The organism is Acutalibacter caecimuris, assembly GCF_034335085.1.
Lineage (GTDB): Bacteria > Bacillota > Clostridia > Oscillospirales > Acutalibacteraceae > Acutalibacter > Acutalibacter caecimuris.
The window spans coordinates 1-50,410 of the sequence record NZ_JAWXXJ010000023.1; the positions used below are offsets into that span (position 1 = coordinate 1).

Consider the following 50,410-nt stretch of genomic DNA (forward strand, 5'->3'; position numbering starts at 1 on the left):
GGCCCAGGGCCGAGAGGCGGCTGGGTCGGATCCGGGATGTCCACGCCGGGGTCATCCGTGGGCTCGGCAGTAGGCTCCGCGCTGGGCGTGGGGGTCGCTACCGGCTCCGGGGTGACGATTACCACCGGGGGCTTAATGGGCGTGGTGGGTTCCTCCGGGCTAGGTTCAGGCTCGGTGCTCTCCCACTGGGCCGTAATGGTGATGACAGTGTTTTCACTGCCCTCTTCCCACATAGGCGCGCCCCAGCCGGTGAAACGATAACCGTCGCGGGTGGGATCGGCAGGGTACTCGATTGCCACGTCGTCCATATCCATGCCGGTCAGGTAGCCGGTTTCCTCGTCAATATTGAATTCCCCGTCGGTCAGTACGCTGTCGGGGTCAACCGTTGCCGTGTGCACGGGCGTATCGTTATAGCCGTTCAGCCACTTGACGGTAATTGTGGCGGGGTCGGGGTCGACCGGAGGCGGCGTATCGCGGTCATAGCGCAGGGTTATGGTGTCGTCCGTACCAAGTGTGATTTCCTTAGGGGTGGCAGAGGTGTAGGTGTAGGTTTTATCTTGATAATCGGTAACCTTCGTAATCCCATCAGCCGTGACTGTGTCACCCACTGTGCCGTTGAATGACTCTGTAAAGGAACCATCCCTTGTATCATTGGTATAGTACTCGTGCACTACGGTGTAGGTGGTGGGGATGGGGTCCGGCTTGCAGGTTACACAGATGGTGGCAAGTATCGTGTTTTTGCTCTCAGCGCCCTTCCATTTACTTGCTTCCGAATCCCACGTCAGGGTGATGGTTTCGGTTTCGGCCTGGCCTTGCGCAAGTTCATGTGTTTCGCCAACGCCGAAAGCGGGCGCCAGGGCGTACATTTTTGCATATACCTTGCTGTTCAGCGTGACGGGGCACTCCCACTTACCGGTTGTCTCGTTCTTAGTGACCGTTCCAACCTCGGCCTCGGCCTCGGTAGAATTAGACCATGTGCTGTAGGTCTTTTCGTCATGGGGCAGGCCATCCCCCGTGCTTACGCACTTAACCTTGACAAAGTTGTGTAAAATGCCGAACAAATCCTCGCGGGTGGGGGCATCAGGTTTAGTGGGCCCATCGTCCTCCCAAATGGCGTAAAGGGTTTTGGTTACGGGGTTGGCGGTGCTGCCTTTGCCTTCTTCCCAGTCAAGGGTGACAGGGGCGCCGGGCGCATAGCTGGTGCCCGTACCGTCGGCTTCCGTATTCCACTCCTTAAACTTCATGCCAGCGGGGGCAGTAAAGGCGTTTTGGGCAGCTTTAAGGCTTGCAGTGGTGTTCGCTACGGTAGTCGTGGTGGGGTTCATGCTACCACTGCCGCCCTTGGCATCGTATACCAGCTTATAGTCGGCGTTGACTGTTACGTTGATCGTTTCAGTATCTTCAATCCACTTACCCTTAAAACTAATTTCACTGTAACCCTGGTTGCAGCGGTTGCACCGTTGCCAGGTGTAATAGTAGTAGTAATTCTGGTAAGTCTGGAATTTAAGCGTAGAATAACCGGGCGTTTGGCCGGTTACGCCAATTTCCAAAGCAGGGTAGCCAAGATAGTCTGCATCTTGCCAGTCATTGGAAGAATAACCTTCCAACTTCCAATCGATATTTTGGGGATTAGCAATCGAAGTATCGGAACTTGTCAGTTTCTGGTTCTCGTCAACCGCAATCCAGTCCGGCGTTACTTCAACAAGCACATTGCCGCAATAGCAGGTGGCAGATTTCGTATATAGCCGCTGGTCTGCGCCACGCTCGCCGACCTTTGTTACAATGGTTGTAGGAGGGTTTGTGTACGCATACACAGGGTTATTCGGATATGTGCCTTCATAAAGCTGGGCGACTTCCTTCCCGTTGGCGTAAAACCTATCAGTAGGAGTAAACCCAGGAATTGCAGCGAGCGCGCTGGCGCTAAAAGGCACCATGCCCACCAGCAGCACGAGGGCGACGAACAGAGCAAGTCCGCGCTTGCCTAGTTTTCTAAATTTTGTCATGCAATAATCTTCCTTTCTTTGCAAAGTTTTTTCGGATGCAAAGGATCCGGCGGCCGGGCTGGCATAGATCCGGTGTCAATCCTTAGCCCCCATAGCTTTGCGTCCCGTCATTTCTGGCGGTTTGCTAATTATAACCAGTAGCCGGGCCGGCGTGTGGCAAGCCGTCTGCTTTACGGCTGGCAGGTAGCCCCCTTGCTTTGCGTCCCGCCCTTTCGGGCGGTTTGCCTTTTATAATTAGCGGCTAGGCTGACATAGTTCAGCTTTTCTCCATCGTAACGAAATAGAACCTTAGTCCCTCAGCTTTGCGTCCCGTAGTTTCCCGCGGTTTGCCAAATTTTCTCCTCGCGGACGCACTGTCCGTGGCCGTAACCTGTGCGACCACCCCCTTTATTAGCCCCAAGGCTGGCAAAAAAGCCCCTTAAAACCTCCTCTTTGCCGCTGCAAAACCGCCAAAAAAGCCCCGAACCCCTTGCAAGAAAGTGTACTTTCTTGCAAACTTTTTTGCGGCCTTTGTTAATTAACATTTTACCACATCATTTCCAAATTGGCAATATCCTCTAAGGAAAAAACAGCCATTATTACCATACTTTTTTTGTGTAGGACAACTTACAAGAAAGTACACTTTCCTGCAACCCCGTGGCCGCCATAGCCGCGCCCGCCCCGGTGTGCCGCCTTGTGACGCGCCCCGGCCGCCGGCATACCATAAGAAAGGGGGCTTGCCAATGGCATTTGTGGCGGAACCGGGCCCGCCCAGCCGGGTTTTCCGCGGGCTATAAGCGTGGCGGTTGGGCGCACAGAGCAAGCCGCGACCGGAACACACATTTGGCAAACCGCGGGAAACTGCGCGACGCAAAGCTATGGGAACTAAGGTATCGGCAGGTGCAAGATGTGTACAATGCACAAAAAGCGATGCTATGTTAGCCCGGCTGCTGGTAAACATGGCAACCCGCCGGAAACGGTGGTCACGCAAAGCCACGGGGCCTACGGCGCAGGTGTGCGCTAAGGCAGCCCAGCCGCCGGATCCTTTGCATCCGAAAAACCTTTGCAAAGAAAGGAAGATTATTGCATGACAAAATTTAGAAAACTAGGCAAGCGCGGACTTGCTCTGTTCGTCGCCCTCGTGCTGCTGGTGGGCATGGTGCCGCTGGGGGCTAGTGCGGCTGACACACCCGTAAAAACGGATAATGTCACCAAAACTGCATACAGTCAGTATAACCCGAATACCCAATACTCCAACACTGTAAGTGGGTGGAACGCAGCAAATGGATATGGCACGGTTATGTTAGACGATGAAAACCCCACTGCAACGGATGTTGCTTTCTGTCATTACTGGGGGGCTCACTTTGCTGGTTGGGCTAACGGATATTATAATGTAACCGCAATAAGTTCAAACAGTAAAGTCGCAACAGCAACGACTGTTTCGACTAAAAATGGTCTGGTAGTCAATTTTGAGAAAGGCACTGAAAAGGGCAAGACAACAATCGAGGTAGCTTATACCATCGACTCGCTGCGTACTACTGCAAATATTGCCTCCGATAGTCAGACCGTATCAGGTTTTAACGGGTATATCTACTACACCGTTACCAATGATGGTACAGGCGGCAGCAACCCTGAGCCGACCAAACCTAATAAACCTACCGTAGACGATGTACCCGGCAAAAGCCAAAATGGCTATGTTTATGTTAAATGCGAATCCTATCCGAACGCAAATCCCCTCTACAACTCAACGAGGACACACGCTGGCTATATGAATCTTAGTAATTCAACAAACGGCTGGTCATTCGGCGAGGTTTATGAGAATGACGGGCGTTTTGGAGCGGATGCCCCTGCGAAGGATTATCCTTGGCTTTGCGATTTGACCATTAATCAGGATTGGTATCTGACACAATGGAATAAGAACTACGCGGGTAACGAAGGCCTCCATTACCTTGCCAAGCCCGACGAGGTTGTAAAGATGACCTTTGTGTTTGATGGGCGTAGTTGGCTTTACTTTACAAACGAGGTTCCCATAACCGTTTGGACAACGCATGAAACGCCCGTTGCCCCCGCTACCACCACCTACAAGGTTGTGCGCGAGTACTTCTATAATGGTGAGAAGGCAGCTACGGTAACCGGTAAGGAGCAAACTGCCAACGTAGGCGACAAAATCACCGGCGCTAAACTGGCCAAGGAGAACCCTGCGTGGAACACCCACACCATAGATGGAGAAAAAGTGGAGTTCACCTATGCTGGCAGTGAGCCTGATACACTGACACTTAGTGCTGCAGCCGCGCTTAATGTGATTACCCTGCGGTATGAGAAGAACGAGGAAACACCCAAGAAAATCACCCAGTTCACAAAGAAACTGGTAGAGAGCGAAACGGACGCCCCTGAAGGTGTGTCTGGTATCACCTACCCCGACCAGCCCGGCCCCGATGGCAAGGTTATCATGCCTGCGGGCGGTTCCGTAACCCTGCTGTACAAACTCACCGTTACCGGCGATGCCGGCGCGGCGTACAAGGTTACTGACGATGGCGCAAAGTGGGTGGGCGGCGACCCGATGGAGGGTACCATCCCCGAAAGCGGCGAGGCTGTTATCTACGTGACCAAGACCTACAACGAGGGTGATATCGAGGATGGTCATCTCACAAACATTGCCAAGGTTACCCCTGGTATAGGTGACAATAGCAACACAACCTCCTCTGAAAGAACCCCCGTGGAAGTAGAGGAAGAGCAGCCCAAAACCGTTGAGGTTCCTGTAACCGTCAAAGTCCGCTTTGAGGGGCTTGAAGGTGTGTTCGGTGTGTGCACGCATCCGGAAGACTTCTCCCTGATAGGTACAAAAAATAACCCTACAGGGGCAACCTTCTCTTATTATGCGATAGAGGGTAACGACCACGGCGATGACAAAGAGGACGATGGTACGCCCTTTGTAACATTTGCTGAAGCGCATGGTTTCGAACCTTGGACGGTAGAGCTGGGCAAAGAGTACACTGTCCAGTTTACGGAGGACTACTACACCGTTGACGGCTACACCTGCGTGTCTATTGATGAGAAGAAGGACGATAAAAAGCACATCGTTACCAGAACCGTAACCTTCACCGAGAATGATGTAACGAACGGCTACGAGTTTGTTATTACCAATGTGTACGAAAAGACCGCAGACCCCGACCCCGAAACCGCCATCATTACCCTGAACTATGAGGCGAATGGCGGCACAGGCAGCATGGATGCGGACAGCCAGGAGGTGGCAGTGGGCGCAAGCGCGTCCTTCACTGTGAAGGAAAACGCCTTTACGCACCAGGGCTACACCTTTACCGGTTGGAACACAGCGGCTGACGGGAGCGGCGAAACGGTTGCTGCTGACAGCATCTTCACAACTGCTGTCAATGCGACCCTCTACGCCCAGTGGGAGAACAACGACCCCGACCCCACCGACCCCGGCCCCGGCCCGGTAGATCCTGATCCCGACCCGGTCGACCCCGACCCGGTCGACCCGCCCAAGCCCCCGGTGGTAATCGTCACCCCGGAGCCGGTAGCGACGCCCACGCCCAGCGCGGAGCCTACTGCCGAGCCCACGGATGACCCCGGCGTGGACATCCCGGATCCGACCCAGCCGCCTCTCGGCCCTGGGCCCTCTGATGACCCCGGCACGGACATCCCGGACGAGGATCCCCCCATGGGCGACAACCCCATCCTGAACCTGGTAGACCACTACCACTACCTGGTGGGCTATCCCGACGGCTCCATCCGCCCCGGCGCCAACATTACCCGCGCCGAGGTGGCCGAGGTGTTCTACCGCCTGATGACTGCCGACGCCCGCGTAGCCAACTGGGCAACCGGCAATAGCTACAGCGATGTAATCGACACAGCCTGGTACACCGACGCCATCAACGTGATGAGCAAGGCCGGCATCGTGAACGGCTACGAGGACGGCACCGCCCGTCCCAACCGTGCCATCACCCGCGCCGAGTTCGCCATGATCGCGTCCCAGTTCCTGGCCGACTACGTGGAAGATCCGGGCACCACCACCTTTACCGACATCCAGGGCCATTGGGCCGAGAGCGCCATCCGGAAGGTCCAGTCCATCGGCTGGGTCAACGGCGACGCCGGCACCACCAACTTCCGCCCCAACGACAAGATCACCCGCGCGGAGGCGGCGGTCATCTTCAACAATATGTTGGAGCGCACCCCCGACGCGGAGCATCTGGACGGGGCGATGAAGGTATGGCCGGACAACGACCCCGGCGCCTGGTACTACGCAGCCATGCAGGAGGCCACCAACTCCCACTACTACACCGGCAACGAAGAAACCGAGAGTGAAGAGTGGGCCGAGGTGTTCGAGCACGACTGGGTAACCCTGAAGGCCTACTGGAAGGCCAACGCCGGCCAGTCCCCGGAGGAATAAGCAAATAGCACAATAAGCCCAACAGACCAACAGCACGACAAAGCCCGAAAAGCTAGATAAGTGACCAAAAACTCCCCCGGCGGCTACGGCCTCCGGGGGAGTTTTCTAAAGCGCTGCCCTCTTGCTTTTTTAGCAGGAATATGCTAACATGGTAGTTAATTGACACCAGGAAGGAAGTTATACATGGTCAGGGATATGACAAGAGGCAACCCGGTACGCTTATTGCTCGCCTTTGCCGCGCCTATGCTGCTGGGCAATGTTTTCCAGCAGCTCTATTCTACGGTAGATGCCATGGTTCTGGGCCGGGGCGTGGGGGTAGAGGCCCTGGCCGCTGCGGGGGCCACCGGCTCTATCCATTTTTTCGTGTTCGGTTTTGTCACCGGGCTTACCCACGGCTACTCGGTACTGGTCGCCCAGCGTTTCGGCGCCGGCGACCCCCAACGGGTGCGCCAGGCCGTGGCCAACGCGGTCTATCTGGCCGCGCTTTCCTCCCTGGTAATCACCGCTTGCAGCCTGCTCTTCTCCCGCCCCCTTTTGCAGTTGATGGGCACCCCGGCAGATATCTTCGAAGGCGCGCTGCTGTACATACGCATCACCTTTATAGGCATCCTTGCCACGGTTTTTTACAATGTGCTGGCCAGCGTCCTGCGGGCTTTGGGGGATAGTATCTCCCCGCTGGTGGTGGTCATTATCAGTTCCCTCATCAACGTGGGGCTGGACTGCCTCTTCGTGCTGGGGCTGGGCCTGGGCATTGCCGGGGCGGCCTGGGCCACGGTGCTGGCCCAACTGCTTTCGGGGCTGATGTGCCTATACCTGCTGGGGCGTATGGAGTTGATGCACTTTACCAAAGACGACCTTCGCCCCCACCCCCACACCCTGTGGGAGCTGCTGCGGCTGGGCGTGCCCGTGGGGCTGATGAACTCCGTCACCGCCATTGGGGGCATGATCCTGCAAGGCATTGTCAACGGGTTCGGTTCCGCCACCGTGGCTGCCTACACCGCCTCCTCCCGGCTGATCGGCCTGGCAGAACAGCCCGGCAGCATCATCGGCCTGTCCCTGGGCACCTACGTGGGCCAAAATCTGGGCGCCGGCCGGCTGGACCGGGTGCGGCTGGGGGTACGCAGGGCCATTGCCATGTCCTTGGGTATCAACTTGCTTATCACCCTGCTGCTGATCTTCCTGGGCAAACCCCTTACCGCCCTGTTCGTCAGCGGCACAGAGCAGGCCATTATCGACATGGCCTACCCCTACCTGGTCATAGCCGGGCTGATGGAATGGTCCTTGGGCCTGCTGTTCGTATACCGTTTCTCCCTGCAAAGTCTGGGCGATACCTTTGTCCCCCTGCTCTCCGGCGCCCTGGAGCTGGGCCTGCGCATTGGTGTGGTGCTGTTTTTGTCCCAGGTGCTGCACATGGGTTTCCTGGCCATCTGCATTGCCGATGTTTCCGCCTGGTTCGGCGCGGCGGCCCTGCTGTGCGCGGCCTATTATATCCGTATGGGGCGCCTGCATCCCACCACGCAAAAGCGCCAAAGCTGAGCGGCCCTGTCCCGCCCAGCTTTGGCGTACGCACCCTTGCCTTTGTGCAGGCTTATGCCGCGCCGTTTGCCTCTTCGTCCCCCAACTGTTCACACTGCTCTACCATGGTTTGGGCAAAAATCCCATACCCCATAGCCGGGTCATCCATAAACACATGGGTCACCGCCCCGGCCAGTTTGCCGTCCTGCAAAATGGGCGCACCACTCATCCCCTGCACAATACCCCCTGTTGCTTCCAACAGCCGGGGGTCTGTCACTTTTACCACCAGGTTGCGGGTAGGCTTGCCAGTATTCTGCACTTCCTCTATCCGTGCGTCATACTGTTTAGGCCCCGTTTCGTCAATACTCACCAGCAGTTTCACCGGTCCGGGGCGCACCTCCTCCCGGCCGAGCACCTCCACAGGCGCACCGGCCGGGGGCTCGTCCAGGGTGCCGAATACCCCGGTTTCATTGTTGGCCAGCAGCCGCCCCATAGGCTGGTCAGAGGAAAAATATCCCCGCAACTGCCCCGGTTCCTGGGGCAGCCCCTTTACAATGCCGCATAGGGTGATCCCCGCCGGTTCCCCGCTTTTCAGGGCCATCACGCTGCCGGCGTCCGCATCACAGATGCCGTGCCCCAGCCCGGCAAAAGTCCCTGTAGCCGGATGGTAAAAGGTGAGGGTCCCCACCCCCGCTGCGCTGTCCCGCACCCACATACCGGTTTTAAACGAACCCTCGCCGAACACGGGCCTTACCACGGCCTCAAACTCCTCCTGGCCCCGGCGTACCAAAAAGGTGATACTCTCCCCTTGGCTGCGGCCGATATACTGGGCCAGCGCCGCATTGCTCTGTATCTCCAGCCCATCCGCCGCCAGCAGGTAGTCCCCGGCCCGCAGGCCCGCGTCCTCAGCCGGGCAGCAAGTCCCCTCCGCGGTATAAATATCCGATAGGGAGGCAACAATAACCCCGTCCGTAAACAGCTTGATGCCAAACGCCTTCCCCAGTGGCACCACGCTGTTTTCCGGGGCCTCTATAAGCGTTTGCTTTTCCTCCGCCTGGTTAAACACCGACGCCTCCGCTACCTGTGGCTCTCTGGGGTTTTCCAGGCCCAGCAGGCTTACCGTCACCAGCATACACAGGGCGGTCACGCCCACGCTCATGGCAAAAGTGCGCATGGCCTTGGCCATCGCGCCCCGGCTTATCCTGTTTTTTTTCAAATTTCCACCCCCTTCCGGGGCCGAAAGCCCGCCCTCCCGGCAAGCTTTTTACTAAAACCATCTCCGCGGCCCGCACCGGCAGCACAGCCGGCGTGAGGCCGCGGCGTTTTCCGGCCCGTTTTTAATTTGCCACGCAAGTGCAAAAATATGATGGAAATTAAAAACGCCCCTGCACATCTGGTGCAGGAGCGAGAATTTTTGGTCTGCCGCAACTACCGGGCAAAGCGGTTGGCATTTCCGCAAAGGCTGCGGGCCGCGGTCCGGCGGTTGCCGGTCTCGCCCGGTAGAAGGGACAGTGAAGGTCGAACCTTAAAAATGTAATAAGTAAAATGATATAGACAAAATTTTATCTGTTGCCTTTATTTGGTAATTTCCTGTGCCGTACCACCCCTTTCGCTTTCGATGGTCTAAGTATATTCCCCAATTATGTCATAGACTTCAAGACAATTTGAAGTTTCAGTTAGAATTTTGTGAACGATTTTTTAACATATTGTCGAACTTGACGGCCGCCCGCCTATCTTGGGCATCACCCCATAGCAGGCCACAATCCGCCGCCAAAAAGCCCCCGGCATCCGCAGCCCTTCCCCCGGCCCCCTTTATAAAAAAACGCATCCCCTGCCCGCCGGCCGCCTTCCATTATTTCCTGTTGAAACCGCTATGGTTTTGTGATAAAATAGAAAAGCATAAGTTACGTATACCCACTGCCATACCCCATATCCCACCGGTTTATAGAAGGGAGGCAGCCCATGCCCCACAGCATCACCGTCATCTGCGGCCATTACGGCTGCGGAAAGACCAACCTGGCCCTGAACCTGGCCCTGGAGGCCGCCAAAACCGGCGCCCCTGTCACACTGGCTGATCTGGACATTGTAAACCCCTACTTCCGCTCCAGCGACCACCGGGACCTGTTGGCCGCCCACGGCGTAAGGCTGATCGCCCCGGTTTTCGCCGGCACCACCCTGGACACCCCCACCCTGCCCCCGGCGCTTGCCTCTATCTTTGCGCCCTCGTCCGGCCAGGTGTTCATAGACGCCGGCGGCGGCGACGCGGGCGTTACCGCTTTGGGTGGCCTGGCCGGCCGCCTACTGGCAACCGGCTACCGGATGCTTTATGTTGTCAACCGCTACCGCGCCCTGTCCCAAACCCCGGCGGAAGCCGCGTCCCTGCTGGAAGAGATCGAAACCGCCAGCCGCCTAAAGGCCACCGGCCTTGTCAACAACTCCCATCTGGGCGTTGAAACTACTTTGCCCGGCCTGCTGGCCGCCGTGGGGTTTGCGAAAGAAACCGCCCGGCTCACCAGCCTCCCCCTCCTCTTCTCCACCGCCCCGGACTTCGCCCTAAACGGCCAGCCGCCACCCAAGGGTTTCCGCACCGTCCGGCGGCTGGTGCGTTTTGCATGGGAGTAGCGCTTACACAGCCCAACTTAAATATATGCAATAAATAGGCCACCGTTTTCATGATTTCACACCCAAAAGGAGGAACCACCATGCCGAAAATCATCATAGACGAAACCGTCTGCAAAGGCTGCGGCCTATGCGCCGGGGCCTGCCCCTTAAAGATCATCGCACTGGATCTGGGCAGCCTGAACCCCAAAGGCTACCATCCCGCCCGGGTCAGCCAGCCGGACAAATGCGTCGGCTGCGCGGCCTGCGCCACCATGTGCCCGGACACAGCCATCACGGTAGAAAAGTAAAGGCGAAAGGAGAAACATCCCCATGAAATTACTGATGAAAGGCAACGAGGCCCTGGCCGAGGCGGCCATCCGGGCTGGTTGCCGACACTTTTTCGGCTATCCCATCACCCCGCAAACCGAGCTGGCCGCCTATATGTCCAAGCGTATGCCCAAAATCGGCGGTACATATCTACAGGCCGAGTCCGAGGTGGCCGCCATCAATATGGTACTGGGGGCGGCCGCGGCCGGCGTGCGGGCCATGACCTCCTCCTCCTCCCCCGGCATCAGCCTCAAGTCTGAGGGCATTTCCTACATGGCCGGTTCCGACCTGCCCGCGCTGATCATCAACGTGCAGCGTGGCGGCCCCGGCCTGGGGGGCATCCAGCCCTCCCAGGCAGACTACTGGCAGGCCACCAAAGCCACCGGCCACGGGGATTTCCAAATCCTGGTATTCGCCCCCTCCACCGTGCAGGAGATGGTGGATCTGGTCAGCACCGCCTTTGACGCTGCCGGCCGCTGGCGGATGCCCGCCATGATCTTAGCCGACGGTATGCTGGGCCAGATGATGGAGCCGGTGTCACTGCCGGAAGAAACCGCGGACACGCAGCCGCCCGCAACCCCATCTTGGGCGGCGGACGGGCATCAGGGCCGGCGGCAGCACCATGTGATCAACTCCCTGTACCTTACCCCCGATAAGCTGGAGGATCTGGTCGTAGAGCGCTACCGGCGCTACGAGCAGGTGAAGGCCCAGGAGCAGCGGGCCGAGGAATACCTGTGCGAGGACGCCGACATCGTGGTGGTTGCCTACGGCGCCTCCGCCCGGGTGGCGAAAAGCGCCGTCAACAAGGCGCGGGAACAGGGCCTGAAGGCCGGCCTGCTGCGTCCCGTCACCCTGTGGCCTTTCCCGGAAACCGCCCTGCAAACAGCCGCCGCCCACGCCAAAGCCTTTTTGGTGGTAGAAATGAGCATGGGCCAGATGGTGGACGACGTAAAGCTTGCCATCAACTGCCGGGTGCCTGTCCGTTTCTTTGGCCGCACCGGCGGCATCATCCCTACCCCCGCAGAGGTGCTGGGGGAGATCCAAACGCTGCTGTAGACCCGGCCATCCGCCAAGGGAGGACATATATGAAACCATACGCTGACCTGCACATCCATACCAGCCTGTCCGACGGCAGCGCTTTGGCCGGCGAGGCCATAACCGCTGCCAGGGACCATGACGTTTCCTTTATATCCATCACAGACCACAACACCGTGGCCGCCTATTCCGAAACCACCTGGCAGCAAGCGGAAAGCGCCGGGGTCTGCCTGCTGCCAGGTGTGGAGCTGGATGTGATCCACCAGGGGAAACAATACCATCTGTTGGGTTTCGGGGTAGATTGCCAAAACAGCCTGCTGCTGGAAACCTGCGCCCACAATACCCAGGTCCAGGAGGCATACAACCTCTCCCTGCTCAGGCAAATGGAAAAAAACGGCCTGGGGGTTTCGGAAAAGGCATACCACGCATATGCCATCCCCCAGGGCCGGGGCGGCTGGAAACTGCTAAATTACCTTCTGGACGCGGGCATGACAAACACCCTGCTGGAAGGGACAAAATTTTACGGGCAATATGGGTTCAGCCCCCACACCATCAGGTTTGTTTCTTTAGAGGAAACCGTCCGCATCGTCCGGCAGGCCGGCGGCGTCCCTATCCTGGCCCACCCCGCCGAGCAGATCCCCTACAACCCCTACGCACCCTCCCAGGATGCCTTTTGGGCCGCTTTAGAAGAATTGCTGCAAACCGGGATCGAAGGGGTCGAATGCATCCATCCCCTCCACGGGTTCGGCCTGCAAGCCGCGCTGCTCTCCTTTTGCCATGACCGGGGCCTGTACATCTCCGGCGGGACGGATTATCACGGCGCATTCTTCCATAAACAAAAACAGGTCATCGGCGGCCAGCTCATCGCCGCGGATACGCTCCAAAAGCTGATCAGCCGCTGTCAGGGGTAAGCGGAAAAAGGGCCATGCCCTCCACCCTGCCAAGTTGAGAAAGGAAGTGCTCTTATATGCCAATCGTATTTCAAAAGCCCCATGCCCTAACGGACGCCCCCCTGCACTACTGCCCGGGCTGCACCCACGGCATTGTCCACCGGCTGGTGGCCCAGGCCATCGACGAGTTAGGGGTAGAGGGCCGCACCGTAGGCGTTGCCTCGGTGGGCTGCTCGGTAATGTGCTACGACTATTTTGCCTGCGATATGGTCCAGGCCCCCCATGGCCGGGCCCAGGCCGTGGCCACCGGCCTCAAGCGCGCCCGGCCCGGTAACGTGGTATTCACCTACCAGGGGGACGGCGACCTGGCCGCCATCGGTACGGCGGAAACCGTCCACGCCGCCACCCGTGGGGAGAACATTACCGTTATCTTCATCAATAACGCCATTTACGGCATGACCGGCGGCCAGATGGCCCCCACCTCCCTGCCGGGGCAAATCACCCAAACCACCCCCTACGGCCGGGACACGGACAGCGCCGGCTACCCGGTAAAGGTCTGCGAGCTGCTCTCCACCCTGGACGGCGTGGCCTTTGCCCAGCGGGTCACGGTAGACTGCGTAAAAAACGTGAACACCGCCCGCAAGGCCATTAAAAAAGCCTTCCAAAACCAGTTGGACGGCAAGGGCTACTCCATTGTGGAGGTGCTCTCCACCTGCCCCACCAACTGGGGCCTCTCCCCGGCGGAATCCCTCCAGTGGCTGCGGGAGAATATGATCCCCTACTATCCCCTGGGGGTTTACAAAGATGCCGATGCCGGCGTCAAGAAAGGGGGCCTGCCCTGTGCATGACTTACAGATCATCTTTGCCGGCTTTGGCGGGCAGGGCGTGCTGTTCGCCGGCAAGGTAACGGCCTATGCCGGGCTAATCGAAGGCCGGCATATCTCCTGGCTGCCCTCCTACGGCCCGGAGATGCGGGGCGGCACCGCCAACTGCGGCGTGTGCATCTCCGACCAGCCCATCGGCTCCCCGCTGGTGACAGAACCCAACGTGCTGGTAGCCATGAACCTCCCCTCCCTGGAAAAGTTCATCGGCTCGGTCCAGCCCGGTGGCCTGGTGATTTTGGACAGCTCCCTGATCGACGCCCCCATCAACCGGGACGGCCTGGAAGTGTTCCGGGTCCCCTCCTCCTCCCTGGCCGAGGAGCACGGCCTCCAGGGCCTGTCCAATATGATCCTGGTCGGCAAGCTTTTCAAAGAACTGCACTTCTGCCCCCCCAACACCCTGGACCAGGCCCTGGAGAAGTGCGTGCCTGCCCGTAAGGCCGCCATGCTGGCACTTAACCGCCAGGCCATTGCCCTCGGCGCAGAAACTTAAGCCGCCTCCGGCAGCCATCCCATCGATTCCCCAAAATAAAAAGCAGCCCCCCTCTCACCTGCAAGGGCTGCCTTTTATTTTTAAAGGGCCACAGGAACGCCTATCACAAAAAACAAAAAACAAGAAACAAAAAAGCAAGAAGGCAAAAGAAAAAAAGGAAAAGAAGAAAGAAAGAAGGATAAGCAAGGAGAAAGGCGAAAGGAGAAAAGGAGAAAAAAGAAAAGAAGAAAACAAAAAACCTCCCCCCCTCGCGGGCCAAAAAGCTACCGCCCCCGCCCACTCCCGTGCGCGCCGCAAAAGTTTCGTCCACCTTTTCAAAGGTGGCGGGAGTTTGAGGGCAGAGCCCTCAAGGTCTTCCCACCCATCAAGCGCTCCCATGCGCGCCCTCAAGGCCTTCCCCCCGTCAAGCCGCCTTAGCACTCCTCAATCCGCAAAAGCCGGTTATACTTGGCGACCCGTTCGGTACGGCAGGGCGCGCCGGTCTTAATCTGCCCGGCATTGACAGCCACGGCCAGGTCGGCAATAAAGGTATCCTCCGTTTCGCCGGAGCGGTGGGAAATAATGGTATGGTATCCGCTGCGCCGGGCCAGGTCAATGGCCTGCAACGTTTCCGTCAGGGTGCCAATCTGGTTGGGCTTAATCAAAATCGCATTGCCGGCCTTCTGGTCAATGCCCTGCTGCAACCGCTCCATATTGGTCACAAACAGGTCGTCCCCCACCAGTTGCACCTTGTCCCCTATCCGGGCGGTCAGTTCCGTCCATGCCGGAAAGTCCTCCTCCCCCAAGGGATCCTCAATAGAGATAATAGGATAGCGTTTCACCAGCCCCTCCCAATACGCAATCATATCCTCCGCGTCCAGGTTCTTCCCCCGCTTAGGCAGATGGTACCCCCCTTCCACGGCCCACTCGCTGCCGGCAGCGTCCAGTGCCAGGTGCACCCGGCCCTTGTAGCCTGCCTTTTCCACGGCCTGCAGCACTTCCTCCATGGCCTCCTCGTCGCTGCCCAGGTCCGGGGCAAAGCCCCCTTCATCCCCCACGCCGGTGGAAAGCCCCTTTGCCTTCAGTTGGCTGCCCAGGCTGTGGTAGATCTCACTGCACCAGCGCAGCCCCTCCCGGAAACTCTCCGCCCCTGTGGGCACAATCATAAACTCCTGTATGTCGATGTTATTGCTGGCATGGGCCCCGCCGTTCAGGATGTTCATCATCGGCACAGGCAGCTTGTAGGCCGCGGCCCCGCCCAAAAAGCGATACAGGGGCATCCGGTAATGGGCGGCAATGGCCCGGGCGCAGGCCAAGGACACCGCCAGGGTGGCGTTTGCCCCCAAGTGGGCCTTGTTGGGGGTGCCGTCCAGCTTTTTCAGCACCCCGTCCACTTCCCGCACGGTCAGGCAGTGCAGCTTTTCCAGGGCCGGGGAGATGATCTCGTTGACGTTGCGCACCGCCTTCAGTACCCCCTTGCCCCCATACCGCCGGTCGTCCCCGTCCCGAAGCTCCACAGCCTCAAACTTGCCCGTCGAGGCCCCGGAGGGCGCCGCCGCCGTGCCCATGGTCCCGTCGGAAAGCTGTACCGTAGCGCTCACCGTAGGGTTCCCCCGCGAGTCCAATATCTCACAGCCGTACACCTTTTGTATCTTTACCATAGCCATCCACCTCTCCAAGTATTTCGCATAATCACAGTATTGCACATTGCAAAAGGAAATAAACCATGATAAACTATATTTATATCCGATTTCAGGGAGGTCCCCCATGGATTTTGTAACCCCAGCCCTCCAAACGCCCCGCCTGCTGCTGCGGCGTTACCGCCAGGATGACCTGCAAGACCTTTCCGAGTACCTCTCCGACCCTGCCGTGGTGGCCTTTGAGCCCTACCGGCCCATGGCTTTGGCAGAGGTCCGGGAGAATCTGGCATGGCGCATCTCCACCGGCGAAATGGTAGCCGTCCAGCTACAGGCCTCCGGCAAAATGATTGGGAACGTCTACCTGGGCCGGCGGGAATTTGACTCGCTGGAACTGGGCTTTGTATTCAACCGGGCCTACTGGGGCCAGGGCCTGGCCGCGGAGGCCTGCCGGGCCCTGATCCGGCAGGCTTTCTCCCAGGGCGTCCACCGCATCTTTGCCGAATGCGACCCCCGCAACGAAAACTCCTGGCGGCTTTTAGAGGCCCTGGGTTTCCGCCGGGAGGGCCACCTGCGCCAAAACGTATACTTCCACACCGACGAAACAGGCCGCCCCCTCTGGAAGGACACCTACCTTTACGCCAAACTCCCTACCGAACCATAAACCCTACAGAAAAGAGGTCACTGCCATGCACTTCCCCCGCGTCACCCCCGAATCCGCCGGCATCCCCTCCGCCGCCGTCACCGCCATGCTGGACGAGCTGTACCGCCGGGGCATCGAGATGCACGCTTTCATGCTCCTGCGCCACGGCCAGGTCTGCGCCGAAGGCTGCTGGGCCCCCTACCGGGCCGATACCCCCCACATCATGTTCTCTTTCAGCAAAAGCCTCACCTCCACGGCCATCGGCTTTGCCGTGCAAGAGGGCATCCTCTCCCTGGACGACCGCCTGGTGGACATCTTCCCGGAGAAATGCCCCTCCAATCCCAGCGAAAACCTGCAAAAATGCCAGATCCGCCACCTGCTGATGATGGGCTGCGGCCATCAGGACGAGATCCAGTGGGCCGGCGGATCCCAGGCGGACTGGGTCACCACCTTCCTGCACCATCCCTTTGTGTACGAGCCGGGCACCCACTTCCTGTACAACACGGCGGGCACCAATATGCTCAGCGCCATCCTCACCCACAAAACCGGCCTCCCCCTTACCCAGTTCCTAAAGCCCCGGCTGTTCCAGCCCCTGGGTATGGGGGATATAACCTGCCAGCCCCTGCCCGGCGGGGTAGAGATGGGCGGCGCCGGTATGTCCCTGACCATTGAGGATATGGCCCGGTTCATGCAGTTCGTGGCCAATCAGGGCGCTTGGGAGGGCCGGCAGCTTCTGGATGCCAACTGGGTTGCCCAGGCCACAACCAAGCAGATCGACAACGCCGGGAACACCCCTGGCGGCGACCCGGACTGGCAGGCAGGCTACGGGTTCCAGTTCTGGCGCTGCACCCCGCCGGGCGTGTTCCGGGGGGACGGCGCCTACGGCCAGTACGGCATTGTCATGCCCCAGCAGGATGCCGTGCTGGTCATCCAGTCCGCCTCCATGACCCTGCAAGCCGTGCTCACCGCCGTATGGAACACCCTCCTCCCCGCCATGGGGGCAGCCCCCCTGCCGGAGGACCACCGGGCCCACCATATCCTGCAAAACCGGCTGCACCATCTGGAGCTGAACCCCATGCCCGGTATGCGCAACCCCGGCGCGGAAAACTCCCTGAACGGTGCCGTCTATGTGCCCGATGCCCCCCTGCCCGGCCTGTTTGACCTGGCCGGCGGCGCAGGCAGCTTTATCCCCCATGGGGGCAGCCTCCAATCCCTGGCCTTCCGTTTCGAGAAGGGTGCCGCCCAACTCCTCCTCACCCAGGACAGCGGGGAAATTGCCCTGAACCTGGGCCTGGAAGGCCACTTTGCCACCACGCTGGCAGAAGGCGCCCCCTTTGGGGCCAACGCCTGCTGGCGCCAGCGGGATGTGCTGGAACTCCAACTGCGGAACGTCCGCCACGCCACAGGGCGGCGGTTCCTGTTCCACTTTGCCGGGGATAAACTCACCCTGACTGCCTGCTCCACCCTGCCGGAGCCCTTCGGCCTGGGCGAGCAGCACGCGCCGGCCATGTCCTTCACCCTGCGGGAAGGGGACGTCAACACCCGCACCCGGATGTACTGGGAAGTAAACGGCTGACAGGGCTGTTGGCACAAAAAAGGCGGGCCGCCTTCACGCGCCCGCCTTTTCCTGTATCACCCTGCTTAATAGTTCTCCGGTTTCACCCTAAAGTACGCCTGGGGATGGGCGCACACCGGGCAGATCTCCGGCGCCTTCTTGCCAATCACAATATGCCCGCAGTTCATGCACTGCCAAATCGCGTCCCCGTCCTTAGAGAACACCAGGCCCTCTTCTATATTCTTCGCCAGCTTGCGGTAGCGCTCCTCGTGCTCCTTCTCAATCTTGGCAACGCCCTCAAACAGCGCGGCAATCTGGTCAAAGCCCTCTTCCTTGGCGGTCTTGGCAAAGCCCGCGTACATATCCGTCCACTCGTAGTTCTCGCCGGCGGCAGCCTCCTTCAGGTTGGCCAGGGTGTCGCCTACGCCGCCGTTCAGCAGCTTAAACCACATCTTGGCGTGTTCCTTCTCGTTGTTGGCCGTTTCCTCAAAAATCTCCGCAATCTGCTGGTAGCCGTCCTTGCGGGCCTTCGAGGCAAAATAGGTGTACTTGTTCCGGGCCTGGCTCTCCCCGGCAAAGGCGGTAAGCAGGTTGGCCTCGGTTTTCGAGCCTTTCAGTTCTGGCATGGTCGTAACCTCCTAAAAATAATTTTGATTCCTATTTTTATTATACCCTGTTTGGCAGATTCTGTCAATCCCCTTCCCGCATAAACGCGCCCACATACCGGCCCCCTCCCACCGGCAAATTGTTAAATTATCGTGAAAGCCCCGCGGCCTGTTGAAAAACCCCGCAAAATGGCTTATACTTAGTTCAAATACCGCAAAGAAAGGTCGTGCTTTCATGTACCAAAGGCTGCAACGGTTCCTCTATGGCCGCTATGGCACAGACAAGTTCAATTTCGCCCTGTTGATCCTGGGCCTAGTATGCTCCCTTTTGGGCCTGTTATTCCTCCGCCCCCTGGTCTTTTTGGCTGATCTTTTCTACATCTACGCCCTGTTCCGCAGCTTTTCCCGCAACATCCCCGCCCGCCAGCAGGAGTACCGCTGGTTCTTAAAGTGGTACGGCCCCCTTGCCAAATGGGCCGCCCTGCAAAGGCAAAAGTTCGCCCAGCGCAAGGCGTATAAGTACTTCCGGTGCCCGGCCTGCCGCCAGCAGCTCCGCGCCCCCCGCGGCCGGGGTAAAATCCAAGTCACCTGCCAAAAGTGCCGCCACGTATTCCAAACCAAAACCTGAGCCGCCCTGAGGAGGGTCTATCATGACGTTAAAAGACAGCAATCCACAACCGCCCAAAGGCTTTGCCCGGCTCTCTTCCCCCCGTCCCCTGCGGGACGGCTGCCTGCTCATTGCCTTTGGGGCCCTGGCCGTGCTGGCCGTCCTGCGGTTCGACCAGCTTTGGGCCGCCGCCACTACCCTGACCAATGCCATTGCCCCTGTGTTCGGGGGCCTGGTCATTGCCTACATCCTCAATGTGTTCGTCCATTTTTTTGAGGACATTGCCTTCAAGCCCTTTTCCAAGCTGCGCGCCCCCCTTTGGCGGCGTATCCAGCGCCCGCTGGCCATCACCCTGGCCTATCTGGTGGTGCTGCTGGTGGCTTTGTTCATCTGTTTCTTCATCATCCCCGGCCTGGCGGAATCCATGAGCGGCCTGGCCGTCACCGTCCAGCACAACCTGCCCCTGTACGCCAACCAGGCCATGCAGTGGGCCAACGACCTGGCCCGCGCCTACGACCTCAACTTTTTGCAGGATTTCCTCAGCGGTTTCAACTGGATGTCCCTGCTCACCGACGCCACCCGTTTCACCACCGATTTCCTCACCTCCCTGTTCAATGCCACGGTCAATCTGGCCTCCGGGGTGTTCTCGGCCATTATGGGCTTTATCTTCTCCGTCTATATGCTCTTTGGTAAAGAGCGGCTCATCCGCGGGGCAAAAGATTCCCTGCGGGCTTTCCTGCCCGCCGGCGCGGCCCGCACCGCCGCCCGCATCGGCAGGCTGAGCAACCGGGTGTTCTTCTCCTTCATCCGGGGGCAACTGGCCGAGTGCGTGATCCTGGGGGTGCTCTGCTATCTAGGCATGAGCATCCTGCAACTGGACTACGCCCTGCTGATCTCCTCCGTGGTAGCCATCGGCGCCCTCATCCCCATCCTGGGCGCCTACATCGGCGCGGGGGTCGGGGCGTTCATCCTCTTGCTGGTCCATCCCATTGACGCACTCATCTTCCTTATCTTCCTCATTGTCCTCCAGCAGGTAGAGGGTAACCTGATCTACCCACGGGTGGTGGGCTCCTCCATCGGCCTGCCTCCCCTGTGGACCCTGTTCGCCGTCATGTTCTGGGGCGGCGTGCTGGGCATTGTGGGCATCTGGATCGGCACCCCGGTCACCGCCGTGGCCTACCGCCTCTTTAAAACCGAGGTCTACGCCCGCCTGCGCAAGGGCGAGGACACGCCCTGACCCGCCCAACGCATCAAAAAGGAAGGAAGGCCACCGCCTCCCTTCCTTTTTTTGCACGGCGGGCCCCCTCACTGGAACTCCGTCATATTCTGCCAATACCGCATGGGCATATTGCCCCGGCGCAGCTTGGGGTTAATGCGCCCCTCCACCGCAATGGTCTTGTAAAAAAGTTTCCACAGCCGCTGGTATTTCTCCTCCTCCTCGTCCGGCTGGGGTAGTTCCAGGGCGTCCGCGTAAAAAAACTCCCCCTTCGCCCCCTGGCCCCCCCGGTACAGGAACCCCATCCCGTGGTTCTTGTCGTAAATCAACAGGTTCTCTCTGTTCATCCGCTGGGTAAAATGCCCCACAATCAGCGGCAGCACCACATTGTTGGGGGTGATCATGGAGGCCAAAAACTCGCCGCAATCCGCAAAGCGGATGAACTCCACATGGTAGTGGGCCTCGTTTTTCAGGTACAGCAGGGCCTTGTCCAGGGCGTGCACATCCTCGTCCAGGCTCATTTCCGTCACCCTCGCCCCATAGCGGTACCCCTGCAAAATAAACCGGATCAGCCGCAGCTCCTTTTCCTCCATGCAGGTCAAAAAGCCCTGGCGCACCCTGTCCAGCACCTGGGCCGATATCCCCCGGCCAATGGACTGCTCCACCTGCCTGGCCAGTTCCGGCCGGGTGTCAATGGCCCGTATGCTGAAAAGCGTCCCCTGGGGCTCGTCCAGCCGCTGGATGCCCTGGGGCAGGCGCTTTTCGTTGCAGCACTGGGCCACGCAGCACAAAAACCCCTGGTAGCTGCCGTCATACCGGTACACCACGTGGGCCGGGCCCCTCATATCTGTCCGCTCAGGCATTTCACACCGTCCTCCTTTGTGGGCCCGAACAGGGACAGTTGCTCAAACTGCGCTCCCGGCCACCCGCCTGCGTCCCGCCGCAGGGCCGCCCCCTCCCCAATGGCCCCGGCAATCACCGCCGGGTTGTCCATGGGCAGGGGCGAGATACTCTTCCCCCCGCACAGGATGAAGAACCGGGCCCGTTTCAGCACCACCCCCAGCTTTTTCAGCCCGTCAAAATCCAGCCGGCACTGCCGCCTGGCCGCCCGGATGCGCTTGGCGCTTTTCACCCCAATGCCCGGCACCCGCAGCAGCATTTCATAGGGCGCGGTGTTCACCTCCACCGGGAACTGCTCCAAATGGTTTACCGCCCAGTTGCATTTGGGGTCCAGCAAGGGGTTAAAGTCCGGGTTGCGGTCGTCCAGTATCTCCCCCGCCGCAAAGCCGTAAAACCGCAGCAGCCAATCCGCCTGGTAAAGCCGGTGCTCCCGCAGCAGGGGCGGGGGCGTGTTGATCGCCGGCAGCACGCTGTCCTCCACCACCGGCATATAGGCGGAAAAGAACACCCGTTTCAGGCTGAATTTCTTATACAGCCCCTCGGTCAGCAGCAAGATCTGCCGGTCGCTCTCCGGGCTGGCCCCAATAATCATCTGGGTAGACTGCCCCGCCGGCACAAAGCGGGGGGCGGCCCGGTACTTCACAATCTCCCTGGTGTTCTGGGCAATGCCGTCCCGTATCTGGGTCATGGGGGCCAATATCTTCTCCTTGCTTTTCTGGGGCGCCAGGCGTTTCAAACTCTGCTGGGAGGGCAGTTCGATGTTCACGCTCATCCGGTCGGCATAGCGGCCCAACTGTTCGGTCAGCCGGGGGTCGGCCCCTGGTATAGCCTTAATGTGCACATACCCCCAAAAGCCCCTGTCCTCCCGCAGCAGTTTGATCACCGCCAGCATCAGTTCGCAGGTGTAGTCCGGGTTTTTCACCACCGCCGAGGAGAGGAACAGCCCCTCAATATAGTTGCGCCGGTAAAACTGCATGGTCAGGTCGCACAGTTCCTCCGGGGTAAAGGTTGCCCGGCGCCCCTCGTTGCACCGGCGGTTCACACAGTACACGCAGTCATAGGCGCAGTCATTGCTCATCAGCACCTTCAGCAGCGAGATACACCGCCCGTCCGCCGCAAAGCTGTGGCAGATGCCCGCCTTCACCGCGCTGCCCAGCTTGCCCTGCACCCCCGGCCGGTCCACCCCGCTGGACGTGCACGCCACGTCATACTTGGCCGCGTCCGTCAGTATCTCCAGTTTCTCAAAAACATCCATCGCTCTGCGCTCCTTTTTCGGGTAGGCCCTTTTTCCTCCGCCGGCCGTGGCCGGGGCGGCCCCTATCCCGGCTTATCCCCCCGCCGGCCCTGCATCACAAAGGCCCGGTCTATACAGCCGCTGCCAAAGCGCTCCCGCACCCGGTCCACGGCGCTTTCCAGTTTCTCCAGCCGTTCCAGCCCGTCGGCTGCCTCAAACAGGCTGACCTGGCTCTCCCCGGCCGGGGTCAGCCGGCCGGCCCGCACGCCCAGCAGGCGCACTTCCCACTTTTTGTCCTCCCGATGGTACAGCTCCAGCGCCGCCCGGTAAAGCGACCGCGAGTCGCACACCGGGGCCGCCAGCCGCGTCTGCCGCTGAAACTCCTGGAAATCCTTGTTGCGCACGGTAATCTGCACCTCCCCTGCCTTCAGCCCCTGGCCGCGTAGCTGCCGGGCCACGGTTTCCGCCAGCCCAAACAGCGTCGCCCGAATATCCGCCTCCTGGGTAATGTCCCTGGGCAAAGTGGTGCTGCTGCCAATGCTTTTCGGCCCCTGCCCTTCCCCCAGCCGCTGCACGGGGGTGTCGTCCAGGCCGTTGGCATATACCCACAGGGTTTCGCCCATCCGGCCCAGCAGGCGGCGCATAACGGCCATGTCCATCCGGGCAATGTCCCCAATGGTGTGGATGCCGTGCCGGTGCAGGGCCTTGCTGGTGCTAGGCCCCACAAACAACAGTTCTTCGCAGGGCATCCCCCATATGATCCTTTCCATCTCCTCCGGGCCGAACTCCGTTACCGCGTCCGGCTTTTTGTAGTCGCTGCCCAGCTTGGCAAACACCTTGTTAAACGAAACCCCCACGGACACTGTCAGCCCCAGTTCCGCCTTCACCCGGCGGCGTATGTCCTCCGCAATCTCCCTGCCGCAGCCGAACAGCCGGGCGCTGCCGGTCACGTCCAGCCAGCACTCGTCCAGGCTAAAGGGCTCCACCTGGTCGGTGTACTGGGCGTACAGTTCCTTCGCCATTTTCGAGAACATGGCGTAGCGCTCGTGGTGGGGCGGCAAAATCCGCAGGTCCGGGCACTTGCGCATGGCCTGCCAAATCGGCTCGGCGGTTTTCACCCCCCTGGCCTTTGCCAGCATATTTTTCGCCAGAATAATCCCGTGGCGGCTCTCCTTGTCCCCGGCCACGGCCATGGGCACGTCCCTGTACGCCGGCGCATACAGGGTTTCCACCGAGGCATAGAAATTATTCATATCCACATGAAGGATCCCATTGGTACGGGGATACCCACCCATAAGCGTCACCTCACACAAAACCGGCTTACCAAACGGCCAAGCCTGCCTTTCCTAGGGCGTGTTCACATAAGCTTCTATGGGAACACGCCCTAGGCCCTACCCCTATTATAGAACAACCGTTCGCCTTTGTCAAGCCCTTTTTCTTCCCGTTCCCCCTCCTGCAACAGCGCTCTGGACAAATTGCATTTTATATGCTATACTATCACCGTCAAAGTAGTTTCCGCCGGCATATTGAAGACCCCGCGCCCCTGCCATTCATTTTTTAAGATTGGAAGTGTTCCCCATGACTGTGATCCCCACCGGCTACACCCCCGCCCTGGGCCTGTACGACACCCAGAAAGCCATCGGCCTGATTAAAAACATTTTCCAGGTCAAGCTTTGCGCGGCCCTGCATCTCAAGCGCGTCACCGCCCCCCTGTTCGTAGACCCCGCCACCGGCCTGAACGACGACCTCAACGGCGTAGAGCGCCCCGTAGGGTTCGATATCCCCGCCGTAGGGGGCCAGGGCCAGGTGGTGCACTCCCTGGCCAAGTGGAAACGCCTGGCCCTGCACAACTACGACTTCTTCGTGGGCAACGGCCTGGTGGCGGATATGAACGCCATCCGCCGGGACGAGGAGCTGGATAACCTCCACTCCATCTACGTAGACCAGTGGGACTGGGAGAAGGTCATTGATAAAGACACCCGCCATGCAGCCTATCTCATGGACACCGTAGAGAAGATCGTCAGCGCCATCTGCGGCACGCTGGACGAGTTGAAATGGCAGTTCTCCCACCTGAACACCCAGCTTTGCCGGGACGTAACCTTTGTCACCACCCAGGAGTTGGAGGACCGCTGGCCCGGCCTCACCCCCAAAGAGCGGGAGAACCGTTTCACCCAGGAGCATAAAACCGTGTTCATCCGGGAGATCGGCGGCAAGCTGAAAAGCGGCCGGCCCCATGACGGCCGCGCCCCGGACTACGACGACTGGCAGCTCAACGGCGACCTGCTCCTGTGGCACGAGCCGCTGGGCATGGCCATGGAGATCAGCAGTATGGGCATCCGGGTAGACCCCGCCTCCCTGGACCGCCAGCTACGCCTGTCCGGCTGCGAGAGCCGCCGGGCGCTGCCCTTCCACCAAATGCTGCTCTCCGGCCAACTGCCCCTCACCATCGGCGGGGGCATCGGCCAAAGCCGGCTGTGTATGCTTTTGCTGGGCAAGGCCCATATCGGGGAAGTCCAGGCCTCCCTCTGGGACCGGGAAACCAGGGAGAAGTGCAAAGCCGCCGGCATTGTCCTGCTGTAGCGGCCCCCCGTCCGCCCGCCGCGGGCGGGATTTTTCTGCCCGGCCGCCCCCGCCGGCCCATACCGCCATTTTAAAGGAGTTTACCCCATGAAACGTATCTTGCTCATCGCCACCGGCGGCACCATAGCCTGCGCCAAAACCCAGGACGGCCTTGCCCCCGCCCTGTCCCCCCGGCAACTGCTGGCCCGTGTGCCGGATGTCGGGGAGTTCTGCCAGGTAGAAGCCCTCCAGCCCCTGAACATCGACAGCACCAATATTGCCCCCGGCCACTGGCTCCTTCTGGCCAAGGCCATCGAGGAGCACTACACCGCCTTCGACGGTTTCGTGATCTGCCACGGCACCGACACCCTGGCCTATACCGCCGCAGCCCTGTCCTATCTGGTCCAAAACACCCGCAAGCCCATTGTGCTCACCGGCGCCCAAAAGCCCATCGACCAGGAGGACACCGACGCCCGCCAGAACCTCTCCGACAGCCTGCGCTATGCCTGCCACCAAGAGGGCGGGGTGTGCATTGTCTTTGGGGGCCATGTTATCGCCGGTACCCGGGCCCGCAAAACCCGCACCAAAAGCTACAACGCCTTTTCCAGCATCAATTTCCCGGATATCGCCGAGATCCGGGACCGGCGCATTGCCCGGTTCATCCCCTGGCACTGCGCCGGCGCGCCCCAGTTCACCCACAGCCTCAATACCCGCGTGGCCCTGCTCAAGCTTACCCCCGGCCTGGACCCCCAGGCTTTCGCCGCCACCGGCGCCCTCTGCGACGGCCTCATTATCGAAAGCTACGGCGTAGGCGGCATCCCGGACGTATACCTGGGCCAACTGGACGCCCTGGCCCAGGCCGGCAAAACCGTGGTCCTGGCCACCCAGGTGCCCCAAGAGGGCAGCGACCTCTCCGTGTACCAGGTAGGCCACCGGGTCAAAGAGCGCTACCGCCTGCTGGAGCCCTACGACATGACCCTGGAGGCCACCGTAACCAAGCTGATGTGGGTGCTGGGCCAAACCCATGCCCCCGATGCCGTGCGGGAGCTGTTCTACACCCCGGTCAACTACGACCTGGTGTTCTAGTCCCTGCTTAAAACGTGAAAGCCCCCCTTCTGTATGAACCCCCGCCGGCCGGAAGGTTGGTGGGGGTTCCCCGCACACCCGGCCGCTTTTCCCCTATGCGCAAACAGGCCCTCCCTAAAATCCCCCCTAAATTTCCCTGTACAGGCAAGTTCCCGCCCCGCCCCTTCATACACTTTACCAGCATAAACAACTCTGTGTGAAAGGGTGTTCCCTATGGGTTTCCTGTTTTTATCCAGCCTGCTGGACCTGTTCTCCCACCTTGTCTACCTGATGCTCCACGTCACTGGCGCAGGCAGTTTTCCACGGGCCCTCACCGCCGCGCAGGAGAAAAAAGCCCTGGCCGAAATGGCCGCCGGCAGCCCCGCCGCCCGCCGGCAGCTTATCGAGCACAACTTGCGCCTGGTGGCCCACATCGTCAAAAAATACTACGTCAGCACCAACGACCAGGAGGACCTGATCTCCATCGGCACCATCGGCCTCATCAAAGCCATCGATACCTTCGACCCCGCCAAAGGCATCCGCCTCTCCAGCTACGCCTCCAAGTGCATTGAAAATGAAATCCTCATGTTCTTCCGCACCGGCAAAAAATCCGCCCAAGACGTGTCCATCAACGAGCCCATTGATACCGACAAAGACGGCAACGCCCTCACCCTCATGGACACCATGGCCGTAGACGACACGGTCATCGACGACATCGACGTGCGCATCAAAAGCCAAAAGCTGTACAGTTTCCTCCCCGCCCTGGAGCCGCGAGAGCGCAGCGTCATCTGTATGCGCTACGGCCTGGGGGGCCGCAAGCCCCTGGCCCAGCGGGAGGTCGCCGCCCGCCTGGGCATTTCCCGCTCCTACATCTCCCGCATCGAAAAGCGCGCCTTAGAGAAACTCCGGGCCCAATTTGAGCAGAGCGGCTCTTGATTCCCGCCGGGGATTGTGCTATCATAGTGGTAAAATAGCAGAATGTGCGGAATGCCCCCGCATCCTGTCAAAAAACCACAAGGGACGTGATTACCCATGAAAAAATTCCTGGCAACCCTGCTTGCCCTTACGCTGTTTACCGCCGCCCCCCTCTGCGCCGCCCAGGCCGCCCTGCCCACCGCGGAGGCCCCGGCCACGCCCCCGCCCGCTACAGAGGCCCCTTCCGACCCTTCCGATCCCGCAGACCCCTCAGACCCCTCCGAGCCCTCAGAGCCCTCGGATCCCTCAGATCCCTCAGACCCCTCTGACCCCTCGGATCCCTCGGATCCTTCAGACCCTTCCGACCCCTCCCCGTCCCCAGATCCCGCCCCCTCTCCGGACCCCGCCCCCTCTCCGGACCCCAGCCCCTCCCCGGCGGCCACGCCCCGCCCTGGGCTGGACGCCACGGACCACCGGCCCTATATAGGGGGCGAGGATGACCTGGTGCGCCCCAACGGCAACCTGAAACGGGCCGAAACCGCCCAGATCATCTACAGCCTGCTGGACAGCACGCCCCAGCCCACCGGCGACAAAACCTTTACCGATGTATCCCCCTCTGCCTGGTACGCCCGTCAGGTGCTGTCCCTGGCCGAGATGGACGTGATCGCCGGCTATCAGGACGGCTCCTTCCGGCCCAACGCCTCCATCACCCGCCGGGAGTTCGTGCAGCTCCTCTCCCAGTTCTTCCTAACGGCCGGCGAGCCCCTCTCCCCCGCCCCCTTTGGCGATGTGGACCAGGCCGCCTGGGGCGCGGCCGCCATCAACTACGCCTACGCCCATAACTGGATCGCCGGCTATCAGGACGGCGCCTTCCGCCCCAACCTCCCCATCACCCGGGCCGAGGCCGTGGCCGTGGTCAACCGGGCCCTGGGCCGCAAGGCGGACAAAGCCCGCCTCCAGGCAGACGGCCATGTGCTGCTGTTCGTCGATCTCCCCTTCACCCACTGGGCCTATGCCGAGATCATGGAAGCCGCCCTGCCCCACACCCACACCCCGGACGGCCAGCGCCTGCTTACCTACACGGTCCCCCCGGTGTCCCACCAGCCCGGCAGCCATCTCATTGCCGGCCAGTTGTATCAGGTAGATAGCCAAGGCCGCTGGGTGCGCAACCAGGCCGTGGGGGTGCTGCAATTTGATGACAACGGCTGCTACACCACCGGCAACCCCCAACTGGACACCCTCCTCAACGCCTTTGTGCGCCGGCACATCCAGCCCGGCGATACCCCCTATAACAACTTCCGCCGCCTGCATCTGGCCATCACCCGCCAGTTCAGCTACCGGGCCGGCAGCTATGTGGCCGACGGCCAGCCCTCCGGCTGGGAACCGGCCCTGGCCCTGGAAATGCTCCAAAACAACAAGGGCAACTGCTACCGGTTCGCGGCCCTGGAAACCATGTGTGCCCGCAGGCTGGGCTACCAGGCCGTAGGCGTTTCCGGCCAAATCGACACCAACTACGGTTTCGTGCCCCATGGCTGGACAGAAGTCCCCCTGGACGGCGTCACCTATCTGTGCGACTCCGAGATCCAGCACGTCGCCCCCTCCTGGGACCTGTTCATGAAAAGGTACGCCCAGGTGCGCCCCCGCTACCGGGTGCTCCAAGTGCCTAAGCGCTAAGCGCCCCGCCCCTAAATGCCCCCCAAACCCGGAAACCCAAATGATTCCCCAGGAAAGGAAAACCCCATGAAAAAACCTGCCGCCCTCCTTCTCAGCCTCTTCGCCCTTCTGCTGATGCTCAGCCTCGCCGCCTGTGGCGGTAAAGAGGAAGAATCCGCCCCGGCCACCCCCTCCCCGTCCCCGTCCCCGTCGGCCGCCCCTACCGTTGCCCCCACCAAAGCCCCCAAAGCCTCCCCCACGCCCAAAAAGGTGTCCCCCAGCCCCAAAGCCACCGCCACGCCCCAGCCCACCGAAGAGCCCACCCCCGTCCCCACCGAGGAGCCCACCCCGGAGCCGGAGCCTGACCCGGAGCCCGACGGCGGCGATACCGGCGGCCAGGTGTGGATCGAGCCCTCCGGCAACGACCCGGATCCGGACGGCGGCCAGGAGCCCGAACCCCCCGCCGACCCCAGCAGCTTTATCGGCAGCGATGTCAACGCCCTCTATGCGGTCTACGGCTATCCCAGCGGCAGCGACTACGGCCCCAGTTGTTTCGGCCCCGGTGAGGACGGCGTCCTCTACTACGACGGTTTCACCGTCTACACCTACCGCCTAGACGGCGCCGAAACCATCAACGATATCTCCTAAGCGGCCATGGTATTCAGTTCCCCCGCCTTCCTCTTCGCCTTTTTACCCGGGGCCTTCCTCCTTTACCGGCTCATCCCCGGCCGGGGCGCCTGGTCCCATACCGCCAAAAACGCCCTGCTGGCCCTGCTCAGCCTGCTCTTCTATGCCTTCGGCGAGCCGGTCTATGTCCTCCTGCTGCTGGCCTCCGTTTTGGTCAACTACCTGGCCGGCCTGCTGCTGGCCCCTGGCCGCCGGGCCCGCCGGGGGGTGTTGGCCGGGGCGGTGGCCGTCAACTTGGGGCTGCTCTGCCTGTTCAAGTACGCCGGTTTCGCGGTTTCCACCCTCAACGGCCTGGGGCTCTCCCTGCCCCTGCCGGGCATTGCCCTGCCGGTGGGCATCTCCTTTTTCACCTTCCAGGGCCTGTCCTATGTGATCGATTGCTACCGCGACCCCCGCCTTACCAGCCGCAGCCTGCTCAAACTCACCCTCTACATCTCCTTTTTCCCCCAGTTGATCGCCGGCCCCATCGTCAAGTACCATGATGTAAGCCGCCAGGTCGACAGCCGCCAGACCACCCCGGCCCTTACCGCCCAGGGGGTGCGCCGGTTCATCCTGGGCCTGTCCAAAAAGCTGCTTTTGGCCAATACCGTAGGCTATATGGCAGACCTGGCCTTTGCCCCCGGCAGCGCCCTGAACGCCCCCGCAGCCTGGCTGGGCGCCCTGTGCTACAGCCTGCAAATTTATTTCGATTTCTCCGGCTACAGCGATATGGCCATTGGCCTTGGCCAGATGTTCGGGTTCCGCTTTCAAGAGAACTTCCTCTACCCCTTTGCCAGCCCCTCCATCCAGGCGTTCTGGCGGCGCTGGCACATCTCCCTGTCCTCCTGGTTCCGTGACTACCTCTACATCCCCCTGGGCGGCAACCGCAAGGGCCGCCTGCGCACCCAGTTAAACAAATGCCTGGTGTTCCTCTGCACCGGCCTCTGGCATGGCGCCTCCTGGAACTTCGTCCTCTGGGGCCTCTGGCACGGCCTGTTTATTATCGTCGAGGGCCTCCTGCCCCCGCCGGGCAAGTTGCGCCGGGCCCTGTGGCGGCCCCTTACGCTCCTGGTGGTGCTGTTGGGTTTCGTGCTCTTCCGGGCCGAAACCCTCCCCCAGGCGGGCCGTTTTTTTGCGGCGATGGCCGCCGCTTTCCCCTCCACCGCCCAAAGCGGCAGCCTGCTGCGGGCTATGCTGACCCCCCTTAACCTGTTCACCACCGCCGCGGCCTGCCTGTTCTCCCTGCCGGTGCTGCCCAAGGTCCAGGCCCTGGCCCAGCGCCCCGGCCGCCCCGCCGCCCTGCTCCGGGCCGGCTCCTACCTCTGCGCCGCCTGCCTGCTGGCCCTGTGCATCCTCAACCTCTCCGGCGCCCAGTTCAACCCCTTCATCTACTTCCGCTTTTAACCCACCCCTGTGCCTCCGGCGGCGGAGAGTTGGCTACGCCAACTCTTGGGTTTCACCCCTAAAAACCCCACCACTTTTGAAAAAGTGGACAAAACTTTTATGTATCCCCGCCGCAAAGCCTCCTCCCATTTCTTCCCCTTTTGATTCATACAGCCTCCCATTTCTCCCCTCTTTTTTTAATATGGATACCCCCGTCCGTTTTCACCCCGATCAATCCCCCCCTTCATCCCCTTCTTCTTTTTCAAAACTGGACAACCCTCCCCCTGTTTCCATTTAAAAAAACGCCCCATACACCTCCCTGCCACCCCACCGCTCCAAAAGATCAATAAGCAATTCGAAAAACGCAAAAGTTTCGTCGTCTCACCTGCCGGTTCGGTCGGCTCGTGACGGCCGCCACTGGCGGCCCTCGCCCTTTTCAAAGGTGGCGGGGTTCTTAGGGGGCGACAATCGCCGGTGGCGATTTCCCGTCGCCGACCGAGGCGGCAGCCGAGAATCAACGCCCAAGAGTTGGCGTAGCCAACTCTCCGCCGCCGGAGGCACCAAATCCCCCCTTCAAGAGGTTTCCCATGAAAAAAACCTTCTACCGGCTTTTCACTGCCCTGTTTCTGGCCATATGCCTACTGCCCACAGCGGGCCTGCTGATTACAGGCCCCAGCCCCACCGTAGGCAACGAGAGCCCTGCGCCGGCCCCCGCCCTCACCCGGCCGGACGGCTCCCTGAACCCCCAGTTTCTCTCCGATGCCGCCGGCTGGTTCTCCCAGCGCTTTGCCTTCCGCCCCGCCCTCATCACCGCCGATTCCACCCTAAAGGCCACGCTGTTCCACACCTCCGCCCAGCCCGCCGTGGCGCTGGGGCAAGAGGGCTGGCTCTACTACGCCGAAACCCTGGACGGCTTTACCGGCGCCGCCACCCTCAGTCCCCGCCAAAGCACCTGCATCGCCGCCTCCCTCTCGCAGGCCCAGGCTTATGCCGAAAGCCAGGGGGCCGCTTTCCTCTTCACCATTGCCCCCAATAAAGCCAGCCTGTACCCCCAGTTCCTGCCCCCGGCCCTGCAAGGCCAGGCCGCGCCCCAGGCCTATACCGCCCCTGTGGCCGAGGCCCTGGCCGGGCAGGGCGTAGCCTATGCCGATCTCTTCGTCCCCTTCCGCGCCCAGGAGGAGATCCTCTACTTTGCCACCGACTCCCACTGGACCAACCAAGGCGCGGCCCTGGCCCATGATGTGCTCCTACAGGCGCTGGGCCTGCCCGGCGCCGCCTTTGAAAAGGCCGGCGGCTACCAGCCCACCCACCGGGGGGACCTGCACGAAATGCTCTACCCTGCCTCCGGCCTGCTGGAGCAGGAATTCACCTTCACCCAGCCCCTGTCCTTCCGCTACGCCCGCCCCATCCGGGATGTGGACGACCTGCGCATCGAAACCACCGGCCCCGCCTCCACCGCCCCCCTGCTGATGTTCCGGGACTCCTTCGGCAACGCCCTGCACAGCCTTATGGCCGAGAGCTTTTCCGCCGCCCTCTTCTCGCGGGCCATGCCCTACAATATGCTGCTGATCTCCCAGTCAGATGCCCGCTATGTAGTGGTCGAGATCGTCGAGCGCAACCTCCCCCTGCTGGCCCAGGCCCCCTTCCTGCTCCCGGCGCCCACCGCCACGCTCCCCGGCCCGGCCGCTGCCTGCCCGGCCCCCGCCACCCTCACCGCCGAACCCGCGGCCAACCTCCCCGGCTATAGCCGGGTCACAGGTGCCGTCCCCACCCCCTGTGACAGCGATTCCCCCGTCTACCTGGCCCTTCCCACCGGCCAGGTGTACCAGGCCCAGCCCACCGATACCGGTGCCCCCGCCCCCACCGTGGCCTTCACCGCCTACCTGCCAGAGGGCGTGGATGCCGCCGGGCTGCAAATCGTTTTCCGGCAAGCCGGCCAGTGGCTGGCCGCCAGCCCCTGACCCCACCCATAAGGAGGCCCCTATGGAACTGCACCCCATCGCCACCATCCAAAGCCCTTTCCCCGAAAAATTCGGTGTCCCCCGGCAAAGCGGGCTCATCGGCAGCCTGCAAGCCTGGGTGATCTTCCAGCCCGCCTACCGTGCCCGCGAGGCCTTCCGGGGCATCGAGGGCTTTTCCCATCTCTGGCTGATCTGGCAGTTTGACCGGGCCAAAGGCTGGTCGCCCACCGTGCGGCCGCCCCGGCTGGGGGGCAACCGGCGGGTAGGGGTCTTTGCCAGCCGGTCGCCCTTCCGGCCCAACCCCCTGGGCCTGTCCTGTGTGGAGCTGGAAAAGGTGGATTATACCGGCCCGGATGCCCCCCGCCTGCTGGTGCGCGGGGCCGATCTGGTGGACGGCACCCCCATCTTTGACGTAAAGCCCTACCTCCCCACCGCCGACTGCCACCCTGCCGCAACCGGCGGTTTTACCGATGCCAACCCTTGGCAGCCCCTTACCGTCGATTTTCCCCCTGACCTTCTGGCCCAGGTGCCGCCCCAACACCGGCAGGCCCTCACCGCCGTCCTGGCCGCCGACCCCCGCCCCCACTACCACGCCGACCCCCTCCGGGTCTACGGTATGCGTTTCGCCCACCTGGAAGTCAAATTCACCGTTTCCGCCCACCTCCTCACCGTTCTCTCCGTTACCCCCGCCTAACGCTCCCCCTCCCCCCTGTGGGGCCCCGCCCCACACCCCGCCAGGGCCTTCTGTGGGGCCCTGCCCCACACCCCGCCAGGGCCTTGCCCTGGACCCACCGCCCTTTAAAAAGGGCGGCCCTAAACTTTATCCTGTTTCACTTCCCTCCCCCCAAAAAGAGAGCGGGCCCCCTCAGTCCCCCGCTCTCTTCTTTCTTTTTTTCTTTTTCTCTTTTTCTTTTCCCTGCAACGGAAAGTCCCCTTCGCCTCCCCCCTGTGGGGCCCTGCCCCACACCCCGCCAGGGCCTTGCCCTGGACCCACCGCCCTTTAAAAAGGGCGGCCCTAAACTTTATCCTGTTTCACCTTCCTCCCCCCAAAAAGAGAGCGGGCCCCCTCAGTCCCCCGCTCTCTTCTTTCTTTTTTTCTTTTTCTTCTTTCTTTTCCCTTCAACGGAAAGTCCCCTTCGCCTCCCCCTATGGGGCCCTGCCCCACACCCCGCCAGGGCTTTGCCCTGGACCCACCGCCCTTTAAAAAGGGCGGCCCTAAACTTTATGCTGTTTTACTTCCCTCCCCCCAAAAAGAGAGCGGGCCCCCTCAGGCCCCCGCTCTCTTTTTTCTTTTTTTCTTTTTCTTTTTTCTTTTTTCTGTTTCTCTTTTTCTTTTCCCTGCAACGGAAAGTCCCCCAAGCAAAGAGAAATCCCCCCACTCTCCGCCCACCCCAAAGTCACCAACCAAAAAAACAAAAAAATCGGGGGTTTGGGGGCAACGCCCCCAAGATCTAAAACGTCCCCCGGCCCAACCGTCAAAAGAGGGCGCCACACCCCGCCCCCCTTGCGTTTTTGGTCAAGCTTTTTTCAAAAAGCTTGCAGGGGTTTGGGGGCAGCGCCCCCAAGACCTTCAGCGCCAGCCCAAGCCTAAAAGCCAAAGTCGGCGGGCAGCAAGAGTTCCAGGTCCCGTTGATCCTCCGGGGTTTTGACGTTCCGGCGGGAGCAAGCGATCACGGCGGCCTCCACGCGGTTCCGTGCCATCCGCCCGTTGCCGTTAACCCGTGGGTCGCCGGTCAGTTGCATGGCCTCATAATAGCCCAGCAAAGGCTGGTCGCAGCCGGGGTCCAGCCGGTAGCCCATCCCGGCCACTATACTCTTGGTGATGTCCAGCAGTTCCTGGGCCGAATAGTCCGGAAACTCGATCACATTAGGGAACCGGGAGCGCAGCCCGGAGTTGGCGGTCAAAAACTCCTCCATCTCCCTGGAGTACCCGGCCAAAATCACCACCAGCCTGTCCCGGTTATCCTCCATACCCTTCACCAGTGTGTCGATGGCCTCCAGCCCAAAGCTGTCGTCCCTGCCCCGGTACAGGGCATAGGCCTCGTCAATAAACAGCACGCCCCCCAGCGCCGACTGTATCGCTTTCTGGGTCAGCGGCGCGGTATGCCCCACATACTGGCCCACCAGGTCGGCCCTGGTCACCTCCACCAGTTGCCCGCCCCCCAGCACGCCAATGGCCTTCAGGTACCGGGAAACAATCCGCGCCACCGTTGTCTTGCCGGTGCCCGGGTTCCCGGTAAAGATCATATGCATCGAGGGTGCCTCCGCCTTCAGCCCCCGCTGCCGCCGCAACTGCTGAATCAGAAAGTTATCCTCCAGCGACAAGATATAGTCCTTCACGCTGGCCAGCCCCACAATATCCGCCAGCTCCTCCTTCACCGCCTCTATTTCCGCCTGATTCCCCACCCCGCTCTTCGCCGGTGGCTCCACCCTGCCGGACACATTCCCCCCCTGGTAGTCAATGGCCAGCGCCCCGTCCCCGGCCTTCAGTTGGGCGGTCAGCGGGGCCCGTAAGCCCTTGCGTAGTTTTTCCTCGCTCAGGGCCTTGTACAGGGTCTGGGCTGCCCCGCCAATGGCCGCCGCCCCCTGCTCCCTGTTATAGGCCGATGCCAACACCTCCACCTCCGGCTGCCCGTAAGACAACCGGCAGCCCAACTGCTTTTCCGTCCGCAGGCACAGGTCTTTCAGCGCCGCCCCGGCAATATGGCACAGGCTCTCCTGGGTAAATTCCCCGGTACACAGCAGGTCGTCCAGCCCGGCGGCCACCTCCCCGCCCAGGGCCCCCACCAGCCGGGCCTCCTGCTCGCCCCCCAGCAAAAACAGGTACCTGCCCCCTGCCGGCAATTTCGATACCGCCCCGGGCGCCAACGCCGTGCCCACCTCCACCAGCAGGCCCTTCTGTTCGGCATAGCGTCCCGGCAGGGGCACGCTGCCCGAAGAAAACAGCGCCGCCACCATGGGCAGTACCGAGGGGTGGCATTTCTCATACCGGGTAAATACCAGCGCCGAGGCCCCGCCCTTCAAAGCCGCGTACAGATCCTGCACAAACAGCTTTTCCGAGCCCGGCGCCCCGTAGGCCGCCAAATCCACTTCCGTCACCTTCGGGGTTTTCAGCACCCCCTGCCGCCCCAAAGAGGCCGCCATCGCCCGCACCGCGCTGCGCCTACCCGTGCCCGGCTTGCCCAGCAGCGCGGCCCGGCACCAGGGGGCGTCCCCATGGGTACCGGCCACAAAAGGCCGTTTAAAGGCCAATACCAGGCCGTTTACAAAGGTTTCCTGCCCCAGCACCTGGGCCAGCGTTTCCTGCCGGGCCACCTCAAAGGCCGCGTCCAAATCCTGGGCGTTGCCCCCGTTGCCGGCGGGGCCCTCCACCCCGTCCAGTTTCAGGTGGCGCTGCAAGTCCTCCATATCGGCCTGGGCCTCCTTGGTCATCCGGGCAATGCTCTCCTGCAAAGAGGCCGCCATGTCCAACTGGGCATTCTGCACCGCGTCCACGGCCTTTTCCGCCTCTTTGGCGGCAGGGCTCTTCATCTGCAGCCTGCCGTCCCGGAACATCGAGTTCAAAATAGAGTCAATATCGTTTTTCATGGCAAACCTCTCCTTTTTCCGGGCCAACTCCGCCCGATTCTCTCAACCAGCCGAACCGCCACATCGCCACAGGACGAACGTCCCAGCCCCGTCCTTTATCTCCAAAGCCAGCGCCCCACCGCAATCCCCTTCCGGGTGATGGCCCTCACCATCTCCGCCCCAGCCCCAGCCATACGCACCATGCGCCCGATGGCCGAACCCAGCGCCCCATATCTCCGTCGATGGCAGCACCACCTACACCAACGCCCGGCCCTGCCTCCCAGCCGCCCGGAATCCCTCCGCACAGCCCACGCAGCCCGGCCCCGCCGGCTCACCCAGTGCAGCCAAAACGCTGTCCCCCTCAACGCACCATCCCCACGCCTACTTCACCCAATCACCTAACAACCCCCCCACCCCTCGCTCTCACAATCACTTCACCACATTACCCAAGCAAGTTCTCTCTCCACTCTTCCCGCTCCCCACTTCACCAAGTCACCTAACCAAACTCCCCCACCCTCGCTCTCACAATCACTTTACCACATTACCCAAGCAAGTTCTCTCTCCACTCTCTCCGCTCCCGCTTTACCAAGTCACCTAACCAAACTCCCCCACCCTCGCTCTCACAATCACTTTACCACATTACCCAAGCAAGTTCCCTCTCCACTCTTCCCACTTCACCAAGTCACCTAACCAAACTCCCCCACCCTCGCTCTCACAATCACTTTACCACATTACCCAAACAAGTTCCCTCTCCACTCTTCCGCTTTACCAAGTCACCCAGCAACCCCCCCACCCCTCACTCTCACAATCACTTTACCACATTACCCAAGCAAGTTCTCTCTCCACTCTCTCCGCTCCCCACTTCACCAAGTCACCCAGCAAAACTCCCCCACCCCTCGCTTTCACAACCGCTTTATCACAGCACCCACAGCACCCAAACAGGCCCCTTCCCCCACCACTGCGCCGCTTTACTAAAGCACCTCGCAACACCGTCCCCCTACCGCCGCCAGATCCCCCCAACAACTGCCTCCTATCCCCCCAATAGGCACGCCTAACCGCCCTTAGAAACCCGCGCTTTTTGTCGAATTCACTCGAATCCTGCCGAATCCATCCCTTCGCCCAGCGCCTCCAAGATCCCGTACAAGGTTGCCGCCGGCAGTTGCCCCGGCGCCGAGGGCCGCACCCCCGCCGCAAAGGTCACACAAGAACCGGTCAGCCCCCCGCACACCCGGCTGACCTTGCCCAGCGCCCCCATACTCATAGTGATCACCGGCCCCCATCGTTCCGCAGCCTCCAGCGTAACCGCCAGCAATTCCAGCACATCCCGCGACTTTTTAGGCATTACTGCCAATTTTGGCAAGTCCGCCCCCAATTTTTTCATGCAACAGAGCAGTTCCAGCATCTCTTCCCTGCCCGGCGTCCCCCCAAAGTCGTGGTGAGAGATGACCACCCCCACCCCCTTTGCCCGGGCGGCCCTGGCCAGCCGGGCGGCCTGTTCCCGCCCCGCCGCCAGTTCCACGTCCAAAAACTGGAACCCGCCCGCCGCCAAAAAGCCCTCCAACCGCCGCCCGTACGCCTCCGGCGAAACCGCCGCCTCCCCGCCCTGGCCCTTGGTACGCAGGGTGCACAGCAGGGGGCGCCGGGCTTTCTGGGCCAGCATCGCCAAAGCCGGCTCCCATGGCCCGGAAAAGCAGTCGGCCCGCCACTCATACAGGCCCGCAGGCAGGCCCGCGGCGGCGGCCAACTCCTCTTCTAAATCACTAAATGTAGCAGCGACAAGCGGTACGCACACAACAGGTTGCCCCCCGCCAAAGCGCAGCCCCCCCATCTCCAAACTCTTCACGCCGATCCCTCCATCCCAACAGGCATACAGAAATATACAGAAATATTATAGTTGCCCACGAGGGAAAAGTCAATCTCCCACCCCATTTTTGCCAAACACAAAAAAAGCGGGCCGCTTTCCCGCCAAAAGCCGCCCGCCAAAACGCCAACTATCCGCCTATCCCCCCCTCCGGCAGAGCCCCCGCCGCCAAAGAAAGCCCCAAAAGGGCACAAATTCTTGTCCGCGGGAGTAGAATGGAGTGGAAGTTTTTGCCTGGGATGATTAAAGCTCCCTCTTTTTGGCCAAACTACCAGCAAGAAACCAAATGGGAGAGTGAAAAACCGTGAATGTTCGCAGAGGAGATATTTATTACGCCGATCTCAGCCCCGTAGTTGGCTCCGAGCAGGGCGGGGTACGGCCCGTGCTGATTATACAGAACGATGTAGGCAACAAGTTCAGCCCCACGGTCATTGCGGCGGCCATTACCAGCCAGCGGGATAAGGCCAGCCTACCCACCCACATTGAGGTAGACGCCCAGGGCAGCGGGCTGATCAAGGACTCGGTGGTGCTGCTAGAGCAGGTGCGCACCCTGGATAAGCACCGCCTGCGGGAAAAAATGGGCAAGCTGGACCAGAATTCTATGGACAGGGTGAACCAGGCACTGTCTATCAGTTTCGGTTTAGGGCCTACATATTAGGCCCCTGCGTCAGCCATACCACAGCCCGTGCCAATAGCGCGGGCTTTTCGTTTGCCAACTGGCCGGCCAATACCTCCTCCAAAAGCCGGCCTAAAGCCCGCCCCAGCGCCGGGCCGGGCCGGTACCCCACCGCCAGCAAATCCCCGCCCTTTACCGCCAGCCCCGCCAAAGTCAGGCAGTCGCCCCGGGCCAAAACCTCCCGTGCCAGCAGCCGGGCCTGGGCCAACATAGCCAGCCGGGGGGCCCGGTATGCCTCTGCCTGGGCGGCCACATCCCCCTCTATCAGCGCCAACAGGTCAAAAAAACTTTCCTTGCCCAGGGCGGCCAGCAGGCGCTTTATCCGGGTTTCCCCCATAGGCAGGGGCTCGCCGTGCCGGCCTATCAGGTCGAGTATCCCATCGGCCTGCTGATTGGAAAACCGCAGCCGCTCCAGCAGGCCCGACGCAATGGCCTTACCCGCTTTGGCGTGGCCGTAAAAGTGGGCGATGCCCCCCTCCAGGGTCTTTACGGCGGGCTTGCCGCAGTCGTGAAGCAGGGCGGCCCAGCGCAGCAGCGGCCGGGGGGGCACGGCCTCCACCACGTGGAGGGTATGCCCCCAGCAGTCATACAGATGGTAGGGCGTTTCCTGCCCACAGCCCTGCAAGGGGCGCAGTTCCGGCAAAGCAGTAAAGGCGATGGCGGCATACCGCTCCAGTACCGGGCGAGCCCAGGGGCCGCACAGCAGCCGACCCAATTCCTCCCGCACCCGCTCGCCGGAAAGGGCGGCCAGCAGGGCCTTTTCCCGCTGGGCGGCCCTGGCCGTGGCCTCCTCCACGGCAAAGCCCAGGGTAGCCGCAAACCGCAGGCAGCGCAAAATCCGCAGCGCGTCCTCCCGGAACCGGCGTTCCGGCTCCCCCACACAGCGCAGCAGCCCCCGGCGCAGGTCGGCCTCTCCCCCAAAACAGTCCCGCAGCCCCCGGTCCGGGTGGTAGGCCATCGCGTTTACCGTAAAGTCCCGGCGGGCCAAGTCGTCCTCCAGCCGGGGGGTAAAGGCCACCTGTTGCGGGCGCCGGTGCCCGGTATACCCCCCGTCCACCCGGAAGGTTGTAACCTCCACCGTGCCCTGCCCTGTTACTACCCCGATGGTACCGTGCCGCCGCCCGGCCTCTACCAACGTAAACCCGGCAAAGCAGGCCGCGGTTTCCGCCGGCAGCGCGCTGGTGGCCACGTCCCAGTCCGCCGGGGAACGGCCCAGCAGGCTGTCCCGCACACAACCGCCCACACACCAGGCCTGGTGCCCGGCACGTTCCAGCCGGCCCAGCACCGCAGCCGCTTGGGCAGGTATCTCTATTTTCATAGGGGATCCTCCTTTTCAGGGCTCTGCCCCCGGCTGGGGCCGGCCTTATAGGGCCTACCTGTGGCCATAGGGGCAGGCAGTGCCATCGCCCGCTTTTACAAGGTAGCACGCTACACCCATTGTTTTGTCACTTCACCAGACAGCCTTCGCCCTTTCCCGCCTTGACAAGCCTCTGCTTTGATGGTAATATAAGGACAATCTATCATATTGAGGAGTTGGTTGTTTTGGCTTTGCTGGAAGAGTGGCGGGCATTTGCCCAAGAGGAACAGCAGGCAAAGGGGGCAAGGTTCTGGCAGGAGTATTTTGAGCAGGAAACCCGGTTTTATAAGCAGATCCTGACCTCTAAGCCCCGTAAAAGCACGGTACAGTCCTATGCCAAAAAGTTTGGCGTTACCCCGGTTATCATGATGGGCTTTCTGGACGGCATCAACGACAGCCTGAAGAACCCCAACCAGTTGGAAGAGTTGGAGGTAGATTCCGACGTCAGCCTGGCCTATGACAAGGAACTGCTTTACAAAAACATGGTAGAGGCCAAGGCCGACTGGCTCTACAACCTGCCTGAGTGGGAACCCCTGCTCCCCGCCGAGCGCCGCAAGGAGCTGTACCGGGAGCAGAAAAACTCCAAGACCGTGGTAAAGGGCCCTAAAATCGGCCGCAACGACCCCTGCCCCTGCGGCAGCGGCAAGAAATACAAGAAGTGCTGTGGCCGGGACGCCTGACCCCCGCCGCTTGCCCGTATAAACAGGAACCGTTTCCGCCGGCTGCGCGTAAACGGTTCCTGTTTTTTTGAGGGGGGGACGAGGCGGGCTGCGCACCAACGGCCACGCGGGCCTCTGTTCACCCTTTTAGGGCAAATGCGGCTGGGGCGTACACCACATCTTGGCCGGGCAGCGCGATGCATGGGGGACGCAGGGCCCACCCAGCCTACCCGGCACGTCCTACATTAGCGGTACTCCACCGTGCCCAGCAGAAAGCGCAGCAGGTGGGCAACAGCACGGCGGAGGTGGAGCAAATCTACCCGGCCCTCGTCGTAGCCCTTTAGCACCTGCTCGATCACCGGGGGGCCGCCGGGCATAATTACGTCGTTGCCGGCCTGGATGGCGTCGGCGCCGTCCACCACAAAGTCCATATCGCCCCAGTCTGTGACTACGACGCCGTCATAGCCCCACTCCCCCCGGAGGATCTCCGTGCAGAGGGCGTGGTTCCCTGCGGCAAACAGGCCGTTTACCTTGTTGAAGGCGGTCATCACCGTCAGGGGCCCGGCCTGGGTGATCACCATTTCAAAAGGCCGCAGGTACAGCTCGCGGGCGGCCCTGGCGCTGACTATGGTGTCCACCGCGTCGATATTCTTTTTGGCGTTGCCCCGGCGGTAGGTTTCCTGCTCGTTAAGGGCAAAGTGCTTGGGGCACACGGTGACGCGGTTGTTCTCGGTAGCCCCCTGGGCCACTTTTGTGCCGAACAGCCCGCAGAGGTAGGGGTCCTCTGAGAAATACTCAAAGGCCCGGCCCTCAATGGGGTTGCGGATCAGGTTCAGCCCCGGGGCCAGCCAACTGTTGACCTTTTCCTGTTCCGCCTCACAGCCGCAGGCACTGCCGAAGGCATAGGCCAGCGCCGGGTTGAAGGTGCAGGCCAGCATCATCCCTGTAGGCCAGGCCACCTTGCCCACACTGGCAGGGCCGTCCTTGTACCAGGCGGAGAAAATGCCGTACTTCTCTACAGCCGGGTTACAGTAACCAGGCTTGGCCACCGGGTGGGTCCGTGTGCCGATGTCCTGCCCGTCCTCCCCTTGAATGGTAACGGGGATATCCTTACGGCCTATGCCCCCAAAGGGCAGGCCGGGGCCGTAGCCGTTACACAGTACCGCCAACTCCCGCAGGCTCATCTGGGCCACAAAAGCCTCCAGGCTTACCCTGCCGGCACGCACGTCTTCCAACGTGGAGGCCTGGCCCGGGCAGGTAAACGCCCGCTCCTGATACACCGGCCACTGGCTGTCCGGAATGTCTGCTCCTGTTACCGGCAGTACCGGCACACCGGCCTGGCTGACAGGGCGCTCCCGCTCCGGCTCCAGCAGGGCCAGCTTGCCCCGGTTGGGCTTTGCCAGGCCAATGTCTGCCGTGACCCGGCGGGTAACGGCCCGCTCTTCCAGCCGCAGCACGGCCGCTGGGCTGGTGTTTTGGGCGCTATTGCCAATCAGCACCGTATAGTCCCCCGGCTCTAGCACATAGCACATCTCTGCCTCGTCAAAGGAGGCCAAGTCCCGCAGGTCAAAACGCAACTCGACTGTTTCCGCCCCGCCTGGCTGCAAAAGCGGGGTTTTGGCAATCGCACGCAGTTCCTGCCAGGGCTTTTTCAGCCGGCCGAAAGGCGCGTGGACATACAACTGCACGGCCTCCTTGCCTGGGTACCTGGCCGAGAGGTTCTCCACCCGCACCCGGGCGGCAACCGTCCCGTTTTCCACCGCGACCTGCTCCGGCTTTATGGCAAAATCCGCATACCCCAGCCCAAACCCAAAGGGGTACAGCACCGGCTTTTCGAAGGTGTCAAAATAGCGGTAGCCCACATAGATATCCTCCTGGTACACCGTGACCGGGCTGGCCGCGAAACCCTTGCTGCCGTTTTCCTGGGGGGAAAGCCCGTAACTCTCGTAGGTCAGCAGGCCGGCCGGGTCGTCTTTATTGTAGGAGATATGCCGGGACGTGGGGTAATCCCCGTAGCACAAGGCCGCTGTCTGGCTCAGCTTGCCGGAGGGGGATACCCGCCCGGTAAGGATATCGGCCAGCGCCCCCGCGCCCTGCTCGCCGCAAGGGCCCATAAACAGCACAGCCTCTACCTGAGGCAGCGCCTCCAGCCAGGCCATATCCACCATGCCGTTTACGTTGAGCACCACCGCTACATGGGCAAAATACTGGCAGCTTAGCCGCAACAGTTCTTTTTCCGAAACGGTGGGCTCATAGTCGTCCTCCACATGGCGGTCGCACTCCTCGCCACCGGTCTGCCTGCCAATAACGCAGACCGCCGTGTCCGCAGCCTGGGCCGCGGCCTGCCAGGCTGCCTCGCCGGGCAATTCCTCTGGCTGGGCCGGGTTATAGCGGCCAAACAGTTCGTAAATCATGCCGCTAGCCACCAGGCCCTCCAGCCCCATCCCGGCCATGTCCGGCTTGTTCCCGGCCTCCTGGGCAGCCCTGGCCTGGTAAAAGGCGTCCATCGTGGGCTCCAAAACCAGCCCGGCCTTTTCCATCTGGTCGCGGATCTGCAAAGTCCCCTGGCTGAAAGAGGCTCCGGAACCACCCCCGCCGATCACCGTATCGTTTTGGGTGCGACCCAGCAGGGCCACCGTACGCCCCGGCGCCAGGGGCAGCAGCGGCCCCTGATTTTTCAGCAACACAATGGCCTCCTGGGCGATCTCCCTGGCCAAGGCCAGCCGGGCGCCCTCCTGGATGTAGGTTCCCTTCATATATCCTCCGCCTCTCCGCTTTATGTGGTGGGGAACTTGCTCCCCCTTATATATTTATGGTACCATATTTCCCCCTAAAACGCAATGTTAGGCAAAGAATTTGAGAAAGTATTTGACAAATGCCGCCAAGTGGGGTAAAATAGAGCCGTACTTCCCCACGTGGGGAGTGTATAGGCCTCCTTAGTTAAATGGATATAACAAGCCCCTCCTAAGGGCTAGTTGAGGGTTCGATTCCCCCAGGGGGTGCCAGCCTGTGGATATAAAAAAGATATTCGCTCAAAAAACCGCGCTGTGGCGCGGTTTTTTGATGCCTGAGAGCCTGGATTTAAAAAGTCAAAAATGCAGACGAAAGTTGGTATTTGGTGGGGGAGAGTGGATTCGAACCACTGAAGTCGTCGACAACAGATTTACAGTCTGCCCCCTTTGGCCACTCGGGAACTCCCCCATAAATTATGCAGTTTTATACAAGGCTTGTCCGGCCTTCCTGTCGGGCCGGACCGCCCAGTTTGGAGCTGGTGAACGGACTCGAACCCCTGACCTGCTGATTACAAACAGTGTAGAGTGCAAAAAATCGGCTCCATAGCGGCGTTTATAACCCTTTTCTCTCCACCATAGTACAGCATTTGACCCTAAATTTTCCACTGTGTCCACCCAGCTTTTTCGCCGTGTGGGTCAGGGTGTGGGTCAACCAGAAAGCGCCAGGGGCAAACCAACAAATCGCCCCCAACAGATACGCTCAAAATTTGCGCCGCTAAACAAAGAAAAGGTTTTACGCCCAATGAAATGCTCTACATACAGATACAGAGCATAGCATAATTCGTTCTCTGCCATTCTGTCGAAGTCACGTTAAGTATGCCATATACAAAGGGGAATTGTCAAGTGCAAATCACGCCTATAGATTCAGTTGCAAATTTTTGTAGCTGTGATATAATAATGAAAGGTTGGCAAATCGAAGTTTGAATGTTTGGAAAGGAAAGAGCAGGAAAATGGAGGTTTCGTTATTTTCAAACCAATACCTTATTCGGAAGATGTGTACCGATGATGTAGCGGAAGTATACAAATTATGCTATAAAAACAGTCTATACTATCAATATTGTCCACCGTTTGTATCAGAACAGGGCATTATGGAGGATATGAATGCGCTCCCACCCAACAAGGAAATGTGCGATAAGTATTATCTGGGATTTTATGATGGAAATAAACTGATTGCTGTGATGGATTTCATCATGTCCTATCCGGAGGAATCAACAGCCTTTATTGGATTTTTTATGACGGATGTGTCCATACAGAATACTGGAATAGGGAGCAAGATCATCAATGACCTGTGTGCTTATCTGTCCAGTATTGAGATGGCGAATGTCCGTCTCGGTTGGGTAAAGGGGAATCCGCAAGCAGAACATTTTTGGCACAAAAATGGTTTTAGAGAAACAGGAGTTACATATAATGCGGAAAACTATACCGTAATTGTTGCTCAGCGAAGTTTATAAATTCCTGTTTATTGACCTACAAATATTTGAAACTTGAATTGCCGCCGTTTCGTCACGGCCGCACGTATAAGCAGTGAGTCTGAAAAGAATTTACTGCCCTATTTCAGCTTGCGTGGTGATGTCGGGAGTGAAAGGAACTGTGCTATCCCTGTGTCAAAGCGCTGTCGGCCCTGTGAGGGCCGTGTTGGTCAGTTTAGGCCGGTGGTCGAGTTGGAACACGGCAAACACCGATAAACGCGACGTGAGGCGATTTGTGAGGGGCACCGGCCTCGCCTCCAGCAACCGCACAAACTTTCCGCGAACAACGGCGCAAACTTGTTGCAAAGATATGCATTGAAATGGAAGATAATCCAGTCAAAAATGGCTCCAGAAAACCGGTCGAAAAACAAGCAGGAGAAAGCAAGGCGCCAAGGTGGCGCCTTTGCGGTTCACACCGTCCGGCAGAGCCGGGCGGGAAGGCTGGAAACCACGGGCTTTTTCGGGAGTTGCCGGGCGTAGTAAGATGGGTGTCAGAGTTGAGTCACAAATGGGGATTTGGTGTAAAGTTAGGCGTTGCAAGTAGGCAGAAACGGCTGAATACCGGGGTTTTTCTGGGTGTCACAAGTTGGTGTATTGTATTTTGGGAGGTGCCTTATGGATTCAGAAAATATGCAGCGGATAAGCCTGTACTTGGGCAAAGGTCTAGTGAAACGAGCGGATAGATTTGCGAAAGAACAGGGCTTTTCATCCCGGAATGAGTTGTTCGCCCGAGCGGTTGAGAGCCTCATGGCCGACAATGCTTTGCAGGATAATGACATCCTGGGAGATAAACTGGCCGAGGCGGTTTTGAGGTTGTCAGAGGACAACGCCAAAGCCATCTCGAAGGGCTTTTCCGTTACGCCGTACAACTTGAGATGGTGATGCGTGTACTGACAGAGCTTTCCGAGTACACGCCCGAACAGGTAGAGGAAATGCGCCGCGAAGTCATAAACAATGTTCGCCGTACTCGTGGAAAGGTAAGCCTTGAAGATATTTTGTCCGGATATTACGACGATTGATACCATCAGAATTTGCGCCGCTAAACAAAGAAAAGCGGTTTTAGGCACACGGCAAAAGTAAGAAAAATGTCAGTGGACTTTCTCGGCAGGGTGTGGTATTGTGGTGTGCTGAGAAAGGGGGCCGTTTTATGGCAAAGAAACGAGCAAACGGCGAAGGTAACATCCGCAAAAGGAAAGACGGTCGATGGGAAGGTCGATACACCGCTGGCTATGACCCCGCCACCGGCAAGCGAATCATCAAAAACGTGCTGGGCAAGACCCAAGCAGAAGTCAAAGAAAAGCTGACCGCGGCAATGGACGATGCCAAAGATTTAGACGTAGCCCGCTCCGATGACTACACGGTCGGCTCATGGCTGACAAACTGGTACACCCTCTACGCCAAGCCCAACGTGCGAGTCTCCACCGCTGAATACTACCGCAGGAGCATCGAACTTCATGTGAACCCACGGATAGGTGATATCAAGTTAAACAAGCTGACAGGCCGTGACCTGCAAAAACTCTACCGGGACTTACGCGAAAACGGCAGGCTGCGAGAGGCCCAAAAGGAAAAATCTCCTGGCCTGAGCGCCTCCACTGTGCGCGGCATCCACCTCATGCTCCACAACGCGCTGGACAGGGCAGTCAAGGAACGCCTGATTCAGCGCAACCCTACCGATGACTGCATCGCCCCAAAGCTGGAGAAGAAAGAGATGAAGTTCCTCCCCGCTGAGGACATGAAAGCCTATCTTGACGAGGCCGAACGCCGCCACGTCCTGCCCATGTTCTACCTTGAGTTGGTGAGTGGCCTACGCAAAGGTGAGCTGGTAGCGCTTCTATGGTCTGACTTGGACATCGAGAATCAGACGATAAGTGTCAGCAAACAGGCCACCCGCGATGCAGATGGCAACATCGTCATCGCCCGGCCCAAGACGGAAACTTCCGTCAGATTGGTGTCAATACCGCAAAAAGCTGTAGAACTGCTCCAGCGCGAACACCTCAAACACCCCGACAACCCTTATATGTTCCCCTCCACCCGAACTGGCGAGATGTACTACCCGGATTCCATTGTGACGCTCCACAAGCGGATATTAAAGTCAGCAGGATTAAGTTATATAAATTTTCATGCACTTCGTCACACATTCGCCACCGCCGCACTACAAAACGGTGTAGACGTGAAAACAGTATCATCAATGCTTGGCCACTACGACGCCGGATTCACCCTCCGCACCTACACCCACGCCACCCGCCAAAAGCAAGAGCAAGCCGCCGAAAAGATGGGAAATTTTATGGAAATGGTCATGTGAGTGTGGGGCAAACGAGAAAAACAGCTGGAACTTCCTACCCGGAAGTATCCAGCCGTTTCCGTTTATTTCCGCGTGTGGGTCAAGACAAAAAGCCGACGGAGCCACGCCTAACTCACGAAAAAAGCAAGTTGAAACTTTATCCGCAATATCCACTTTGTTATGCAAGTCATTCGCGGGCAAAAAAGTTCGCGCACCCACAAATGTAGGTGCGCGAATTGGGTGCAGCGTCACGCTGCTGTGAGGTGGATACGAAAAAGATATTTTCGCTAAATCGTTGGGTGTATCTGAACCCTCACATCAAACTGGTATCGTCTGCTCAACCTCTAGCCCTCCCGCAAAAATCACCTTGATTTTCTCTTTGGATTCTACTACTACGCATTCCAGCACTTGCCGCACCAGCCGGTCATCATACTCCATGGGGTGGTTCTCCAGTCCCTCCAGGATAGTAAAAATTTCATTCAACTGTGACTCTGCATTTTCCCTTTCCTTCTGTGCATTACCAAATTGGGCCAGTTGCTGTTCTAGGCTGCTTTTCTCAGCCATGAGCGCTGTAGCCCTCTGCTCATCAAAATCTTCAACGGTATCCGGTAGCTATGGCCTGCAGCATAGCCTTGAATTCAGCATCGATTTCTGCAATTCTTATTTGGATATCCAGGCTGTTATCTTCAGTATCCTTGACTTCCAGCCCCATGCCGATGTGCAGTTTAAGGGTACCCAGCACATCAGCACTCTGCTTTGCCGTGCGCAGGATTGCTGCCATGACAGCCTCCTGCAGCACACTTTCTTCCATCGTGGGCGAGCGGTGGCAGTATTTCTTGCCGAAGTCCAGCCGGTTAATGCACCGCCAGACCGGTTTCTTCTCACCCTTGATCGTCCATGTGCACCGGCGATAAGGAGTACCGCACTCACCGCGGACTAGCAGTTCCGTCAAGGCATATTTGCTGGAATACCGGCCCTGCTCGGTTTTTGTACCTTTTTGCTTGACCTTGCGTTTGCCGGTGCGCCGTGCCAGTTCCTCTTGCGCCCGACCAAAGGTGGCAGGGTCGATGATTGCCGGATGATTATTCTCCACATAATATTGGGGCCGGGCCTGCCCATCGTTGCGCTTGACCTTCTTGCTCAAGCAGTCCACCACATATGTCTTGTTGAGGACGGCATTTCCGGCGTATTTTTCATTTGAAATTATCGACTGTATCGTTCCCGGCACCCATATGCCGGAGCCGGTGGGGGTTGGTATGCCATCAGCGGTGAGGGAGTTGGCGATGGTCGTCATGCTGTCCCCGGCCAGAAAGCTGGCGTAAATGCGTTTCACAATTTCTGCCTGCTCCGGGTCGATTTCAGGTTTGCCGTCCGGCCCGCGCCGATATCCCAGGAACCGCTTATATTGGAATGGCACCTTGCCCTCTTTTGCGCTCTGATTCTTACCCCAGATGACGTTGGCGCTGATATTCTCAGACTCGCTTTGGGCTATGCTGCCGTAAATAGTGATATAAAACTCAGCCCCAGGCTGGGTGCTGTGGATGTTCTGTTCCTCGAAGAAGATGTCCACGCCAATCTCTTTGAGCATACGCACATATTTCAGTACGTCAGCAGTGTTCCTGGCAAACCGGCTGATGGACTTCGTGATAATCATGTCAATTTTACCACGCCTGCACATCTTGATCATCTTGTTGAACTCATCGCGCTTTTTGGTGCTGGTACCCGAGAGTCCCCTGTCCGCAAAAATGCCCACAAAGGCCCATTTCGGCTCGCTTCTAATCCTCTCGGTGTAGTTATCTTACCTGCACGTCATAGCTGTTCAACTGCTCCTCCTGGGCCGTAGAAACGCGGCAGTAAGCGGCTACCCGGAGCTGCCGATGTGCCTGCTTGATTTCTTCAGCAATGTCGACCTTGGCAGGTATCTTCCGTACCACTTTCTGCGGGGTTGTTGCTGTCGGTTGCATTTTCATCATCCTTCCCGACCAGTTGGTCATTCATTAATTTGATGCTTACCGTGCCATCTTTATTGAGGCGGATTTCTTTCACCGTCCTCTTAAAAAGTGGCAGGGAAAAAGCTGAAAGCGGCTCTGCATCTGCGAGAGTCGCTTTCAGCCTATGTGCTGTATATGGAGCGGAGTCGATATCCGCATATTTCAAAGAAACACATTCTATCATCTTTTTTCTTAGAGCATTTTTATCATAATCGAGGGTGTCCAACATCCGGGCAATTTCATTCTCAGTTTTGCGAACCTGCACACTTGGCTCATGTGCTGGCCCAGCAGGGCTTTGCACCAACTCAGGATTGACAATCACCCGGTTAAGCAGTACAGTAATATCATTGAGTAGGTCGCTATCTGCCTTGTGAATCGTTGTGTGACATTCAGGATTGGAGCATATCCATTTTTGTGGACATTTCTTGAACCGGCTGTCGTGCTTACGGCTCATTTCAGAACCACAAATGGCACCAGAGTGAAATAAGCTGATTTGTTTGGATATGGCTTTCATGTTGGGAGTATCGTGTTGATGTTTAAAGTCGAGAAATCGGGATCTAAAAAAGTGTAGAAAACCAGGAATTTCCGGGCGTTGGGACTGCTGAAATGACAGTTTCCATTTCCAGATTTTTGGTTTGGGAAGTCCGTTGGAACTGCTCTATCGCAAAAAATGGCGAAGAGTTGAGTGGATAGAAGGGATATGAGATATGTGGTTTAGGGAGGACAGATAAATGGGGTATCGATTGGAACGCAAGGCTGGTTGCTTTTTAGAAACGCTGATACTGGGCAGTTTTTTGTTGGTTTTAAAGCAGATTCCAGTATCGTTCTGATGTCAAACTCCTTCAAATCAACCTAAGCGTTTCTTTAAATTTACTGGTCAAAATCATCAGACCGTACACCTGGTTTTATCCACTTTGGCTCCTAGATTGCGTCGTCAATAAACAAGGAGCCAAATAGCAATACAACGGATCTGGACAGCGGCGGCGAAGGAAGAGGCGTTTTTGGCGTAGCGCGTAGCAATACCGCGCCATCTTTTGAGAAGAAGGA

41 protein-coding genes, 2 tRNA genes, 1 pseudogene and 3 riboswitches are annotated in these 50,410 nt (G+C 59.6%); of the genes and pseudogenes, 26 read left to right on the plus strand and 18 right to left on the minus strand.

Annotated features, from left to right (window positions below; genetic code table 11):
• Positions 1–2,003, minus strand: a 2,003-nt coding sequence (locus tag U8U01_RS12870; protein WP_322174837.1) for an InlB B-repeat-containing protein, incomplete at its 3' end; no start/stop codon positions are given.
• Between the two features lie 45 nt (positions 2,004–2,048).
• Positions 2,049–2,139, minus strand: a riboswitch (cyclic di-GMP riboswitch).
• A gap of 97 nt (positions 2,140–2,236) precedes the next feature.
• A riboswitch (cyclic di-GMP riboswitch) is annotated at positions 2,237–2,344 on the minus strand.
• 473 nt (positions 2,345–2,817) lie between these two features.
• A riboswitch (cyclic di-GMP riboswitch) is annotated at positions 2,818–2,937 on the plus strand.
• 132 nt (positions 2,938–3,069) lie between these two features.
• Here U8U01_RS12870 and U8U01_RS12875 point away from each other — a divergent pair.
• Both U8U01_RS12875 and U8U01_RS12880 read left to right on the plus strand, forming a co-directional pair.
• The gene (locus U8U01_RS12875) at positions 3,070–6,390 is read left to right on the plus strand and encodes an S-layer homology domain-containing protein (protein WP_322174839.1); all 3,321 of its coding nucleotides are present in this window, start codon (positions 3,070–3,072) and stop codon (positions 6,388–6,390) included.
• A 195-nt stretch (positions 6,391–6,585) separates the two neighbouring features.
• On the plus strand, positions 6,586–7,926 hold the full coding sequence (locus tag U8U01_RS12880) for an MATE family efflux transporter (RefSeq protein WP_322174842.1): 1,341 nt from the start codon (positions 6,586–6,588) through the stop codon (positions 7,924–7,926).
• Between the two features lie 52 nt (positions 7,927–7,978).
• On the opposite strand, the gene spoIVB is transcribed toward U8U01_RS12880, so the two are convergent.
• Complete coding sequence (spoIVB, locus tag U8U01_RS12885) at positions 7,979–9,121, minus strand: SpoIVB peptidase (RefSeq protein ID WP_322174845.1); 1,143 nt, start codon at positions 9,119–9,121, stop codon at positions 7,979–7,981.
• Positions 9,122–9,867: 746 nt separating this feature from the next.
• Between spoIVB and U8U01_RS12890 the strand changes: the two genes are divergently transcribed.
• The 6 genes from U8U01_RS12890 (at position 9,868) to U8U01_RS12915 (ending at position 14,132) form a co-directional block, all read left to right on the plus strand.
• The gene (locus tag U8U01_RS12890) at positions 9,868–10,527 is read left to right on the plus strand and encodes a hypothetical protein (protein ID WP_322174848.1); all 660 of its coding nucleotides are present in this window, start codon (positions 9,868–9,870) and stop codon (positions 10,525–10,527) included.
• An 80-nt stretch (positions 10,528–10,607) separates the two neighbouring features.
• Positions 10,608–10,814, plus strand: a complete 207-nt coding sequence (locus U8U01_RS12895) for a 4Fe-4S dicluster domain-containing protein (protein WP_322174850.1) — start codon at positions 10,608–10,610, stop codon at positions 10,812–10,814.
• A gap of 16 nt (positions 10,815–10,830) precedes the next feature.
• Complete coding sequence (locus U8U01_RS12900) at positions 10,831–11,889, plus strand: 3-methyl-2-oxobutanoate dehydrogenase subunit VorB (protein ID WP_322174949.1); 1,059 nt, start codon at positions 10,831–10,833, stop codon at positions 11,887–11,889.
• A gap of 29 nt (positions 11,890–11,918) precedes the next feature.
• Positions 11,919–12,779, plus strand: a complete 861-nt coding sequence (locus U8U01_RS12905) for a PHP domain-containing protein (RefSeq protein ID WP_322174853.1) — start codon at positions 11,919–11,921, stop codon at positions 12,777–12,779.
• Between the two features lie 56 nt (positions 12,780–12,835).
• Positions 12,836–13,606: a thiamine pyrophosphate-dependent enzyme gene (locus tag U8U01_RS12910; protein ID WP_322174857.1), complete on the plus strand. Its 771-nt coding sequence runs from the start codon at positions 12,836–12,838 to the stop codon at positions 13,604–13,606.
• A complete protein-coding gene (locus U8U01_RS12915; protein WP_437124398.1) occupies positions 13,569–14,132 on the plus strand; it encodes a 2-oxoacid:ferredoxin oxidoreductase subunit gamma family protein in 564 nt (187 codons plus the stop codon). The genes U8U01_RS12910 and U8U01_RS12915 overlap by 38 nt, the downstream gene beginning before the upstream one ends.
• A 413-nt stretch (positions 14,133–14,545) precedes the next feature.
• Here the strand turns inward: U8U01_RS12915 and eno are convergent, their stop codons facing one another.
• Positions 14,546–15,778 (minus strand): phosphopyruvate hydratase, encoded by a 1,233-nt coding sequence (gene eno, locus U8U01_RS12920; RefSeq protein WP_322174864.1) that lies wholly within the window; start codon positions 15,776–15,778, stop codon positions 14,546–14,548.
• A gap of 100 nt (positions 15,779–15,878) precedes the next feature.
• Between eno and U8U01_RS12925 the strand changes: the two genes are divergently transcribed.
• On the plus strand, positions 15,879–16,412 hold the full coding sequence (locus U8U01_RS12925; protein ID WP_322174867.1) for a GNAT family N-acetyltransferase: 534 nt from the start codon (positions 15,879–15,881) through the stop codon (positions 16,410–16,412).
• Between the two features lie 25 nt (positions 16,413–16,437).
• Complete coding sequence (locus tag U8U01_RS12930) at positions 16,438–17,967, plus strand: serine hydrolase domain-containing protein (RefSeq protein ID WP_322174870.1); 1,530 nt, start codon at positions 16,438–16,440, stop codon at positions 17,965–17,967.
• A gap of 65 nt (positions 17,968–18,032) precedes the next feature.
• On the opposite strand, the gene rbr is transcribed toward U8U01_RS12930, so the two are convergent.
• Positions 18,033–18,572: a rubrerythrin gene (rbr, locus tag U8U01_RS12935; RefSeq protein WP_322174874.1), complete on the minus strand. Its 540-nt coding sequence runs from the start codon at positions 18,570–18,572 to the stop codon at positions 18,033–18,035.
• 214 nt (positions 18,573–18,786) lie between these two features.
• On the opposite strand from rbr, the gene U8U01_RS12940 reads away from it, so the two are divergent.
• Together U8U01_RS12940 and U8U01_RS12945 are read left to right on the plus strand one after the other, a co-directional pair.
• The gene (locus tag U8U01_RS12940; RefSeq protein WP_322174877.1) at positions 18,787–19,179 is read left to right on the plus strand and encodes a hypothetical protein; all 393 of its coding nucleotides are present in this window, start codon (positions 18,787–18,789) and stop codon (positions 19,177–19,179) included.
• Between the two features lie 22 nt (positions 19,180–19,201).
• Positions 19,202–20,395 carry an AI-2E family transporter gene (locus tag U8U01_RS12945; RefSeq protein WP_322174879.1) on the plus strand — a complete coding sequence of 398 codons (1,194 nt, stop codon included), beginning with the start codon at positions 19,202–19,204 and terminating at the stop codon, positions 20,393–20,395.
• A gap of 68 nt (positions 20,396–20,463) precedes the next feature.
• Here the strand turns inward: U8U01_RS12945 and U8U01_RS12950 are convergent, their stop codons facing one another.
• From U8U01_RS12950 to dinB, 3 genes are all read right to left on the minus strand, one after another.
• Entirely contained in the window at positions 20,464–21,237 is a 774-nt protein-coding gene (locus tag U8U01_RS12950; protein ID WP_322174882.1) for a TIGR03915 family putative DNA repair protein, read from the minus strand.
• Positions 21,216–22,529, minus strand: coding sequence for a putative DNA modification/repair radical SAM protein (locus tag U8U01_RS12955; protein WP_322174886.1), 1,314 nt, complete (start codon positions 22,527–22,529; stop codon positions 21,216–21,218). The genes U8U01_RS12950 and U8U01_RS12955 overlap by 22 nt, the downstream gene beginning before the upstream one ends.
• 62 nt (positions 22,530–22,591) lie before the next feature.
• Positions 22,592–23,803, minus strand: a complete 1,212-nt coding sequence (dinB, locus tag U8U01_RS12960) for a DNA polymerase IV (protein WP_322174889.1) — start codon at positions 23,801–23,803, stop codon at positions 22,592–22,594.
• Between the two features lie 283 nt (positions 23,804–24,086).
• Between dinB and asnA the strand changes: the two genes are divergently transcribed.
• The 8 genes from asnA to tsaA all read left to right on the plus strand — a co-directional run bounded on the left by asnA (position 24,087) and on the right by tsaA (position 33,404).
• Positions 24,087–25,088 (plus strand): aspartate--ammonia ligase, encoded by a 1,002-nt coding sequence (gene asnA / locus U8U01_RS12965; RefSeq protein ID WP_322174892.1) that lies wholly within the window; start codon positions 24,087–24,089, stop codon positions 25,086–25,088.
• Between the two features lie 87 nt (positions 25,089–25,175).
• The gene (locus U8U01_RS12970; RefSeq protein ID WP_322174895.1) at positions 25,176–26,153 is read left to right on the plus strand and encodes an asparaginase; all 978 of its coding nucleotides are present in this window, start codon (positions 25,176–25,178) and stop codon (positions 26,151–26,153) included.
• 213 nt (positions 26,154–26,366) lie between these two features.
• Positions 26,367–27,068 (plus strand): RNA polymerase sporulation sigma factor SigK, encoded by a 702-nt coding sequence (gene sigK / locus U8U01_RS12975; RefSeq protein WP_322174898.1) that lies wholly within the window; start codon positions 26,367–26,369, stop codon positions 27,066–27,068.
• A gap of 96 nt (positions 27,069–27,164) precedes the next feature.
• Positions 27,165–28,721, plus strand: coding sequence for an S-layer homology domain-containing protein (locus tag U8U01_RS12980; protein ID WP_322174900.1), 1,557 nt, complete (start codon positions 27,165–27,167; stop codon positions 28,719–28,721).
• Between the two features lie 66 nt (positions 28,722–28,787).
• Positions 28,788–29,348, plus strand: a complete 561-nt coding sequence (locus tag U8U01_RS12985) for a hypothetical protein (RefSeq protein WP_322174902.1) — start codon at positions 28,788–28,790, stop codon at positions 29,346–29,348.
• Between the two features lie 6 nt (positions 29,349–29,354).
• Entirely contained in the window at positions 29,355–30,770 is a 1,416-nt protein-coding gene (locus tag U8U01_RS12990; RefSeq protein WP_322174905.1) for an MBOAT family O-acyltransferase, read from the plus strand.
• A gap of 566 nt (positions 30,771–31,336) precedes the next feature.
• The gene (locus U8U01_RS12995; RefSeq protein WP_322174907.1) at positions 31,337–32,710 is read left to right on the plus strand and encodes an alginate O-acetyltransferase AlgX-related protein; all 1,374 of its coding nucleotides are present in this window, start codon (positions 31,337–31,339) and stop codon (positions 32,708–32,710) included.
• Positions 32,711–32,732: 22 nt separating this feature from the next.
• Positions 32,733–33,404, plus strand: coding sequence for a tRNA (N6-threonylcarbamoyladenosine(37)-N6)-methyltransferase TrmO (gene tsaA, locus U8U01_RS13000; RefSeq protein WP_322174910.1), 672 nt, complete (start codon positions 32,733–32,735; stop codon positions 33,402–33,404).
• A 573-nt stretch (positions 33,405–33,977) separates the two neighbouring features.
• Here tsaA and U8U01_RS13005 read toward each other — a convergent pair.
• The 3 genes from U8U01_RS13005 to aroD form a co-directional block, all read right to left on the minus strand.
• The gene (locus U8U01_RS13005; RefSeq protein WP_322174912.1) at positions 33,978–34,202 is read right to left on the minus strand and encodes a hypothetical protein; all 225 of its coding nucleotides are present in this window, start codon (positions 34,200–34,202) and stop codon (positions 33,978–33,980) included.
• Between the two features lie 95 nt (positions 34,203–34,297).
• Entirely contained in the window at positions 34,298–36,298 is a 2,001-nt protein-coding gene (locus U8U01_RS13010; RefSeq protein ID WP_322174915.1) for an AAA family ATPase, read from the minus strand.
• Positions 36,299–37,364: 1,066 nt separating this feature from the next.
• Positions 37,365–38,120, minus strand: coding sequence for a type I 3-dehydroquinate dehydratase (aroD, locus tag U8U01_RS13015; protein WP_322174917.1), 756 nt, complete (start codon positions 38,118–38,120; stop codon positions 37,365–37,367).
• Positions 38,121–38,442: 322 nt separating this feature from the next.
• On the opposite strand from aroD, the gene U8U01_RS13020 reads away from it, so the two are divergent.
• Entirely contained in the window at positions 38,443–38,796 is a 354-nt protein-coding gene (locus U8U01_RS13020; RefSeq protein WP_322174920.1) for a type II toxin-antitoxin system PemK/MazF family toxin, read from the plus strand.
• Here U8U01_RS13020 and U8U01_RS13025 read toward each other — a convergent pair.
• A complete protein-coding gene (locus tag U8U01_RS13025) occupies positions 38,786–40,132 on the minus strand; it encodes a CCA tRNA nucleotidyltransferase (protein ID WP_322174922.1) in 1,347 nt (448 codons plus the stop codon). The two genes, U8U01_RS13020 and U8U01_RS13025, sit on opposite strands and share 11 nt — an antisense overlap.
• A gap of 224 nt (positions 40,133–40,356) precedes the next feature.
• Between U8U01_RS13025 and U8U01_RS13030 the strand changes: the two genes are divergently transcribed.
• The gene (locus U8U01_RS13030; RefSeq protein WP_322174925.1) at positions 40,357–40,851 is read left to right on the plus strand and encodes an SEC-C metal-binding domain-containing protein; all 495 of its coding nucleotides are present in this window, start codon (positions 40,357–40,359) and stop codon (positions 40,849–40,851) included.
• Positions 40,852–41,075: 224 nt separating this feature from the next.
• Here the strand turns inward: U8U01_RS13030 and U8U01_RS13035 are convergent, their stop codons facing one another.
• Positions 41,076–43,586, minus strand: a complete 2,511-nt coding sequence (locus U8U01_RS13035) for a beta-glucosidase (protein WP_322174928.1) — start codon at positions 43,584–43,586, stop codon at positions 41,076–41,078.
• Positions 43,587–43,760: 174 nt separating this feature from the next.
• Here U8U01_RS13035 and U8U01_RS13040 point away from each other — a divergent pair.
• Positions 43,761–43,835: transfer RNA gene (locus tag U8U01_RS13040), tRNA-Arg, on the plus strand.
• 111 nt (positions 43,836–43,946) lie between these two features.
• On the opposite strand, the gene U8U01_RS13045 is transcribed toward U8U01_RS13040, so the two are convergent.
• Positions 43,947–44,031: transfer RNA gene (locus tag U8U01_RS13045), tRNA-Tyr, on the minus strand.
• Between the two features lie 583 nt (positions 44,032–44,614).
• Here U8U01_RS13045 and U8U01_RS13050 point away from each other — a divergent pair.
• From U8U01_RS13050 to U8U01_RS13060, 3 genes are all read left to right on the plus strand, one after another.
• Positions 44,615–45,073, plus strand: a complete 459-nt coding sequence (locus U8U01_RS13050) for a GNAT family N-acetyltransferase (RefSeq protein WP_322174931.1) — start codon at positions 44,615–44,617, stop codon at positions 45,071–45,073.
• Between the two features lie 633 nt (positions 45,074–45,706).
• Positions 45,707–45,973, plus strand: a complete 267-nt coding sequence (locus U8U01_RS13055; RefSeq protein WP_322174934.1) for a CopG family ribbon-helix-helix protein — start codon at positions 45,707–45,709, stop codon at positions 45,971–45,973.
• A gap of 265 nt (positions 45,974–46,238) precedes the next feature.
• The gene (locus tag U8U01_RS13060; RefSeq protein ID WP_322174936.1) at positions 46,239–47,393 is read left to right on the plus strand and encodes a tyrosine-type recombinase/integrase; all 1,155 of its coding nucleotides are present in this window, start codon (positions 46,239–46,241) and stop codon (positions 47,391–47,393) included.
• Positions 47,394–47,690: 297 nt separating this feature from the next.
• On the opposite strand, the gene U8U01_RS13065 is transcribed toward U8U01_RS13060, so the two are convergent.
• The 5 genes and pseudogenes from U8U01_RS13065 to U8U01_RS13085 all read right to left on the minus strand — a co-directional run.
• Positions 47,691–47,855: a hypothetical protein gene (locus tag U8U01_RS13065; RefSeq protein WP_322174940.1), complete on the minus strand. Its 165-nt coding sequence runs from the start codon at positions 47,853–47,855 to the stop codon at positions 47,691–47,693.
• A gap of 112 nt (positions 47,856–47,967) precedes the next feature.
• Positions 47,968–49,125, minus strand: coding sequence for a recombinase family protein (locus U8U01_RS13070; protein WP_437124397.1), 1,158 nt, complete (start codon positions 49,123–49,125; stop codon positions 47,968–47,970).
• Between the two features lie 40 nt (positions 49,126–49,165).
• Complete coding sequence (locus U8U01_RS13075; protein ID WP_322174943.1) at positions 49,166–49,306, minus strand: hypothetical protein; 141 nt, start codon at positions 49,304–49,306, stop codon at positions 49,166–49,168.
• Positions 49,269–49,877 carry a hypothetical protein gene (locus U8U01_RS13080; RefSeq protein WP_322174946.1) on the minus strand — a complete coding sequence of 203 codons (609 nt, stop codon included), beginning with the start codon at positions 49,875–49,877 and terminating at the stop codon, positions 49,269–49,271. The genes U8U01_RS13075 and U8U01_RS13080 overlap by 38 nt, the downstream gene beginning before the upstream one ends.
• A gap of 420 nt (positions 49,878–50,297) precedes the next feature.
• Positions 50,298–50,410: pseudogene (locus tag U8U01_RS13085) on the minus strand (IS5/IS1182 family transposase); the annotation flags it as partial.

Excerpts from the sequence above, each read along its gene's own strand:
- U8U01_RS12875 (WP_322174839.1), top strand. The coding sequence starts at position 3,070 with ATGACAAAATTTAGAAAACTAGGCAAGCGCGGACTTGCTCTGTTCGTC.
- U8U01_RS12880 (WP_322174842.1), top strand. The coding sequence starts at position 6,586 with ATGACAAGAGGCAACCCGGTACGCTTATTGCTCGCCTTTGCCGCGCCT.
- U8U01_RS12890 (WP_322174848.1), top strand. The coding sequence starts at position 9,868 with ATGCCCCACAGCATCACCGTCATCTGCGGCCATTACGGCTGCGGAAAG.
- U8U01_RS12895 (WP_322174850.1), top strand. The coding sequence starts at position 10,608 with ATGCCGAAAATCATCATAGACGAAACCGTCTGCAAAGGCTGCGGCCTA.
- U8U01_RS12905 (WP_322174853.1), top strand. The coding sequence starts at position 11,919 with ATGAAACCATACGCTGACCTGCACATCCATACCAGCCTGTCCGACGGC.
- U8U01_RS12910 (WP_322174857.1), top strand. The coding sequence starts at position 12,836 with ATGCCAATCGTATTTCAAAAGCCCCATGCCCTAACGGACGCCCCCCTG.
- U8U01_RS12915 (WP_437124398.1), top strand. The coding sequence starts at position 13,569 with ATGCCGGCGTCAAGAAAGGGGGCCTGCCCTGTGCATGACTTACAGATC.
- eno (WP_322174864.1), bottom strand. The coding sequence starts at position 15,778 with ATGGCTATGGTAAAGATACAAAAGGTGTACGGCTGTGAGATATTGGAC.
- U8U01_RS12925 (WP_322174867.1), top strand. The coding sequence starts at position 15,879 with ATGGATTTTGTAACCCCAGCCCTCCAAACGCCCCGCCTGCTGCTGCGG.
- U8U01_RS12930 (WP_322174870.1), top strand. The coding sequence starts at position 16,438 with ATGCACTTCCCCCGCGTCACCCCCGAATCCGCCGGCATCCCCTCCGCC.
- rbr (WP_322174874.1), bottom strand. The coding sequence starts at position 18,572 with ATGCCAGAACTGAAAGGCTCGAAAACCGAGGCCAACCTGCTTACCGCC.
- U8U01_RS12940 (WP_322174877.1), top strand. The coding sequence starts at position 18,787 with ATGTACCAAAGGCTGCAACGGTTCCTCTATGGCCGCTATGGCACAGAC.
- U8U01_RS12945 (WP_322174879.1), top strand. The coding sequence starts at position 19,202 with ATGACGTTAAAAGACAGCAATCCACAACCGCCCAAAGGCTTTGCCCGG.
- U8U01_RS12950 (WP_322174882.1), bottom strand. The coding sequence starts at position 21,237 with ATGCCTGAGCGGACAGATATGAGGGGCCCGGCCCACGTGGTGTACCGG.
- U8U01_RS12955 (WP_322174886.1), bottom strand. The coding sequence starts at position 22,529 with ATGGATGTTTTTGAGAAACTGGAGATACTGACGGACGCGGCCAAGTAT.
- dinB (WP_322174889.1), bottom strand. The coding sequence starts at position 23,803 with ATGGGTGGGTATCCCCGTACCAATGGGATCCTTCATGTGGATATGAAT.
- asnA (WP_322174892.1), top strand. The coding sequence starts at position 24,087 with ATGACTGTGATCCCCACCGGCTACACCCCCGCCCTGGGCCTGTACGAC.
- U8U01_RS12970 (WP_322174895.1), top strand. The coding sequence starts at position 25,176 with ATGAAACGTATCTTGCTCATCGCCACCGGCGGCACCATAGCCTGCGCC.
- sigK (WP_322174898.1), top strand. The coding sequence starts at position 26,367 with ATGGGTTTCCTGTTTTTATCCAGCCTGCTGGACCTGTTCTCCCACCTT.
- U8U01_RS12980 (WP_322174900.1), top strand. The coding sequence starts at position 27,165 with ATGAAAAAATTCCTGGCAACCCTGCTTGCCCTTACGCTGTTTACCGCC.
- U8U01_RS12985 (WP_322174902.1), top strand. The coding sequence starts at position 28,788 with ATGAAAAAACCTGCCGCCCTCCTTCTCAGCCTCTTCGCCCTTCTGCTG.
- U8U01_RS12990 (WP_322174905.1), top strand. The coding sequence starts at position 29,355 with ATGGTATTCAGTTCCCCCGCCTTCCTCTTCGCCTTTTTACCCGGGGCC.
- U8U01_RS12995 (WP_322174907.1), top strand. The coding sequence starts at position 31,337 with ATGAAAAAAACCTTCTACCGGCTTTTCACTGCCCTGTTTCTGGCCATA.
- tsaA (WP_322174910.1), top strand. The coding sequence starts at position 32,733 with ATGGAACTGCACCCCATCGCCACCATCCAAAGCCCTTTCCCCGAAAAA.
- U8U01_RS13010 (WP_322174915.1), bottom strand. The coding sequence starts at position 36,298 with ATGAAAAACGATATTGACTCTATTTTGAACTCGATGTTCCGGGACGGC.
- U8U01_RS13025 (WP_322174922.1), bottom strand. The coding sequence starts at position 40,132 with ATGAAAATAGAGATACCTGCCCAAGCGGCTGCGGTGCTGGGCCGGCTG.
- U8U01_RS13035 (WP_322174928.1), bottom strand. The coding sequence starts at position 43,586 with ATGAAGGGAACCTACATCCAGGAGGGCGCCCGGCTGGCCTTGGCCAGG.
- U8U01_RS13050 (WP_322174931.1), top strand. The coding sequence starts at position 44,615 with ATGTGTACCGATGATGTAGCGGAAGTATACAAATTATGCTATAAAAAC.
- U8U01_RS13055 (WP_322174934.1), top strand. The coding sequence starts at position 45,707 with ATGGATTCAGAAAATATGCAGCGGATAAGCCTGTACTTGGGCAAAGGT.
- U8U01_RS13060 (WP_322174936.1), top strand. The coding sequence starts at position 46,239 with ATGGCAAAGAAACGAGCAAACGGCGAAGGTAACATCCGCAAAAGGAAA.
- U8U01_RS13080 (WP_322174946.1), bottom strand. The coding sequence starts at position 49,877 with ATGAAAGCCATATCCAAACAAATCAGCTTATTTCACTCTGGTGCCATT.